At 35.7% G+C, this 57671-nt stretch carries 51 protein-coding genes (2 of these 51 only partly in view); 23 read left to right on the top strand and 28 right to left on the bottom strand.

What is annotated here, in order from left to right; genetic code table 11:
• From AYC65_RS18930 to AYC65_RS18885, 10 genes are all read left to right on the top strand, one after another.
• Window positions 1-2371, top strand: the 3' portion of a protein-coding gene (locus AYC65_RS18930; protein WP_034871680.1) for a TonB-dependent receptor. Its footprint begins 233 nt before the window's first position; the window shows 2371 of its 2604 coding nt (coding positions 234-2604); its start codon lies beyond the left edge, outside the window; the stop codon is at window positions 2369-2371.
• 89 nt (window positions 2372-2460) lie between these two features.
• Window positions 2461-2901 carry a hypothetical protein gene (locus AYC65_RS18925; protein ID WP_034871681.1) on the top strand — a complete coding sequence of 147 codons (441 nt, stop codon included), beginning with the start codon at window positions 2461-2463 and terminating at the stop codon, window positions 2899-2901.
• A gap of 127 nt (window positions 2902-3028) precedes the next feature.
• Window positions 3029-4018: an aspartate-semialdehyde dehydrogenase gene (locus AYC65_RS18920; protein ID WP_024563996.1), complete on the top strand. Its 990-nt coding sequence runs from the start codon at window positions 3029-3031 to the stop codon at window positions 4016-4018.
• Window positions 4019-4089: 71 nt separating this feature from the next.
• The gene (locus AYC65_RS18915) at window positions 4090-5088 is read left to right on the top strand and encodes a cation diffusion facilitator family transporter (RefSeq protein WP_034871682.1); all 999 of its coding nucleotides are present in this window, start codon (window positions 4090-4092) and stop codon (window positions 5086-5088) included.
• A gap of 101 nt (window positions 5089-5189) precedes the next feature.
• Window positions 5190-6209, top strand: a complete 1020-nt coding sequence (locus tag AYC65_RS18910; protein ID WP_034871683.1) for an aminoglycoside phosphotransferase family protein — start codon at window positions 5190-5192, stop codon at window positions 6207-6209.
• An 18-nt stretch (window positions 6210-6227) separates the two neighbouring features.
• Window positions 6228-6635: a GxxExxY protein gene (locus AYC65_RS18905; RefSeq protein WP_034871684.1), complete on the top strand. Its 408-nt coding sequence runs from the start codon at window positions 6228-6230 to the stop codon at window positions 6633-6635.
• A 51-nt stretch (window positions 6636-6686) separates the two neighbouring features.
• Entirely contained in the window at window positions 6687-7088 is a 402-nt protein-coding gene (locus tag AYC65_RS18900; protein ID WP_034871685.1) for a RapZ C-terminal domain-containing protein, read from the top strand.
• 3 nt (window positions 7089-7091) lie between these two features.
• A complete protein-coding gene (locus AYC65_RS18895; RefSeq protein WP_034871686.1) occupies window positions 7092-7805 on the top strand; it encodes a nucleotidyltransferase family protein in 714 nt (237 codons plus the stop codon).
• A 12-nt stretch (window positions 7806-7817) separates the two neighbouring features.
• Window positions 7818-8549 carry an LOG family protein gene (locus tag AYC65_RS18890; protein ID WP_034871687.1) on the top strand — a complete coding sequence of 244 codons (732 nt, stop codon included), beginning with the start codon at window positions 7818-7820 and terminating at the stop codon, window positions 8547-8549.
• A 59-nt stretch (window positions 8550-8608) separates the two neighbouring features.
• Window positions 8609-9076, top strand: coding sequence for a DUF6702 family protein (locus tag AYC65_RS18885; RefSeq protein ID WP_034871688.1), 468 nt, complete (start codon window positions 8609-8611; stop codon window positions 9074-9076).
• A gap of 246 nt (window positions 9077-9322) precedes the next feature.
• Here the strand turns inward: AYC65_RS18885 and AYC65_RS18880 are convergent, their stop codons facing one another.
• Both AYC65_RS18880 and AYC65_RS18875 read right to left on the bottom strand, forming a co-directional pair.
• A complete protein-coding gene (locus tag AYC65_RS18880) occupies window positions 9323-10729 on the bottom strand; it encodes a DUF5689 domain-containing protein (RefSeq protein WP_034871689.1) in 1407 nt (468 codons plus the stop codon).
• 26 nt (window positions 10730-10755) lie between these two features.
• Window positions 10756-13602 carry a carboxypeptidase-like regulatory domain-containing protein gene (locus tag AYC65_RS18875; RefSeq protein WP_034871690.1) on the bottom strand — a complete coding sequence of 949 codons (2847 nt, stop codon included), beginning with the start codon at window positions 13600-13602 and terminating at the stop codon, window positions 10756-10758.
• A 148-nt stretch (window positions 13603-13750) separates the two neighbouring features.
• On the opposite strand from AYC65_RS18875, the gene AYC65_RS18870 reads away from it, so the two are divergent.
• Both AYC65_RS18870 and AYC65_RS18865 read left to right on the top strand, forming a co-directional pair.
• Window positions 13751-14944, top strand: a complete 1194-nt coding sequence (locus AYC65_RS18870; protein ID WP_034871691.1) for an endonuclease/exonuclease/phosphatase family protein — start codon at window positions 13751-13753, stop codon at window positions 14942-14944.
• A 71-nt stretch (window positions 14945-15015) separates the two neighbouring features.
• On the top strand, window positions 15016-15438 hold the full coding sequence (locus AYC65_RS18865; protein ID WP_034871692.1) for a DUF6146 family protein: 423 nt from the start codon (window positions 15016-15018) through the stop codon (window positions 15436-15438).
• A gap of 106 nt (window positions 15439-15544) precedes the next feature.
• Here AYC65_RS18865 and AYC65_RS18860 read toward each other — a convergent pair whose 3' ends face one another.
• Complete coding sequence (locus AYC65_RS18860; protein WP_034871970.1) at window positions 15545-17086, bottom strand: RagB/SusD family nutrient uptake outer membrane protein; 1542 nt, start codon at window positions 17084-17086, stop codon at window positions 15545-15547.
• A 13-nt stretch (window positions 17087-17099) separates the two neighbouring features.
• Window positions 17100-20036, bottom strand: coding sequence for a SusC/RagA family TonB-linked outer membrane protein (locus AYC65_RS18855; protein ID WP_034871693.1), 2937 nt, complete (start codon window positions 20034-20036; stop codon window positions 17100-17102).
• Between the two features lie 178 nt (window positions 20037-20214).
• On the opposite strand from AYC65_RS18855, the gene AYC65_RS18850 reads away from it, so the two are divergent.
• Window positions 20215-21345: an MFS transporter gene (locus tag AYC65_RS18850; protein ID WP_234300399.1), complete on the top strand. Its 1131-nt coding sequence runs from the start codon at window positions 20215-20217 to the stop codon at window positions 21343-21345.
• A 7-nt stretch (window positions 21346-21352) separates the two neighbouring features.
• A complete protein-coding gene (locus AYC65_RS18845) occupies window positions 21353-22096 on the top strand; it encodes an NUDIX hydrolase (protein ID WP_034871695.1) in 744 nt (247 codons plus the stop codon).
• A gap of 47 nt (window positions 22097-22143) precedes the next feature.
• On the opposite strand, the gene AYC65_RS18840 is transcribed toward AYC65_RS18845, so the two are convergent.
• From AYC65_RS18840 to AYC65_RS18830, 3 genes are all read right to left on the bottom strand, one after another.
• On the bottom strand, window positions 22144-22740 hold the full coding sequence (locus AYC65_RS18840) for a superoxide dismutase (RefSeq protein WP_009086893.1): 597 nt from the start codon (window positions 22738-22740) through the stop codon (window positions 22144-22146).
• A 126-nt stretch (window positions 22741-22866) separates the two neighbouring features.
• Complete coding sequence (gene metK / locus AYC65_RS18835) at window positions 22867-24147, bottom strand: methionine adenosyltransferase (RefSeq protein ID WP_034871696.1); 1281 nt, start codon at window positions 24145-24147, stop codon at window positions 22867-22869.
• Between the two features lie 202 nt (window positions 24148-24349).
• A complete protein-coding gene (locus tag AYC65_RS18830) occupies window positions 24350-25303 on the bottom strand; it encodes a hydrogen peroxide-inducible genes activator (RefSeq protein ID WP_009086889.1) in 954 nt (317 codons plus the stop codon).
• 98 nt (window positions 25304-25401) lie between these two features.
• Here AYC65_RS18830 and AYC65_RS18825 point away from each other — a divergent pair, with 98 nt between their 5' ends.
• The 5 genes from AYC65_RS18825 to AYC65_RS18805 all read left to right on the top strand — a co-directional run bounded on the left by AYC65_RS18825 (window position 25402) and on the right by AYC65_RS18805 (window position 29710).
• The gene (locus AYC65_RS18825; protein WP_034871697.1) at window positions 25402-26895 is read left to right on the top strand and encodes a catalase; all 1494 of its coding nucleotides are present in this window, start codon (window positions 25402-25404) and stop codon (window positions 26893-26895) included.
• Between the two features lie 127 nt (window positions 26896-27022).
• On the top strand, window positions 27023-27781 hold the full coding sequence (locus AYC65_RS18820; protein WP_078674608.1) for an enoyl-CoA hydratase/isomerase family protein: 759 nt from the start codon (window positions 27023-27025) through the stop codon (window positions 27779-27781).
• Window positions 27781-28221, top strand: coding sequence for a deoxycytidylate deaminase (locus AYC65_RS18815; RefSeq protein ID WP_078674607.1), 441 nt, complete (start codon window positions 27781-27783; stop codon window positions 28219-28221). Before AYC65_RS18820 ends, AYC65_RS18815 begins: the two co-directional genes overlap by 1 nt.
• A 22-nt stretch (window positions 28222-28243) precedes the next feature.
• Window positions 28244-29173 carry a site-specific tyrosine recombinase XerD gene (gene xerD / locus AYC65_RS18810; protein ID WP_034871699.1) on the top strand — a complete coding sequence of 310 codons (930 nt, stop codon included), beginning with the start codon at window positions 28244-28246 and terminating at the stop codon, window positions 29171-29173.
• Window positions 29174-29182: 9 nt separating this feature from the next.
• Window positions 29183-29710, top strand: coding sequence for an NUDIX hydrolase (locus AYC65_RS18805; RefSeq protein ID WP_034871700.1), 528 nt, complete (start codon window positions 29183-29185; stop codon window positions 29708-29710).
• A 19-nt stretch (window positions 29711-29729) separates the two neighbouring features.
• Here AYC65_RS18805 and catB read toward each other — a convergent pair whose 3' ends face one another.
• From catB to AYC65_RS18740, 13 genes are all read right to left on the bottom strand, one after another.
• Window positions 29730-30356, bottom strand: a complete 627-nt coding sequence (catB, locus tag AYC65_RS18800) for a type B chloramphenicol O-acetyltransferase (RefSeq protein WP_034871974.1) — start codon at window positions 30354-30356, stop codon at window positions 29730-29732.
• 151 nt (window positions 30357-30507) lie between these two features.
• Window positions 30508-30960, bottom strand: a complete 453-nt coding sequence (locus AYC65_RS18795; protein WP_078674606.1) for a heme-binding domain-containing protein — start codon at window positions 30958-30960, stop codon at window positions 30508-30510.
• A 3-nt stretch (window positions 30961-30963) separates the two neighbouring features.
• A complete protein-coding gene (locus AYC65_RS18790) occupies window positions 30964-32793 on the bottom strand; it encodes an Ig-like domain-containing domain (RefSeq protein ID WP_034871701.1) in 1830 nt (609 codons plus the stop codon).
• A gap of 20 nt (window positions 32794-32813) precedes the next feature.
• Window positions 32814-34058 carry a serine hydrolase domain-containing protein gene (locus AYC65_RS18785; RefSeq protein ID WP_034871976.1) on the bottom strand — a complete coding sequence of 415 codons (1245 nt, stop codon included), beginning with the start codon at window positions 34056-34058 and terminating at the stop codon, window positions 32814-32816.
• 29 nt (window positions 34059-34087) lie between these two features.
• Window positions 34088-35029, bottom strand: coding sequence for a 2-hydroxyacid dehydrogenase (locus AYC65_RS18780; RefSeq protein ID WP_034871702.1), 942 nt, complete (start codon window positions 35027-35029; stop codon window positions 34088-34090).
• Window positions 35030-35119: 90 nt separating this feature from the next.
• The gene (locus AYC65_RS18775) at window positions 35120-35641 is read right to left on the bottom strand and encodes an acyl-CoA thioesterase (RefSeq protein WP_034871703.1); all 522 of its coding nucleotides are present in this window, start codon (window positions 35639-35641) and stop codon (window positions 35120-35122) included.
• Window positions 35617-36324, bottom strand: coding sequence for a hypothetical protein (locus AYC65_RS18770; protein ID WP_034871704.1), 708 nt, complete (start codon window positions 36322-36324; stop codon window positions 35617-35619). Before AYC65_RS18770 ends, AYC65_RS18775 begins: the two co-directional genes overlap by 25 nt.
• A 100-nt stretch (window positions 36325-36424) precedes the next feature.
• Window positions 36425-38614 carry a prolyl oligopeptidase family serine peptidase gene (locus tag AYC65_RS18765; RefSeq protein WP_034871705.1) on the bottom strand — a complete coding sequence of 730 codons (2190 nt, stop codon included), beginning with the start codon at window positions 38612-38614 and terminating at the stop codon, window positions 36425-36427.
• Between the two features lie 81 nt (window positions 38615-38695).
• Complete coding sequence (locus AYC65_RS18760; protein ID WP_034871706.1) at window positions 38696-40873, bottom strand: prolyl oligopeptidase family serine peptidase; 2178 nt, start codon at window positions 40871-40873, stop codon at window positions 38696-38698.
• A gap of 134 nt (window positions 40874-41007) precedes the next feature.
• Window positions 41008-43116 (bottom strand): TonB-dependent receptor, encoded by a 2109-nt coding sequence (locus tag AYC65_RS18755; protein WP_034871707.1) that lies wholly within the window; start codon window positions 43114-43116, stop codon window positions 41008-41010.
• 238 nt (window positions 43117-43354) lie between these two features.
• Window positions 43355-44080 carry a WG repeat-containing protein gene (locus AYC65_RS18750; protein ID WP_034871708.1) on the bottom strand — a complete coding sequence of 242 codons (726 nt, stop codon included), beginning with the start codon at window positions 44078-44080 and terminating at the stop codon, window positions 43355-43357.
• Between the two features lie 64 nt (window positions 44081-44144).
• On the bottom strand, window positions 44145-44531 hold the full coding sequence (locus AYC65_RS18745; protein WP_034871709.1) for a DUF2752 domain-containing protein: 387 nt from the start codon (window positions 44529-44531) through the stop codon (window positions 44145-44147).
• Entirely contained in the window at window positions 44522-44836 is a 315-nt protein-coding gene (locus AYC65_RS18740; protein WP_034871710.1) for a CD225/dispanin family protein, read from the bottom strand. The genes AYC65_RS18745 and AYC65_RS18740 overlap by 10 nt, the downstream gene beginning before the upstream one ends.
• A 164-nt stretch (window positions 44837-45000) precedes the next feature.
• Here AYC65_RS18740 and AYC65_RS18735 point away from each other — a divergent pair, with 164 nt between their 5' ends.
• On the top strand, window positions 45001-47265 hold the full coding sequence (locus AYC65_RS18735; RefSeq protein WP_034871711.1) for an aconitate hydratase: 2265 nt from the start codon (window positions 45001-45003) through the stop codon (window positions 47263-47265).
• An 86-nt stretch (window positions 47266-47351) separates the two neighbouring features.
• On the opposite strand, the gene AYC65_RS18730 is transcribed toward AYC65_RS18735, so the two are convergent.
• The 8 genes from AYC65_RS18730 to AYC65_RS18695 all read right to left on the bottom strand — a co-directional run bounded on the left by AYC65_RS18730 (window position 47352) and on the right by AYC65_RS18695 (window position 52273).
• Window positions 47352-47819: an Hsp20/alpha crystallin family protein gene (locus AYC65_RS18730; protein WP_034871712.1), complete on the bottom strand. Its 468-nt coding sequence runs from the start codon at window positions 47817-47819 to the stop codon at window positions 47352-47354.
• 26 nt (window positions 47820-47845) lie between these two features.
• Entirely contained in the window at window positions 47846-48139 is a 294-nt protein-coding gene (locus AYC65_RS18725; RefSeq protein WP_034871713.1) for a hypothetical protein, read from the bottom strand.
• Window positions 48140-48369: 230 nt separating this feature from the next.
• The gene (locus AYC65_RS18720; RefSeq protein WP_157877523.1) at window positions 48370-49137 is read right to left on the bottom strand and encodes a GLPGLI family protein; all 768 of its coding nucleotides are present in this window, start codon (window positions 49135-49137) and stop codon (window positions 48370-48372) included.
• A gap of 5 nt (window positions 49138-49142) precedes the next feature.
• The gene (locus AYC65_RS18715) at window positions 49143-49403 is read right to left on the bottom strand and encodes a hypothetical protein (RefSeq protein ID WP_034871715.1); all 261 of its coding nucleotides are present in this window, start codon (window positions 49401-49403) and stop codon (window positions 49143-49145) included.
• Window positions 49404-49612: 209 nt separating this feature from the next.
• Entirely contained in the window at window positions 49613-49951 is a 339-nt protein-coding gene (locus tag AYC65_RS18710; protein WP_034871716.1) for a hypothetical protein, read from the bottom strand.
• Between the two features lie 4 nt (window positions 49952-49955).
• The gene (locus AYC65_RS18705; protein WP_009086836.1) at window positions 49956-50531 is read right to left on the bottom strand and encodes an RNA polymerase sigma factor; all 576 of its coding nucleotides are present in this window, start codon (window positions 50529-50531) and stop codon (window positions 49956-49958) included.
• A gap of 27 nt (window positions 50532-50558) precedes the next feature.
• Window positions 50559-51245 (bottom strand): LytR/AlgR family response regulator transcription factor, encoded by a 687-nt coding sequence (locus tag AYC65_RS18700; RefSeq protein WP_034871717.1) that lies wholly within the window; start codon window positions 51243-51245, stop codon window positions 50559-50561.
• A 5-nt stretch (window positions 51246-51250) separates the two neighbouring features.
• Window positions 51251-52273 carry a sensor histidine kinase gene (locus AYC65_RS18695; RefSeq protein ID WP_034871718.1) on the bottom strand — a complete coding sequence of 341 codons (1023 nt, stop codon included), beginning with the start codon at window positions 52271-52273 and terminating at the stop codon, window positions 51251-51253.
• 191 nt (window positions 52274-52464) lie between these two features.
• Here AYC65_RS18695 and AYC65_RS18690 point away from each other — a divergent pair, with 191 nt between their 5' ends.
• The 3 genes from AYC65_RS18690 to AYC65_RS18680 all read left to right on the top strand — a co-directional run.
• Entirely contained in the window at window positions 52465-53298 is an 834-nt protein-coding gene (locus tag AYC65_RS18690; protein WP_034871719.1) for a DUF5694 domain-containing protein, read from the top strand.
• 38 nt (window positions 53299-53336) lie between these two features.
• Window positions 53337-55463 carry an outer membrane beta-barrel family protein gene (locus tag AYC65_RS18685; RefSeq protein WP_034871720.1) on the top strand — a complete coding sequence of 709 codons (2127 nt, stop codon included), beginning with the start codon at window positions 53337-53339 and terminating at the stop codon, window positions 55461-55463.
• Between the two features lie 81 nt (window positions 55464-55544).
• On the top strand, window positions 55545-57671 hold the 5' portion of the coding sequence (locus AYC65_RS18680; RefSeq protein ID WP_034871721.1) for an outer membrane beta-barrel family protein. 21 nt of this gene lie beyond the right edge of the window; only the first 2127 of its 2148 coding nucleotides appear in the window; it begins with the start codon at window positions 55545-55547; its stop codon lies beyond the right edge, outside the window.

The raw sequence follows: 57671 nt of genomic DNA, 5'->3' as shown, positions 1-57671 counted from the left end.
AATTATGAAGTCAACGCCATCTGTTTATGTAACCAAAGTAGGTGGTGGATTCGGCGACAGCAGAATTAACATGAGAGGTTTTGATGCTACCAACATTGCGGTAATCATCAATGGACAACCTGTAAATGATATGCAGAGTGGTGCTGTATACTGGTCCAACTGGACTGGTTTAGCAGATATTGCCAGCTCTATCCAGATTCAGAGAGGTCTTGGAGCATCTAAATTTGTTGTTCCATCTGTAGGAGGAACCATTAACATTGTAACTAAAGCTACAGATTCAGAGCAAAAAGCAATGGTAAAAGCAGAAGTAGGTAATGATAGCTATTCAAGATTATCAGCTATGTATTCTTCAGGCTTAAAAAACAAGTGGGGAACGACTGTATTACTTTCTCGTTGGCAAGGTGACGGTTACATTAACGGAACAAAAGGAGAAGGTTATTCATGGTTTTTCTCTGTAGGTTACAAACCAAATGAAAAACATGCTTTCAACATTATTGCAACAGGAGCACCACAGGTACACGATACAAGAAGATCTTCTGCAACGGGAGCCAATGTAGCAACATTACGTCAATTAGATACATACGGAAGAAGATACAATCCACAAACAGGAATACTAAACGGATCTCAATTCAATTTAGCGCCTAATTTCTACCACAAACCAATTGCTTCAATTAACTGGGACTGGACTATTAATGATGCTTTAAAGCTTTCAACTGTAGTTTATGCTTCATGGGGCCGTGGTGGTGGTGGTACCGGATTGAGCGGAAGCATCTTAGGTGGAGCCGATGGAAAAACTCCAATGAACTTTACAAATGGTAGCGGTACCATTGATTGGGATATGATTTATCGTTACAACAGAGGAGGAATGGTAACTGATTATAGTGGAAGATCATTCCAAAAAGGAACCTTCACTGCAGAACAAGGGCAACCAACCGATTATAACGGACGATATGTAGCAACATTGAATGGTACAAGTGGTATTGTAAGAAAGCAAAGTATCAATGCACACGATTGGTATGGTGCTATTGCTGACCTTAACTATAAGAAAAACAACTGGACTTTCAACGGAGGAATTGACCTTAAAACTTACAAAGGTGCACTATATGATATAGTTACAGATATGTTAGGTTCTGATGCATTTTTTGTGAAAAGTACAGTGAACTCTCCTAATGGTTATTTTGTCAATAAAATAGTAAAACCAGAAGCAATCACAAACCTAAATAATGTTCAGAAAGTATCTATATACAATGAAGGATTGGTAAGATGGGCTGGAGCATATGGAATGGTTGAGTATTCTGATGAAAAGCTAAGTGCTTCACTTCAGGGTTCCGTTTCCAAGCAATACTATAAGCGAAGAGATTATATGTTATATACTCCGGATAGCCAGGAAACAAAATGGTACAACAAAACTGGTTATATTGTAAAAGGAGGTGCTAACTATAATATAGATGAACATCACAATGTATTCTTCAATACAGGTGTTATTTCCAGACAACCATTATTTAGTGCTTTATTCCCGACGAACCAGAATGTCTATAAAGATGTAAAGAACGAGAGAATTTTCTCAATAGAACTAGGTTATGGATTCAAATCCCGTTATGTAGACGTTAACATCAATGCCTACAGAACACAATGGGATGACAGATTTATTACAAGAACATTCAACGCATCCGCCGGAGATGTTGCAAACTTCTCCCAATTAAAACAGGGAAATACTTATTTCTACAATGCTTTGAACGTAGGACAACTTCATCAGGGAGTTGAATTAGAGGCTAAAGCAAGACCATTCTCTAACCTTAGACTTAGAGGTATGCTTTCTGTTGGTAACTGGAAGTACAAAGGAAATGCAAACTTCAACATCATCGATGTCCTAAGTAACCAGGAAGTTCCGGGAGCAACAGGAACAATAAACATCAAAGATCTAAAAGTGGGTGATGCTGCACAAACTACAGCAAGTATTGGAGCTGATTATAACATTACCAAGGCATTTAGTATTGATGCAAACTGGGAATACTATGACAAATTATATGCTCAGTTTAATCCGATTAATTTCCTTACAGCAGCTGCAAGAGACAAAGGCGTTGTAAAATTACCAAGCTATAACTTATTCGATGTAGGTGCTGCTTATAAGTTTACGATCGATCAGAAAAGATCTTTAACTTTAAGAGTTAATGTATACAACTTATTCAATAAGTATTATATCTCTGAGCTAAGCTCCAACATCTACACAACTGATAAAATTGCAAATGGTCCGGATGCTGGTAAAACATATCAGGAAGCAGGAAGAGTATATCAAGGCGTTGCAGATGGCAATACAGGGTTCTTAGGTTTCGGAAGAACCTGGTCAGCCGCGGCTACTTTCAGATTCTAACATTGGTTAAAAATCATCTGAATGATAATCAATTAAACCCGCCAATCTCGGCGGGTTTTGTTATATTTGTTCACATTTAAATTTAGATTATGCACAATATTTTTTTACAAGCGCACAGAGGCTTCGCTTATCTGGAGTTACTATTAGTCGCTCTTTTTATCATTGCATTGCTTACAGTGATACTTGGATATTCCGGTAAAGTTTCCAAATTACTGAGAAAATCAACTCTATTCGTAATGATCTTCTTCCACATCCAGTTTCTTATCGGTATTATTATGCTTGTAGGAACATCCGGATTTATGGATACAATCAAAGCAATGGGTATGGGCGGACTTATGAAAAATTCAGCTCTAAGATTCACCTATATAGAGCATCCTTTCTCTATGCTTATTGCTGCTATACTAATGACAATTCTGAATAAGAAACTTAAAACAAACGACACAATCTCTATGGGAATGGTCGTATTAGCTGTCCTTGCAATTGCACTTTTCGCATTTGCTTTGCCATGGGCAAAATTAATGGGAGCTTAACTATAACTTATCAGCAGCAAAGAATGCCGATAGCTAAAAACTATCGCCTATTTACTGTTATATATTAAGTATTAAGCTTTTATTTCTTAATTTTGACAATTATTTAACCAATATATCATACTTTAAAATGAAAATCGCTGTTGTCGGCGCAACCGGGATGGTTGGCCAGGTTATGCTGAAAGTTTTGGAAGAGAGAAATCTTCCGATAACTGAATTAATTCCTGTAGCATCTGAAAGATCTGTAGGAAAGAAAATTACTTTCAAGGGTCAGGAATATGCTATTGTAAGCATGCAGGAAGCTATTGACCGAAAACCTGAGATCGCTCTGTTTTCAGCAGGGGGAGAAACATCCAAACAGTTTGCACCTAAGTTTGCTGAAGCAGGCACAACAGTAATTGACAATTCTTCTGCATGGAGAATGGAAGTTGATAAAAAATTAGTTGTTCCGGAAATCAATGCTAATGTATTGACTAAAGAAGACAAAATCATTGCTAACCCTAACTGTTCTACAATTCAGTTAGTAATGGTATTGGCTCCTCTGAATAAAAAGTACGATATCAGAAGAGTTATTGTATCTACTTATCAGTCTGTAACAGGAACTGGTAAAGATGCTGTAGATCAGTTAAATGCTGAAATTAAAGGCGAAACTCCACAAATGGTTTATCCATATCAGATTTTCAAAAATGCTTTACCTCATTGTGATGTATTCGCAGATGATGATTACACGAAGGAGGAAATCAAATTAATGAAAGAGCCTAAGAAAATCATGGGTGATGATACTTTCAGCCTTACAGCTACTGCCGTAAGAGTACCCGTACAAGGAGGGCACTCTGAAAGTGTAAATATTGAATTCGAAAATGAATTCGATCTTCAGGAAGTTCGTCAGATCCTTTCAGAAACTCCGGGAGTTGTTGTATTAGATGATGTACAAAACAAAGTTTACCCAATGCCTTTGGAAGCTGAAGGAAAAGATGAAGTTTTCGTAGGAAGAATCAGAAGAGATCTTTCTCAGCCTAAAACGCTAAATCTGTGGATTGTTGCAGACAACCTCAGAAAAGGAGCAGCTACCAACGCTGTACAAATAGCAGAGTATCTGGTGGCAAACGAGCTAGTATAAAATAAAAACCAAGGCATCTTCTAAAGATGCCTTATTTTTGTAATATATTTTTTACCATAATATATCAATTGATGAAAGAGGAGACAGTCAATAAAGATATTAGTAAGCTTGCTTTTCAGCGGGCTATTGCTTTTGCCGGAATCATACTATTCATAGGCAAACTAGTTGCCTGGCAACTAACAAATTCGGACGCCGTATTTTCCGATGCAATGGAAAGTATAGTTAATATTGTGAGTGCATTTTTAGGCCTCTACTCTCTATACTTAGCAGCAAAACCAAAGGATAAAGAACATCCTTATGGACATGGAAAGGTAGAATTTATAACCTCCGGTGTAGAGGGATTGCTCATCATTATTGCCGGTATATTAATTATCGTCCAGTCCAGTAATAGCTTGATTAAGGGAAATCATGTAAAGGATCTCGACTGGGGAATTATCATAGTACTTATAACCGGACTTATTAATTATGGACTTGGCTGGTATTCCTTGATAAAAGGAAAGAGAGAAAACTCTCTGGTACTTATTGCTTCCGGCAAACATTTACAATCCGATACAATCACAACGCTTGGAGTTGTGATAAGCTTAGTCATTGTGCACTTTACACACTGGTACTGGATAGATAGTGTTGTAGCACTAATATTCGGGTCTTATATTATTTTTATTGGTTATCAGATTGTCCGTAAAGCGCTAAGCGGAATTATGGATGAAACCGATGATAAACTTTTAAAAGAAATCACTGCAATATTACTGGCCAACAGGCAACCACAATGGATAGATATTCATAATATGAAAATTCAGCAATACGGAGCCAATCTTCATATTGATGCTCATATTACGCTGCCGTGGTATTACAGTCTAAGAGATGCTCACAACGAAATGGAAAAGGTACTCATCTTGCTTGCTAAAAATCTGGACCGACAGATAGAATTCAATTTCCATATGGACGATTGTAAGCCTATCTCCTGCTCTGTATGTCAGATTAGTAATTGTCCTGTTCGTGAATTTCCATTTGAGAAAAAAATAGAATGGACTATTAAAAACATCAGTCAGGTACAAAAGCATACCGTCTAGATCAATAATAAAAAACTTTTAAAATATTATTTAATATATCTATATCGCTCTGTTTCCGCTTCTATAAATATCATTTAGTATATTTGTAAGGAGATCAGACTATGCGAGAAGAACTATTTCAGAAATTTTTAGAAGATTATTTTGGACATCCGAACTTTAAAATAACCCCTCTGCAACAGAGTGGCTCTGCCCGCCAGAATCTAATTGTTGAAACATCTGATAAAAAGTATATTCTTACTTTCAACGAAAAAATTGATGAAAATGAGAGTTTCTTCTATCTGACAAATGCATTTCGCAATTTACAGCTTCGCGTACCGGAAATTTATGCAATCAACACCGAAAGAAATCTTTATCTTCAACAATATGTTGGTTCCAATACTTTATCCGAAGTTATTACAAAAGAAGGACACAGCGAAAGGATAAAGAATCTAGTTGGCAAGACAATTAAATCACTAAGCAATTTTCAACAGAAAACATCAGGAAATATTGACTTCTCACACGCTTACGAATATGAAGCATATGATAGTTTTCCCATAACCCATGATCTTTATTACTTCAAAAACTTTCTGGTTGATGTACTAGAAATCGACTACCATAAAGGAAAAATATTAAAGGAGTTCAAACACATTTCTGACAAAGTTCAGTCACTTCAGCCACACACGGTTATGATGCGGGATTTCCAGGCCAGGAATATTATGGTCGATGATCAGGATGAAATTTATTTTATCGATTACCAGGCAGCAATGTTGGGACCAGCTACTTATGACCTTGTTTCATTTCTGTTTCAGGCCAAAGCAAACTTTTCTGCAGAATGGAAAAATGAGTTTCTTACCGAATATTTGGCTTTGAACAAAGATTCCTTTTCTGAAGACTCTTTCAAAGAAGCTGTAAACTATTGCAAACTCCTGCGTTTTCTTCAGGTATTAGGAGCATATGGTTTCCGTGGCCTTATTCAGCGGAAAAAACACTTTATAGAGAGTATTTCGCGTGGAATAGAAAACATTACTAATCTTTCCGAGAATTGGACAGAACTTCAGAAATATCCGGAATTACAAAAAGTAATTGTACAACTTTCAACACCAATTATAAATCAGAAAATCATTGAATTGTCTAACCATTAAGTAATTAAGAAAATTTAGATGATAACAAAAAAAGATATAACAATGCTCTCTTACAATGTCCTTGGTTGTGTAATCAAGGTACATAAAAATTTGGGGCCTGGTTTATTGGAAAGCATCTATGAAAAATGTCTGAAATACGAATTGGAAAGAAGCGGATATGATGTCGAACAACAAGTCTTAGCATCTATTATTTATGATGATTTATGTTTTGATACAGAATTAAAGTTAGATTTACTGGTAAATGACTTAATTTGTGTTGAATTAAAAACTGTTGATGAGATTAAGCCTGTACACCAAGCACAATTACTTTCTTATATGAAAATCCTTCAAAAGCCTCAGGGACTACTCATTAATTTTTATACAGATAATATAACAAAATCAGCAATCCCAATGGTTAATGAATATTTCATGGCATTACCTGATTAATAAGGCTTAATTCTCTAAATATCTTAATGATTAAAAATAATATATTATAAAATGTTAAACATCGAAATTCATAGTTTTTCATATAAAAAAGGAGGTATTCCGAAAGACAATTCCGGTAATTGTGGTGGTTTTGTATTCGACTGCCGCGGAATACTAAATCCGGGCAGAATTGAAGAATACAAACAACAAACCGGAAACGATATCCCTGTACAGGAATATTTAGAAGAAAAAACCAAGATTCAGGATTTTCTGAATTCAGTTTTCAGCATTGTTTCTATTAACATCGATGATTACCTTGCACGTGGATTCGAGAATCTGCAGATCAACTTCGGCTGTACTGGCGGGCAGCACAGGTCCGTATATTCGGCTATAAAAACAGCTGCATTTATACGTGAAAAATACCCACAAGCAAACGTTATCCTACACCATGATGAGCAACCTCAACTGAACTAATCTATGAAAGCTCTACTTTTTGCAGCAGGAAAAGGCACACGTTTAAAACCTTTTACGGATGCCCATCCGAAAGCTTTGGCTAAAGTAAACGGAATTACATTATTAGAACGTAACATCAATTACCTGCAGTCTTTTGGTATCAATAATTTCGTCATAAACATTCACCATTTCGGAGAACAAATTGTTGATTTCCTAAAAGAAAAAAATAACTTCGGCGCTCAGATAGAAATATCCGATGAAAGCGAACTATTATTGGAAACCGGAGGTGGCTTAATGTTTGCAAAACCTTTTCTGGAAAAGGAAGAATGTTTTCTTATTATGAACGTGGATATCTTAACTGATTTGAATATTACAGAATTCATTAACTTCCACAAAGAACATAAAGATTTTGTTACCCTTGCTGTTTCGGACAGAGAAAGTAGCAGAAAATTACTTTTCGACGATTCTATGATCTTAAAAGGGTGGATGAACACCAATACCGGAGAACAAAAGCTTGCAGAATTCAACAAAGGCTTCCGCCCCTTAGCATTCAGCGGAATCCATTGTATTAATTCTCTTATTTTTGATAAAATAAAACGTACCGGAAAATTTTCCATTATGGAAGAATACCTGGATTTTATGATGACAGAAAGAATCAATGGCTATCTTCATGATGCATATCTTGTAGATGTTGGAAAACCGGAGAGTATTCTGTTGGCAGAAGAATATTTTAAATAAAAATGTAGACACATGAAAAAGAAAGATACACCTAAAAATGATATTATTTTAGATGAAAGAGTAAAAGAAAGTTTCCGCCAGAAAAGCTGGGACGAGAAACTGACTAAGGACAGCTGGATGGTTTTTAAAATCATGGCTGAATTTGTTTCCGGATTTGAAAAGATGACAGAAATAGGCCCCTGCGTTTCCATCTTCGGCTCTGCAAGACTGAAGGAAGACCACAAATATTATCAAATGGCTACTGAGATAGCCGAAAAAATAACTGAATTAGGATTCGGAGTTATCACTGGTGGTGGCCCCGGAATTATGGAGGCCGGAAATCGTGGTGCACACGGACACGGAAAATCTATCGGACTGAACATAGACCTTCCTTTTGAACAACATTTCAATCCATACATTGACGATGGTTATAATATGGATTACGATTACTTCTTTGTACGAAAGGTAATGTTTGTAAAATACTCTCAGGGATTTATCGTTATGCCTGGAGGCTTCGGAACACTAGATGAACTAATGGAAGCCCTCACCCTTATTCAGACCAACAAAATTGGACGCTTCCCAATTGTGTTAGTAGGAAGTGAATTCTGGGGAGGCTTAATCGACTGGTTTAAAAGCTCATTACTTAAAAACGGTCTTATTTCAGAAGAAGATCTTAATCTTTACAGAATTGTAGACAATGCAGATGACGCTGTTGCCCATATCAAGGCATTCTACGAAAAATATGCAATTAGTGTTAATTTTTAGTTAATTTGTGGCATATATTTTGACTCTTATTATTTGGAAATGAAATTAATTCTCTTAAAATGAAAAAGTTATTAGGAACATTAGGCATATTATCATTGCTAATTTTCGCATTTAGTTTTATGGAATTCCATTCTTCTATGACCAAGGTAGATTATAATGAAGCGAACGGAGTTCTGAAGTTCACTACCAAAATGAACGCTTCAGATTTAGAGCAGGCTCTTAAAATGGATTCTAAAAGCGGAAGTTTTGATAATGCTGCTAAAAATTATGTAAACGCTAACTTTAGTACTAGTGTAAATGGGGCTCCTGTAAGACTTACATATACCGGAAGCCAGGTAAATGGTGAAGCAGTGTGGGTATATTTTGAGGCTTCAGGCATAGGAAATATCAGTACTATAAAAGTTAAAAATACAATACTTCTGAATGAATTTTCCAGCCAGATGAATCTGGTAACCGTTTCTTATAAAGGTAAACAGAAAACAATGACCTTCCAGAGAGGTAAAGAAGTAAATGAAGCTGCTTTTTAAAATTACAAAACAACAAATAAAGAACACTCAGTCCATATGGACTGAGTATTTTTTTATAATGACATAAGAAAGTCACGCTTTTTTCTATCTTAATTTAAAGCCCGTTTAATCACTTTTATTCTAAAAAGTATAAGATGATATATCCGAGCATATATCATCCTTATTATTTCAGCACTATAAGAATCTTTAAAATAAAAAACCGGAAGAGATTTTCTTCCGGTTTTTTATTTATATAATCAGATTATATTATTCTATTTTAAGGTTATCTATAAGTAGATTATAAGTTCCTGATTTTCCTATTTTAAATGCAAATATATTTGATCCGGCTTTCGTATTAACACTTGGCATTGTACTTAGGTCTAATGCTACGAGAACCCATTTACCTTTTGTATCGACACTTCCGCCATAACCGTTAGTTATTGCAGCTGTAAGCTGTACACTTCCTGTTACATCCCCGGAATTAAATGGCGTATACTTACTCGCTGCATCGTATACATTGAAGGATAATCCATTACCCGCAGCTGTACCATTCATATAGAAAGTAATTCTTTTTGGTGCAGCAGGATACCCTGCTCCAGATCTAACTGTAAATACATAATCATTGCTTCCTGTTGCCGGTGTATTGATTAATAAAGCATTACCTCCATTCATCCCTTTACCTACTGCTTGAGAAACATATGGTTTTACGCCATTACCATCCAAAGCAGCAATGAAATCATTCCAGTTTTCAAAATCTGCTCCTTTAAATAGCCATGCTGCATTAGCTGCCGGAGGAGTTACTGTATCAGGAGGAGTTACTTCAACAGTGAATCTGTCTTTTGTAAGGTTAAGATCTTTAAGATCTCTAAGATATGCCTGATATGTTGTATTATATCTGCTAAGAATCATCGTAATATCACCGCTCTTCACATAATTAGGAGAAATTTTCTCTGTTGAGAAATTGGCATAATTACTAAATCTAAGGTCTAATTTGTTGCCTTTAGGATCTACAATATATCTGTCTCCAGTTTTATCAGCATCGCTAAAGGTCTTAGACAACTCAGCATCATCAAATTGCACTCCTTTAATCGTAATCAATTTATTGACATTCTGAGGCTGCAAAGCATCGGTAATATTATCAAATACTACTGGCACCATCTGACTAATTACAGCCTTCCCTTCAGTTCCACAAACTCGCGCAATGTAATCTGATAATTTATTAGGATTAATTCTCCCAATAGGGTAATCAGGATCATAAGTACCAATTTTAACATTATTATTAGTCGCCTGCACCACTAATCCCTTAAGATTAAGTCTTATTTTAGATCCTAATGGGTAATTAACATACTGATTCGATCCATCAATGTCTATTTCAACTGCTTGTGTAGGATTTTCAGGCTTGTCCTGAACATATAATGCCTTATAAATATTCCCGGATTGGTCTGAAGAAGATACATAAGCTTCTACAATATAATCTTCCTTAATAATATCTGCTTGTGTAGGCTTCACTTTTGCAATTGCCGGCAAATCAGACAATGCGTGATTAGTTGCCGGGAATCTATCTGTACAAGCAATTGTAGGAACTGAATAATCGTCACTTTTAACACACGAATTAAGGGCTGCTATGCCTAAAGTCGCGATAATAAATGATTTAAAATATGATATATGGTTCATTTTTTTTTATTTAAATTGATTAGAAATTAGAAACGTAACTGAACATTGAAGAAATAAGATCTTCCTTGTGAATAGAAATACTTAGGAGCAAAGTTTGAGGTATTTCTATCAAAATCAGCTACATAATCTTTATAGTTAATGTACCTTGTCTGCTCAAAACCTCCCGTAATATATTTCTTGTTATTCAGGATGTTATTAACCGTCGCAGAAATTACAAAATAATATTTCCCTATAACCCAGGATTTCCCTGCACTTGCGTTAAAGAAAAATGCATCTGGTAATTGTACCTGCTTCAGAACTCGTCTCAACTCTACTTCATTAACATCATCATATGGTACCCCCGGTGTATTCGGATTATAGATAAACGAATTTGTTCTGGTAGCAGGAGAAGGATCTATATATCCATCACGTAAATAATTCCAGTTACCACTAATCCACCAGTATTTCGGACTGCTATACCTTAAGCCTACCGAGAATGCCTGTTGTGGTGTACCTCCTACTTTATAATCTTTAAGATATGACTCTCCAAGATCTTTATATTCAGATCTTACAAGCTCTCCTTGTTTATTATAATCATAGAAAACGCCCATTGCATCGGATGCAAAATAAAGCTTTGGATTATTTGTATAGGTATACTGTCCAATACTTGCCAAACCACTAGCTGTAAGAGTTGGAGTAATCTTTACCTGAATACCCACTTCTACACCCATATTTCTTGTATTTACATTGGATAATACCTGTGTAACCATTGCCTGGTTGTCTCCTTGTATCTCTTGTCCCGCGTCATCCAATGTATTAAAGCTTATTCCATTTGCAAAATAACGCTGTACATTAGTATCATTCATCGTATTGATCAAATAACCAGTTAATCTTAATTTAAAGCTTGGCGCTGAAATTATATAACTTAAATCATTTGCATTAATAATAGTACTCTGAATATTTGGAGAAACAGCATTGCTATTTCTTGCATTGATAAAAATATCATTAAGGAACGGTGCCTGAGAATAGTATGCCCCGTTATACATCAAGAACATTCTTCCGTTCAGCTTATAAGTCAATTGTCCTTTCAAACCAAAATTCCAGAAATTTTGATCTGCTCCTTTACCATAAGAATCTTTATATAAGTAATGTTGGAAAAGACCTTCTCTGTTATTTGTTGAATAACCTACTAAAGCAGAAACAAATCCATCAATCCTCGGTGTTGAAAATTTCAGTCCGGCATTGAAATTAATATCCTGACGTCTGTAGATATAATCATACCCGAATTTATCTCCTACTTTTTTGTTAACATTTGAATCCAATGTATTGAAGCTCCCTCCTCTGGCTGTTTTAGCAAAAGGGTCCATATTAAGTGCATAATCAGCACCTAATAAATCCTTAATCTCTCTATATTGTTCAGAATAATAATTCTGATAGGTCAGATTAAGAACCAACTTCATTCTGTCCGTAAGATTATTGGTATAATGTGTTGATACATTCCAAATTTTGTTGTTCTTCACATCATTTTCAAGAAAATAAAAAGCTCTTCTTCCATTCTCTCCTACCGGTCCATTTAGATTAGCATTATACAATGAATTCCAATTGATTTGTGTATGATCCTGATCGTTATTAGTCCACCAGTCTTTGGTTAATGCAAGATTTTCCTGCTGTGAAAGGCTAGGTTTATCTAAATTCTCCCAATAGCTTGGAAGATTTCTATAGTAAATTGGAGACGGGTTGTTGGCCTTATACCAATCTAATCTGGAACTTTTTTCTTTTCCGAACTGGTAAGAAACAGTTGTCCATAAATCAGATTTTTTATTAATCTTCCAGTAATCCGTTAACTGGATCATTGGCATAAATCCGGTTTTTACTCTCTCACTACGTTTTCTTCCATCTTGCCATCCCCAGTAAGCATTGTAATGAATACCTCTATAATCATATACTTCCTGAGTATTCGGGCTGGATGTACTTCTTCTGTAGTCTGAGCCAATTGCATTAAGTGTTACCGTATGCTTATCATTGATTTTCTTTTCAACTCCCAGGTAACCACTGATAGCATCATAGAAAGTTCCGTCCTGTATACCTTCCTGCGCCCATCTTCTGGCAATCATACCTGTAAATGCCCATCCTTTCTTATTCATTCCGGAAGAGAACCTGTATGATAATCGGTTATTATAGTTACGGTTGGTCAGAGAATAGGTGAGCTGGCTACCTTTACGGTAATCACTCGCTTTCGTGTTTTTATAAAATACAGATCCCACACCACCAAATCCATATTCAGACGGACTGTGATTCAGTGCGATTTCCGGATAGCGTGTAATTTCATTAAGTCCACCCCACGTACTAAAATCTACCATTCCCGTATCCGGACGTGCGGTAGAAACACCATTAATCATATTTTCTCCTAGTCTCGAATCAATCCCTCTCGGGCGGAACCAGTAAAATCCAAGATCAAATGCTGCGATACTACTAAACACATCTCTCGACGATTGTAGCAAGCCAACTGTTGACTGGTTATTGAGCTCATCAGACTGATCGCTGTCATCAAGAATAGTAAATCCCTGATCTATATCATTAAAATTAGTGGATAATTTGATGACACCTAAATCCTGTCTTTTTTTACCTTCTTCAACATCAAATTCTACAATTTGAGATTCAAAAGGAGGTTTTGAAACTGTAATCTGATAGTGTCCCGGCTTCAGACCTACAAATTGGAAATATCCAATTTTGTCAGCTGTTACACTATACGATGATCCTTTCATGCTTACATCCGCACTCTCTACAGGTTTCCCCGCAGTATCTTTAATATACGCAAAAGCAGTAGTTTGTGCGTAGTAAAAAGATGCCGGCAACAGTGTAAACAATGACAGCAATGATAGCTTTTTAATCATATCTTAAATATTGTTTAGTAATTATCGAGGTCATTTTCCGCAAATTTAGTGTAATTTTATTTAGCGGAGGGTATGAGGCCACCCCATTGATGTCATGTAAAATTAAAGATTTATTTCATTTATCTTTGTAATTTCAAACCAATCTGACATGAGGAAATTTTTATTCATTACTCTATTATTTACGAATATATTACTTTTTTCCCAAAGTAATATAAGAAGAGTTGCTGCTGTAGGATTTTATAATGTGGAAAATTTATGGGACATCTATAAATCCGCAGATTATATTGACGGAACAAAAGATGTAAGCAACCCTGCATTTCACAGAAGCATTCCTGTAGATTCTATACAGTATCTGGAGCATGAACCCTATAAAGGACAATGGAGTGATGCTCTTCTGAAAGGAAAGAAAGCCGTAAGACAGCAATACTCTAATGGTGAATTTACACCACAAAGTGCCAAAAATTATACTGAGAAAGTTTATCAACAAAAACTGGGGAATATTGCTCAAGTTATTTCAGAGCTCGGTAGTAAGTATACCAAAACAGCTCCAGTTGTGGTAGGTCTTGTTGAAGTAGAAAACAGACAGGTTATTGAGGACCTGGTAAAACAGCCTCAGCTTGCTAAATACAATTATGGCGTTGTTCATTTTAATTCTTATGATGCCAGAGGTATCGACAATGGGCTGATTTATCAAAAAGGCCGTTTCAAACTTGAAAAAGCATGGAAGAAGGAGCTAAAAATATTCGATAACGGAAAACGTGAATACACCAGAGATTTGTTAGTTGTTCTTGGAGAATTAGATGGAGAGAAATTTGCTTTCTTCGTAAATCACTGGCCTTCCAGAAGAGGTGGTGAAGCTATTTCTCTTCCGAAAAGAAATGCTGCAGCAGCATTGCTCAATCAGCAAATGGACAGCATAAGAAACAGCAATCCGGAATACAGATTAATGGCAATGGGTGACTTTAATGACGATCCGGTTAGTCCAAGTTTCAAAAACTATGTAAAAGCTACAGGTGATATCGATAAAGTAAGTGATGAAACACCATATTTTAATCCGATGTTTAAGATGTTTAAGAATGGTGTAGCTTCTTTAGCATACCAGGATGCACCGAATTTATTCGACCAGATTATTTATTCAAAAAATCTAATCGGAGACAAAGGAAGATCTGCACAAAAAGATTATACTGTGTATACAACCGAAGTATATGCTCCGGGATACCTCATCAATAAAGAGGGAAGCTACAAAGGTTATCCTTTCAGATCATGGGACGGAGATCGATTTACTGGAGGATATAGTGACCATTTCCCGGTTTTCAGTATTCTGCAAAAATCTGCACAATAAAAATTTAATAACCGCTAGCAAAGCGGTTATTTTTTTGTACTAAATTTGATATACATTTAAAAATATTGATTATGAAAAACTTTATTCTTATCATTATACTTAGTGTATTAACATTCTCCTGTACATCGAGAAATGTTGCACCACCAACTGAAGGCTCTCATCAGCCTGCAAAAGTAGAAAAGGGTGACGATGGAGAATGGGAACTTACTGTTTTCGATACAGACTATGAAAACTTCCTGCTTACCAGAGCAAGACCTAAATCCATGTATACAGAATCTTATCTTAAAAGCAGAAATACGATTTTGGTAAACGAATGGAACAGTTTATATATGTCCGGAAGATACAGAAACATTGTAGAATCTCAGATTGATTATGATCCAAACGAAAAGTACGGAATGGATTTTGAGTACAGGCTTTATCAGGTATTTGTTTATGTCAACTGGAAATACGGACTGAAACTATACAGCCTTAGTAACGTGGAAGGATTGAGGTAAAATATTTTCCCCGCTCATATTATAATAACAATAGCCGGATATAATCCGGCTATTGCATTGAAGTTAAAGTAACTATATGAAAAAAACTTTCATATTAAAATTGAAATTAGTATCCTGGGTTTTGTTTAATTACTGTGTTGATCAATTCCTTATATGGTATCGGAAGGATTTCGTTTTTATTTGGCTTAAATCCTCTGTTTCCAAGTACTACAGGTGCATCTCCCCATCTCACCAAATCAAACCAACGGTGTCCTTCACCGGCAAGTTCTCTTCTTCTTTCATCTTTTATAGCCTGCATAGAAACGGGTACTGACGGCAGCCCTACTCTTTGTCTTACAGCATCCAGCAATGCCTGAGCTCTGGCTCCGGAAGCATTCAGAGCCTCTGCTTCCATCAGATAGGTATCCGCCAGACGGATAGCATATATATCCTGATTAAAATTAAGTTCAACCGGTCCGGTTCCTGTTGTTTTGTTAGACTGCATTGGCAGGAATTTATTCAGAAAATAGCCTGTATCTTTATAAGCCGCCCCATAGGTAGCATATCCATCTGCAACAAGTTTTTTCACATTCATTATAGTTGCATTCAGTCTAGGATCATCTTTCATAAAATTATAAAGATCTTCTGTAACTGGATTAAATGCCCATCCTCCCGAATATATATCCGGAGCATTAGCGGCTACACCAGCTTTAGTCCTATTAAAAGATCTGGGACCTATCATCTGGTTTACAGAATTTCCTTCATCATTTCCTTGACCCCACCATCCCCAATCTGTACTACCTTTACTTGTATATACAATTTCGAGTACTGATTCTGTATTGAATTTACTACCAAAGCTCCACAGATCATTATAATTTGCCAGAAGTTTATATCCGTACTGACTTGTCCCTCCCGGAGCACCATTTACATCTGCGAATTGTGCTGCTGCCAGATCTTTCTTCCCATCATATAAATAAATTTTTCCCAACATTGCCTTTGCAGCTCCCTGGCTCAGTCTTCCTTTCTCACCATCTGGTACTATTGCTGGTAAAACTGCAATTGCAGTTAGCAAGTCGGTTTCAATCTGTTGATAAATCTTTTTAGGGTCTTCCTGTGGTACATTATACAGATTATCCTGAGAACTAAGAATAGGCTTTAGCATTAACGGAATATTCCCAAACATTCTTAACAATTCGAAATAATAAATAGATCGTAAAGCCAGTGCCTCAGCATTAAATCTTGCTTTTTCATTAGCATCCATTGGCACTGCGGAAAGCTTATCTAATAATAAATTTGCTCTCGCTATTCCCTGAAAATAATTATTCCAGTAACTCTGCGGTATCTTATAGGAGTCTATTGAATAATTAGAAAAACTTTGTATACCTATTCCGTCCGTAGCATTTCCGCCACCTGCATTAAAATCATCTGAGGCAGCGTTAAAAAAAGTAATTGTATTTTCAAAGCCTGCAGCATATTTATTAATAGGATCATATACGCCTATAAGTGCCTGAAAAGCCTGATTTCTGTCTTTAAAAAATTCGTCAGTATTGAAAGCTCCTTTATTCTGAACATCTTCTACATAATCGGAACTACAAGATTGTACGGCTCCAAGTGACAAAACAGCCACACATAATACAGAGATTGTTTTATTTTTTATATAATTTTTCATTGTAATATTCATCTTAAAATTCAATGTTAGCTCCAAAAATGAAAGTTCTGGCCTGTGGATAATAAGCTCTATCTATACCCAAAACATTTTTATCATTTGTATTTACTCCTGCAACTTCAGGATCATAACCTGTATATTTTGTAAAGGTTACCAGATTCTCTCCTGTTACATAAAATCTTACTCTGCTTGCACCAAAGCTCTTCACCACATCTTTTGGTAAAGTATAACCTATCTGTACCAATTTCAACCTTAGGTAATCTCCTTTCTGAAGATAAAAATCCGACATCCAGCTAAAGTTCCTGTTCGTATCATTGGTTGTTAAACGCGGATAATCATAAGATGTACCCTCTCCATGCCAACGGTTCAGCACTTCTCTCTGATAATTGGCGTCCTGAAGATCTAATCTGCGTAGCCCCTGGAATACTTTATTCCCTGCCTGCCCCTGTGCAAATAGCATTAAGTCAAAATTCTTGTAATTAAGATTCACAGTCAAACCAAAAGTAAACTTAGGAATGGCGTTCCCCAGATAAGTGTAATCATTGTTATCGATAACCCCGTCACCATTGGTATCAACCCAACGGAAATCTCCCGGTTTAGCATCTGGCTGAATAAGCTGTCCTTTAGCATTTCTATATGAATTAATTTCCGTTTGATTCTGGAAAACACCGTTATGCTTCAGACCAAAGAAAGAAGAATAAGGCTGTCCAACCTGAAGTCTCTGTACATCTCCCATAGACTGGAAACCTGCATCACTGGTAGTTGTCCATAATTTATTATCTTCCAATGAAAGAATTTCATTCTTCAGGTAAGAGAAATTTCCATTTACAGAAATTCCGAAATCATCCGAAAAACTTTTTTTATAACCTAATTCTACTTCAATCCCTTTATTAGACATATCAGCAATATTAGCAGCAGGTAAATCCGTAATACCTACATATCCCGGGATATCATAATATCTTAGAATTCCTGTGGTTTTCTTTTGATAAGCATCAACTGTTAAGCTGAAATTATTGAACAATTTTAAGTCAACAGCAATATTGGTTTGTGCTGTTCTTTCCCAAGCCAGATTTTCATTTGCTAATGTTCTCAGGCGATATCCTATATTAATAAATTCGCCTTCGCGTACTGAATAAAACGGATAATTACTTTTTCCAACAATAGTCGATTTAAATAAGAAGTCACCAATAGCATCATTACCAGTTTCTCCATAGCCTCCTCTAATTTTCAGCATATTAACCACTTTATTTTGCGGCCAGAAGCTTTCATTAGAAACAACCCATCCTAGTGAGAATGCAGGAAAAGTACCCCATACTTTATTTGATCCGAATTTCGAAGAACCATCCCTTCTGATTGTACCTGTGAATAAATACTTGCCTGCGTAATCATAAATTACTCTTCCGAAATATGATGTTTTCTTGGCCTGAATACCATCATAAGCTGATGTTGTTCTGTCACTCTGGCTTACATCAAAATTAAAGGAAGCATCTCGCCAATTATTTACAGGCAGGTTAGTATAAGTAGTTGTTTGCCCTTCTGCAATATTATACAAATAAATCCCCTGTCCTGCTAGTACATCAAAAGTATGTTCACCTATCTTTTTATGGTAATTGATGGTATTTTCCATACTCCATTCAAACTTTCTGTTTGTAGCTCTGGTCAGATTATTTTTTCCTGTATTGCTATAGGTCGGACTTAAATAATAAAGTGGTGTAAAACTCTGATTGCCCCAGTATGAAAGCTTTCCGTTTAACGCCGAACGAACTTTAAAATCTTTTAGCAACTTTAGTTCACCAAAAACATTTCCTACAAAGTCGTCTGTCCAGTTATAATTGCCCTGTTGAGTTTGCTGAAATGCCAGTGGATTAGCCATTTCCTGATTAACTAAAGAAGAAATACCATAAGGCCTCCCTTGCGGATCTCTTATAATATACTGGTTGCTATAATTGGGTCCGTTTAGTTTTGCCGGATCTGTTTCCACAACAGGTGTTGTAGGATCTAAATTGATCGCCGAACTTAAAGGTCCGCCAAATTCACCATTAGCATTAATTCCCTGTGATTTGGTGTGTGTATAATTCAAAGTCTGCCCTAAAGTTAGAAATGGCAACACCTGATGTGTAGAGTTCAACCTTGCTGTATATCTCTTATAGTGTGAAATGTCCCGCATCACAATCCCTTCCTGATCAAAATAACCAAAAGAGCCAAAGTAAGTAGATTTATCATTTCCACCACTTACGGTAATATCATGAGATGTCTTAGCCGCTGTATTGAATATCTGTTTCTGCCAGTCTGTTCCTACTCCAAGAGAAGAAGGGTTTGAGAAAAATGGCTGCTCATTATTGTTAATCCTTTTTTCGTTAACAATCATTGCATATTCAGATGCATTCAACAGATCCAGCTTTTTTGCTGCACTTCCAATTCCATAGAAACCGTTATAAGATAATGTCAGTTTCCCTTTTTTTCCTTTCTTAGTGGTAACCAAAACAACTCCACGAGCTGCCGAAACCCCGTAAATGGCTGAAGAGGCTCCGTCCTTCAACACTTCTATACTTTCAATATCCGACTGGTTTAGGAAACCTATGTTATCTACAGCAATACCGTCTACAATCCACAAAGGATCGTTACCGGCACCAAAACTGGTAATACCTCTTACACGAATTGTTGCTGAAGATCCGGGTTGTCCGGAGTTAGACACTACAGAAACCCCTGAAGCCCGTCCTTGCAAGACCTGTTCTGGTCTTCCGGCTGGGACATTTTCAAGGTCCTTAGCTTTAATACTGGCAATAGCACCGGTAACATTACTCTTTTTCTGTGTACCGTATCCAATGACTACTACCTCTTCAATCTTTTTCTCACTAGCGGCCGTATCTTTTTTCGACTGCTGTGCATTAATATTTGCTGTAAAATATAAAACAGCAATTAAACTTAGATTACGAATTGGTGATTGTTTCATATTATTATTATCTCTCTTAGAGACAATAATAATAAATTTTATGATATGTTAACAAAAAATTTAACTTTTCTTAATATTCATCGGTTATAAAAGCTTATTTTTGAATACTAAATATTCGTTTTTGGGCAAAAAAAATTCACTGAAAATAGGGCTCGCACTGAGTTTTTTTACATTTTCAATGCTTTTGAACTGTTTAAGCATTGTTATTCTTAATTATTTTGGGCAAAAAAAATTCGTCCTTCTCGGTTCATTAGAAGTATTTAAAGATTTACCCATTGCATTTCTGGCAGCATTTATATCACGCTACATCCCACGGATAGGCCATATCAACTCAATTATAACAGGTTTATCTATAGCCTTTATTCTATGTATTATAACGCCTTTTGTTGATGATTTTTGGTTTTTCAAAATCTGGTTCTTGTTAATCGGATTATGTTTTATACTGGTGAAAATTTCCGTACTCTACATTACCATTAATCTGAGCAAAGCAGAGGAAAACGGCAGCCGTTTTATGCAGTTTATCGAAGCCTCATTTATGGCAGGAATTGTTATTGTAAATCTTATTTTTGGGCTTATTATGGGAAGTTCTTCACCATATTTATGGAAATATGGTTTCTGGGCAATTGCTTTTTTCAGCCTCATAACAATAGGCTTTCTTTACTCCGGAAAAACTGTATGGCAAAAGGCTTATACCAACACAGCTGACCAGAAGAGCACAATAGTATCAAGCAGCTGGCAAGTAATGAAAAAATCATTCTTATTCCTGGCAATCGTCTTTTTTATCATCATAACCGAACAGAGTTTTACAACATGGCTTCCAACATATTCTAAAGCTATTTTCAATGCCGATCCGTTCACAGCCACACAAACCACTGTAATATTCGCCTTTTCTGCACTTGCCGGAAGGATTATTTATGGCATGCTGATCCTTAAGCGCTCCTGGAACAAACTATTTGCAGGGTTATTAGTCTCTATTTTTATTATTGTATCCTGTGTTAGTGGTATACTTATATTCGAAAAACCACATCAGATATTCTTATATCTTATTCCTTGTATGGGTTTTTTTATTGGTCCGTTATACCCTATTATCAATGCCCACCAGCTTTACAGCTTACCAAATGAACAGGAAAGAGGCACGCTGCTGGGACTTATTATTGTCTTCTCATCTCTGGCATCATGTACAAGTTCTTTGGTTATTGGTCTTACTCTGGATCATATCCAACCAGAATATGCATTTACTTTACTATTTTTGCCAACGATAGCATTATCTGCATTATTTTTAAATTACAAACGACAACCAATCTCATAAATACTATATGAAAAAAAATACAACTCCTGAAGCTAATAATAATCTGCAGACCCTTGTTGAAACAAATGATTTCATCAAGCAGCTTTCTATAGACTGCGTTATTTTTGGTTTCCATAATAAAAGTCTGAAAGTTCTAATGCTCAAATATTTCAATATGGATATCTGGGCATTACCTGGGGGATTTATCTTTAAAGATGAAAATGTAGATGATGCAGCATACCGATTATTGTATGAAAGGACTCATCTGGACGAAATATTCCTGGAACAGTTTTATACTTTTGGTAACAAGAGCCGTACAGAATCGGATATCCACAATCGACTTACAAAAAATAAGGAAATAGATCTTCCGAAAGATCACTGGCTTTTCGAACGACACATTAGTATCGGTTATTATGCTCTTATAGATTACACTTTATCTTCTACATTCCCGGATGCATTTAGTGAAAAGTGCGAATGGTTTGACGTTCATAATCTTCCTAAGGAAATAGCATTTGACCACCGCGAGATTATTGAAAAAGGCATGGAGTTCTTAAGTAAAAATCTGGACTACAAAATCTACGGAAGCAATCTGTTACCGGAAAAATTTACCATGAAGGAACTGCAAAATTTATATGAATGTATTTTAGGAGAACCTCTCAGAAGGAATAATTTTCAGAGAAAAATGCTTAGTCTGGATTTTCTGGAACGACTGGAAAAGAAATTCGACGGATCTGCCAACAAAGCTCCGTTTTACTATAAATTTAAAAAATAAAAAAAGGGAACAGAATCTGTTCCCTTTTTTTATGCTGAAGAAAAGTCTTATTTGTTATAATTCTCTTCTACTTTATCCCAGTTGATTACATCAAAGAAAGCTGTTACATAGTCAGGTCTCTTGTTCTGATATTTTAGGTAATAAGCATGTTCCCATACATCAATACCTAATACAGGCGTACCTGCAACACCAGCTCCCGGAGTGATTGGGCTGTCCTGATTAGCAGTAGATCCAACAGATACAGATCCGTCTGCATTTTTAATTAACCAAGCCCATCCTGAACCAAATCTTGTTTTAGCAGCTTCAGCGAAATCAGTTTTGAATTTTTCAAGACCACCATAATTTTCGATAGCTTCTTTTACCTTTCCTACCGGCTCTTTTGATCCGCCCGGAGTTAAAATCTCCCAGAATAATGTATGGTTGAAGTGACCACCACCGTTGTTTCTTACAGCTGGTTTGTCGCTACCTTCTTTAATTACTTCTTCGATAGTTTTACCTTCAAGATCAGTTCCTGCAATTGCCTTATTAAGGTTATCTACATAAGCCTGGTGGTGCTTTGTGTAGTGTATTTCCATTGTTTGAGCATCGATAGTCGGTTCTAATGCATCGTAAGCATATCCTAGTTTTGGTAATTCAAATGACATTTTTAATAATTTTAAAGTTAATAATCAAAATTAAGGAATAAAACCCGGCAAAGCTAATTTGGTTTTTAAATTTTATAAATCTTTAACATAGAAAAAGCCGTTTACTAGAAACGGTTTTGATATGATTTATAATCCAAATTCTTTTTTGATATCGTCGACTCTGTCGAGCTTTTCCCATGTGAAGAATTCAAGATCTTTTAGTGTAATTTCGTTAGCAGATCCTCTGTTAAAAGTTTTGTCCGCTACATAATATTCTTTCCCCATGTGTCCATAAGAAGCAGTTTCCTGATAAATAGGATTTCTAAGTTTCAGATTCTGCTCAATAGCATACGGACGAAGGTCGAATACTTTTGAAACTTTGTTAGCGATCTCTCCATCTGTTAAACCAACTTTTGAAGTTCCATAAGTATTGATGAATAAACCACAAGGCTCTGCTACACCAATTGCATAAGAAACCTGTACTAAAACTTCGTCTGCAACTCCTGCAGCAACAAGGTTTTTAGCAATATGACGGGTTGCATAAGCTGCACTTCTGTCTACTTTTGAAGGATCTTTTCCAGAGAAAGCACCACCACCGTGTGCTCCTTTACCACCGTAAGTATCTACAATAATTTTTCTTCCTGTAAGACCTGTATCACCATGAGGACCACCAATCACAAATTTACCTGTCGGGTTAATGTGATATTTGATCTGATCGTTGAATAATACCTGAATATATTCTGGCTGAGTTGCAACAACTCTCGGAATTAGTATATTTTTGATATCCTCACGGATTTTAGACAACATTTCTTCTTCAGAAGCAAAATCATCATGCTGTGTAGAAACAACGATAGAATCTATACGGATTGGCTTATGATCGTCTGAATATTCAATAGTCACCTGGCTTTTAGCATCCGGACGAAGATAAGAAATCTCCTTACTTTCTCGTCTGATTGCCGACAATTCTTTTAGAATAGAGTGTGCTAAATCCAGTGCTAAAGGCATATAATTAGCCGTTTCATTGGTTGCATAACCAAACATCATTCCCTGGTCTCCTGCTCCCTGAGCATTCGCTTTAGCTTCAAAGCTCTCATCGGTAACTTTTCTGTCAACCCCCTGATTAATATCCGGAGACTGCTCATGAATTGCTGAAATTACACCACAAGAATCACCATTAAACATGTATTCTCCTTTGGTATAACCAATTCCGTTAATCACTTCTCTGGCAATATGCTGTACATCTAAATAAGCTGAAGATTTTACTTCTCCGGCTAATACAACCTGACCAGTCGTTACCAAAGTTTCACATGCTACTTTGGAATCTTTATCATAAGCTAAGAAATTATCAATTAGGGCATCGGATATCTGATCTGCAATTTTATCCGGGTGTCCTTCAGAAACAGATTCTGATGTAAATAAATATGGCATAATACAATATATTATTGTGTTAAAATACTGGAATATGCACTGATTGAAAAGACAAGAAATACCGTTTTAGCATTTTTTTAATGAGGTTGCAATCAGCACAAATTTTTCCTCTCAATAACTTGGTTGCAAATTTACATTTTTTATTTAAAAAACAATTAAACAAAAGATGCTTTTTATCATACTAAGTTAGTAGAGGTTTAGCCTACTCTGGCTTAACCCCCACAAAATCCGCAGGTGCGGCATCATACTTCAGTTTATTTTTCAGTGATTCCCGAATAGAATCCGTCATTTCATCCAGAAGTTTTTGCTTGTATGTCGGCTTATAATAAATAAGACTTATCTCTCTTTTCGGGTAAGGTTTTCTGAAATGGAACACCTTTTCTCTTTGCCCTTCCGTAAGGTGGTCTACAGCCATTTCCGGAATAACAGTCAATCCTCCTACTCTGTCTACCATCTGAACCAAAGTATTAACGCTGGATGCTTTGAAATCCAGATTAGACGGCTTCAGTTCGTTTTCTTTAAGTTTACAGATATTTTCTACCTGTGTGCGAAGACAGTTTCCTTCTGATAGTAACCATACGTCTTCCAGATCAATATCCTCAGGGATAATGAAGCTGTCTCCGTCTTTGTTAAGGTCTTTATTAGAAGAATAAATTAATAACTCTTCGTTGTACAGAAAATCACTAAAGAATTCATCTGCAGCCGCATAAGGCGTAGAAATGATTCCCGCATCAATTTCACCAGATTTTAAGGCTTTAATTACATTTTCAGTTGTCATTTCCTTCACATTCATTTCAATCTTAGGATTTCTTCTAAGGAAATCGAAGATCTCATTTGGCAGCAGGAATGCAGATACTGTCGGAATAATTCCAAGATTAATTTTTCCCGAAACAATATTATTCAGGAGATTGGCTCTGTTACGGAGTTCCATAACATCATCTATAATCTTTTTGGCTTGCTCTATAATTTGTTGACCGGCATCTGTTGTACGAATAGGATGGCTTGTACGGTCAAAAATCTTGATATCCAACTCTTCTTCAAATTTTTGAATCATCGCACTCAATGTTGGTTGTGTTATAAAACATGCCTGCGCTGCTTTACCGAAGTGTTTATACTTGTCAACAGCGATCAAGTATTCAAGTTGTTGGATATTCATAGAATATATAAATTAAAAGTATAACAAATATAGCTATTTTCTTTTTGATAAAATGCCTAATTTTACTAATCCAAAAATACTTAAATAAAAATACAGTTATGGAAAATAAAAAGAAGCTTACCAACGCAGCCGGGATACCATACTACAATCATGAAGATTCACAAACTGTTGGTTCCAGAGGCCCCGTTTTATTACAAGACTTTATTTTACAGGAAAATTTAGCTCATTTTGTAAGAGAAAGAATTCCTGAAAGAATTGTGCATGCTAAGGGTTCTGGTGCTTACGGAAAATTTACTGTAACTGGTGATATTAGTAAATATACCCGTGCAAAGCTTTTCTCTAAAGTAGGAAATGAATGTAAGATGTTTGCCCGTTTCTCTACTGTTGGCGGAGAAAAGGGAAGTGCTGATACGGAAAGAGATCCAAGAGGATTTGCTCTGAAATTTTACACTGAAGACGGTAACTGGGATCTGGTAGGAAACAATACTCCGGTATTTTTCATTAAAGATGCAAAGAAGTTCCCGGATTTTATACACACTCAAAAGAGAGTACCAAGAACCAATCTGAAAGATCATACTGTAATGTGGGACTATTGGTCCCTGAACCCTGAATCCCTACATCAAGTATTAATACTGATGTCTGACAGGGGTACTCCTCATGGTTACAGACATATGCATGGCTATGGTTCTCATACTTTTGCGATGATTAACGATAAGAACGAAAGACATTGGGTAAAATTCCATTTCAAAAGTCAGCAAGGAATCAAAAACTTCAACAATGAAGAAGCGACTGAAATGAAAGGTAAAAACCCGGATTTTGCTCAGGAAGATCTTGTAGATGCAATAGACAACGGAAATTTCCCAAAATGGACAATGCAAATACAAGTAATGACTGAAGAGCAGGCTAAAAACTTCCGTTGGAATCCTTTCGATGTTACCAAAGTATGGCCGCATAGCGAATATCCATTAATTGATGTTGGTGTTATGGAACTGAATGAAGTTCCTGTAAACTATTTTGCACATGTTGAGCAAAGTACATTTGCACCGAGTAATCTTATAGACGGTATCAGCTTCTCTCCGGATAAAATGCTTCAGGGACGTTTGTTCTCTTATGCAGATGCTCATCGTTACAGAGTTGGTGTTAATTCACATCACCTACCGGTAAACGCTTGCCCTTTCCAGGTAAACAACTACCAGAGAGACGGTTATATGGCTATGGGCGACAACGGTGGAGATGCACCTAATTATTTTCCGAACAGCTTTGACAGCATAACTCCGGATCCCTCATATAAACCTTTCGAAGAGGAATTAGACAGTGCACATGTAGCATTTTTCGACAGAAATAAAGATGATAACGATCACTATACTCAGCCCGGACTTTTATATTCTAAAGCGATGAATGATGAGGATAGAAAAAATCTTATTCACAACATCGTGGAACATATGAGAGGAATAAAGGGGGAGAAAAAAGATCTTATTATCAACAGACAATTATGCCATTTTTTCAGAGCTAATATTGATTTGGGGATCAAAATTGCAGCCAGCCTTGGAGTAACTATAGACGCCAGCCAGATGCAACACTCTACCCAATAAAATATCAAATTTTTATAGATAAAGCCAAACTCCTATTTTGTAGTTTGGTTTTTTTTATTACTTTTAACTAATATTCTTTATTTTTTTTCAAAAATTAGAGATATAATTCTTACAAAAAGAAGCTAATATGAACATTAACACACGCCAGGAAAACAATATTTTTACGATAGAAATTAATCGCCCCGAGAGTCTGAATGCATTAAACGGACAGACCTTGCAGGAGATTAATGAGGCTGTTTCCCATGCTGAGGAAAATCCGGAAATCCGGGTTATTATTATTACCGGAAGTGGTGAAAAATCTTTTGTTGCCGGAGCAGACATTAAAGAATTCTTAGATTATAACGCTGCTCAGGCAGAAGAAATGTCCAGAAAAGGACATATAAATGTTTTTGATAAAATTGAAAATTTAAAGAAACCGGTTATTGCCGCAATTAATGGTTTTGCATTGGGAGGAGGACTAGAGCTAGCAATGGCTTGTCATATCCGTTATGCATCTGAAACCGCCAGATTAGGTTTACCAGAGGTTACTTTAGGTCTTATTCCTGGATATGGTGGGACACAAAGACTTCCAAAACTAGTAGGTAAAGGTCTTGCCAACGAAATTATATTCTCTGCAAAAATGATTTCTGCTCAAAGAGCTAAAGAAATAGGATTGGTAAATGAAGTTTTTCCATTAGCTGAATTGATGGATAAAACAAAAGAGTTGGCATCTACAATTGCTAAAAACTCACCTCTTGCTATTACAGAAGCTATTGCTGCTGTAAATGCTTCATATTCTGAAAACGGATTTGAAAAGGAGATAAAATCTTTCGGAAAATTATTCGAACTGGAGGATAAAAAAGAAGGAGTTGCAGCGTTTATAGAGAAGAGAAAACCAAATTTCTAATGGGGGGTGAGATTACTAAATTTGATATCGCATATCTCCGTATGGCTAAAGAATGGGCCAAACTTTCTTATTGCAAAAGAAAGCAGGTAGGGGCACTGATCGTGAACAACCGTACCATCATTTCGGATGGTTATAACGGTACACCTTCAGGATTTGAAAATTGTTGCGAGGATACAGAAGGAAAGACACATTGGTATGTTCTTCATGCAGAGGCTAACGCAATTCTGAAACTGGCTAACTCTACACAATCATGTAAGGGAGCCACTTTATATCTTACTCTATCTCCTTGTAAGGAATGCAGTAAGCTTATACACCAGTCCGGCATAAGACGTTTGGTATACATTGATGCCTACTCCGATGATGCGGGACTTAAATTCCTGAAAGAAGCAGGAGTTGAAATATTACAAATACACGACACACAACTTGAGAATATAATATAAAAATAATATCAAAAACACACACATGGATGAAAAAAAGAATTGGGATATACAAATTAAAAACTTTGCAGAATACTTAAAATTCGAGAAAAACTTTTCCAACAATACTTTAGATGCTTACATCAGAGATCTAAAAAAACTGGCAGAGTATGCTCAGGAATTTTTAGGAGACCTTTCCCCTGAAAATATCACTTATGATCATTTATTAGACTTTATGCAATATCAGTCTAAACAGGGCATTAGCGAAAGAACTCAGGCTCGATGGGTATCTTCTACAAAGGCTTTTTATAAATATCTCTTCGAAGAAGAGTTGATACAGGAAAATCCTACATCTTTACTGGAGGGTCCAAAGTTGGGTTTATACCTGCCGGACACCCTTAGTTTTGATGACGTGGAAAAACTAGTTTCAGTTATTGACCAGAGTACTGATATCGGACAGCGGAACTTTTGTATAATCGAAGTTCTCTATGGCTGTGGCCTCCGTGTTTCAGAATTAATTGACCTTAAGTTATCTGATATTAATTTTAATGAATCTTATATCAGGGTTGAAGGTAAGGGCAAGAAAGTAAGATTTGTCCCGTTAGCTCCGTATACGCAAAAAATTCTTCAGAATTACATTCAGCATACCAGAAGCCATATGCGAATAGCTCCGAAAAGCACAGATGTTGCTTTTCTGAATAGCAGAGGAACCGCTTTATCCAGAGTAATGGTATTTATCATGATCAAAGAAATGGCTGCAAAAGCAGGGATCTACAGAAGTATTTCTCCGCATACATTCAGGCATTCTTTTGCAACACATTTATTACAAAATGGTGCTGATCTTAGATTCATACAGGAATTATTGGGCCATTCCAGTATTACAACTACCCAGGTATATACACATTTGGATACAGAGAATCTACGGACTGCTATTATTGATTTTCACCCACGAAACAATAAACATCATATAGAATAAACAGAATATATGCTAAATCTAAAATTCTGCCCAAGCTGCGGAAAAGAGAGTCTGACTTTTAACGGAAGGAAAATGCATTGCGCATCCTGCGCCTTCGTTTTTTACAATAATACTGCAGCTGCTGTTGCTGTTGTAATAAAGTGTGGCGACGAGGTTATGCTAACCCGAAGAAATCAGGATCCTTCCCATGGTAAGCTAGATCTTGCCGGTGGATTTATAGATTTTGAAGAAACAGCAGAGAATGCCTGCCGAAGAGAATTATTTGAAGAAATGCAGATAGAAGTTGACGAAAGCAAACTGAAATACATCTGTAGCATCCCCAATACCTATCCTTACAAGGGTATCTTATACCATACTATGGACCTTTTTTTTGAATATGAGGTGGCAGAAAAATTTGATGTTGTACTTGAAGAGCATGAGATTTCTGATACGATCTGGATTAAAAAAAATGAAATTGATCTGAACGAGATTGCTTTTGAATCGCAAAAACTATTTTTTGAAAATACAGATTACAATAAAAATAACGAAAGGCCCTGAAACAGGGCCTTTTTTATTTTCAGATATTCTTATAAAACTTGTATAATAAATCGATATTACCGGAGCAAAGTATAGGCATTGCTTCAGCAAGAACCTCTTCATCCCATTCCCACCATTTAATTTCGAGCAATACTTCTATATGGTTTTCACTAAATCTTTTTTTAATCAGCTTTGCAGGATTACCTCCAATAATAGCATAAGGTTCTACATCTTTTGTCACTAATGCACGACTGCCTATTACTGCTCCATCCCCTATTTTTATTCCCGGCATAATCATCGCTTCACCACCAATCCATACATCGTTACCGATTACAGTATCTCCAGCATTTTTAAAGGCATCAATGCTGTTTTTAAAAGCTTCGACTTCGTTCATATAAAAAAATGGAAAGCTGGATATCCAGTCATATCGGTGTCCCTGATTGCCTGCCATTATAAAACTTGCCCCTGTACCTATAGAACAGTAAGAGCCTATAATCAGTTTATCTACATCATCCCTGTCTGGCAACAAATAGCGGGCACAGTCGTCAAATGAATGTCCGTGGTAATAGCCTGAATAATAAGAATATTTACCGGCAATAATATTAGGGTTCTGGATATGATCTTTAATGATTTTCCCTTTGAAAGGGCTTTCGAAGAAATTTTTCACGTTTATAACTTTTAAATTTAACAATAGAAGAAATAGAAGTTATATAATAATAACTCCTAAAAAGTGATGTATGTTAATTTAAAAAAGCTAATGCGTTAATTTCATAAGTCAAATTTATAAAAATATACTGAAACGATGACTAATAAAGCGTTTAATACTTGTTATCAGTCAGTAGCTTCTTAAAATACTCAGTGAGCGTATTTCTTTCAGTATTATTTAGATTTGCTTCCGGATGCTTTAAAATATATGCAGGCATTGGCATAGAACGCTGCTCTATCGTAGCAACAGACTTCTGCAGTATAGTCGTCTTCTGATCTTTATTGTACTGACTCCATTCAGAATAATTCAACCGTGCTTTTCCCTCGTTTACATGATCCTTTACCGTCCACGAGATAGGCGCAACATAAGAGTACCACGGATACTTTGTTTCATCAGAATGACAATCATAACAGGCACGCTGTAAAAGCTGCGTAACGTCTGCCGGAGATTGTTGTATACTAACAAAGTTATCTTTCTTATCTACAGGTTTATTGGTTCTGTTTACAGGAATAAGCTGGATAACGACTAATACAACAAGTCCCCAGAACAAGATTTTCTTTATCATAGACTATCGCTGATATCCCGGGTTTTGTAACTGCTGCTGTTGTTTCTGATACAGATCGTTCTGTTCTTTCTTCGTTTTATCGTCTTTATCTTTAGCCTTTTCTTTGGCTTTTTCTTTTTCCTGTTCTTCTATACTCTTAATCCCTGCTCCCGAAGGCATTAATGAATCCTCTTGATCTTCTTTATCATTTACAGCTGTATCTTTTAGATCCCAGTTTTCTACTTTATCCCAAAGAGGTTTTACAGTCATTTTCTTACGATACAGATAGGCCTCTTCCGGCTGGATATGCTTTTCGAAATCTGCACCATCCCATACTCCGTTTTTATTATTATCTACTAATATCCTTATAGAGTAAGTTTCCGCTTTCAGATTTTCGAATTTTATTTCTGTTTTACCTTCAACCTTCTGTTCTTTTACAACATCAAAGTTATCATTCAACAACTGAATCCAAAATGGTGCAGTAGGAGCATTAGCTAAACGGAAAACTAAAGACCCATATTCATCGCTTTTGCCAACATCAAAATTGAATATAATTGGTTTTGCATTTTTAAAATAGAATGCAGACACACTTTCTTTTCCTACTCTAAGGCTATATTTTTTCCCGGCCAGAAGCTGGGCATCAACCTGAATTTCAAACGGATTTGTTTTAGAAATTTGCGCCTGGAATGGCACTACAGTAGTACTATCGGCTTTCAGTTCCCACTGTGCAAAATCCACTTTATCCAAGGCCATATTGGCTTTAAGCCTCAGATTACTTCCCGGAGGAAGTGTTGTACCGGAATTATTGTTTAGTGTTAACTCGTCTTTAGTATTTACTTTATAATATGTTGAAACAGTATCAATCTTTTTCTTCACATTATTGTAGAAAGAGAACTTCACATTTGTTGAAGACTCCTTGAAGTCATTTCCTTTAGGATTTATCCATATATATGCAGAATCCGATTTAGGCTTACGCTGTATTTTAAAATCAGAAAGAGCTGATCCTACTTGTTTTATCTGAAGGCTATCATCTGGTTTCCCTTCAAAAACCATATTAAGACCTCCCGGAATAGGTTTGGTCTCAACAAATCTGAATTTTTTCTTTGGTGGAGACAACAATAAGCGCAATCCTTTTTTAGGTTCTGTCAGGTGCAAGGGTTCCGGTAAAAAAGCAACTCTCTCTTTCCCTGAATCATAAATACTGTTCTGATTGTCATCCTGAAAAGCTACAAGATTATAATCTCCGGCTGCCAGATAATTTAATTCAAAATACCCGTCCGGATCTACTCTCGAAATATAATATGGCTTTTCTTTATAATCTTTTGCATCTGCTTTATACAAACCTACAACAAGAGGTTTCTCCTTATCGTTTGTATTGGCATCCTTACTATTCTTTTTCCTTGGTCTGAGAACATCATCTACATTACCACTTATATAAAGGCTATCGATAGTACTACCCGTTGAAAAAACAAAGTTGTAATATGGGAGTACATTCCCCTCATTATTATCCGCAATACTATTTCCGAAATTGAAGTTATAAGTTGTATTTGCCTTTAGTGTATCCTCCCATTGTATCAGGATATACTTGTTCGCCATAGCAGACGGAATAATCTTCTTTAATTTTTTTATAGGCGGAGAAATAACCAATTGCTTGGAGGCATCTTTCAGGGTAATATATTCATCAAAATCAATCCTCAATTCTTTAAGACTCGTCGGAACATTCTTTGCTAAAGAATCGGGTTTTGAAGCTACAACCCTTGGCGGTGTTTTATCCTTTTCTCCTCCAACAGGTGCTCCCACTCTTGCGCAGGAAAAGAATAGGATTATAAATAACAAAAAGAAGGCATTTCTCATACGGCAAATTTAGCAATTTTCTATTCGCCTGCGTCAGAAGGTTTTTCATCTACAGGAAGTCTGTCCAGTTCTTTGCTCAGACGCTCTCTCTCAAACGGAAAATCTTCAAACAATCCGGATAAAGCTAAGGTAGAGTAAACTCTGGAAGAATATTTATTTCCGATGGCTATAATTGTTACTTTAGATTTCAGCAGATGTCCGAAAACAGCATTAGAACCATGCCACCATCCATTATGATAAGTAAGTTTTTCTCCATTATCGAAGATTTTCATTCTGAAACCAATACCATAATTATTTACACCAGCTTTTTCATTAGAATAGGGCTGGAACACAAGATTCATAAGTTCAGGCTTTAAGAAATCTTTAGAGAATAAAGCTTTGGAAAAATTATACAAATCCCGAGGTGTTGTATAAACATTCTTATCTCCATAAATCAGGTCCAGATAATCCAAAGGAAACAATCTTTTTCCATTGTTATAGAAAGACTGTCCTGCTGTAGGAATATCTTTCTCCTGAAAGATATAAGTATTGTTCATCTTCAATGGCTTGAAAACCATCTCCTGCATCGCCTCCGGGAAAGGAGTCGCTGTTATTTTTTCTACAACCAGAGCAAGCAATGCAAAGTTGGTATTGCAATACATAAATCCGGTATCTGGCTTTCTGGCTAATTCAGGTTTATTCTTAATAATAAAATCCAGAATAAATTTGTTGCTGATATAATTGGCTCTCGGAACTTTTGCATCTTCCAGAAAATGCTCATATTTAGGCAATCCACTACGCTGTTTCAGTAACATTTCTACGGTAATTTCCGGATAAGGAAACCCTGGAAATAGTGTAGTAAGTGGCTCATTGATTTTTAATTTACCAGCTTCTATAAGCTTCATCACTGCCATGGCTGTAATTGGCTTACTTACAGATGCTACATGTAATGCTACATCTTTTGTAATCGGAACGGTATTATGCTCACGGGCAAACCCTCTGTACTTTTCATACAGAATGTCATCTCCTTTAGCAACTAAAACACCGCCACTAAGATCTCCTTTTTCCCATACATGCTTATAATAAGCATCTATAGCCTGAACTGTTGCATTCCTATCTGCAAGTTTAGAATCTTCAGGAGAGAAAACTTCTTTTAAATTGACACTTCCATAGTTGGGAAGCTTACTTTCGTATTTTTCATCATTAGACTGTGCTTTTCCACCTTCTTTTTTACAAGCCGTAAAGGTTAAGGTGCAAAGTAAAAAAAGAGCACTATACTTCTTCATAAATAACATTTGAATTAAGGAACGGCAATTTATAAATTTAATTGCAAAATCTTGTCAACAATAAATTGTGCAAGCTTTATTTTGCTTTGGACAGTCCAACCAGCAATATGTGGTGTAACAATTACTTTTTCAGAATTTAATAAATAGTCTAAATCGGAATTTTCTGAGGTCTGAATATTTTCGAAAGATGCCTTTTCAAATTCCAGAACATCCAGACAGGCAGCTCTTACTTTTCCTTCTTTTAAGGCATCTACCAATGCCGAAGTTTTCACATGTTTTCCTCTTGCTGTATTTACCAGATAAAAGCTTTTGTCCATATTACGGATGAAGGCTTCATCTATAAGATAATGAGTTTCGGGGGTCTGTGGGGTATGAAGACTTATAATATCAGCTTCTTTCTGCAAAGTTTCCAAACTCACTTGCGTCGCGTATTCATCACCAAGATCGGAAAGAATATCATAAAATATAACTTTCACACCAAATCCTGATAATCTTTTAGCAACAGCCTTTCCCATATTGCCATAGCCAATAATACCAAAGGTTTTGCCCATTAGCTCATCTCCACGATTTTCTTCACGCAGCCATATCCCGTTTTTAACCTCCAATGAAGCTATGAACAAGCGATTCATCAGAATAAGTAACATTCCGACAACATGTTCGGCTACGGAGTCTCTATTTCCTTCCGGCGAATTGATTAGTGCAATACCCAGTTCTTCTGCTTTTGGGGTATCTATATTTTCCATTCCGGCACCTACACGGGCCACAAATTTTAGTTTTTTTGCTGTTTCTAAAAATCTGGCATCTACAGGAATCCGGCTACGGATAATGACACCATCGTAAAGGTGAATTTTAGATAAAACCTCATCATAAGAAGAAGTGTAATCTTCTTCAAACTGAAATCCTCTTTCCGAAAGCTGTTCCACAATCAGAGGGTGGTTTTTATCCAATAAGAGTATTAAGGGTGCTGACATTACAATTGGGAGTTTATTAGTGAATGGAGATAAAACAACCAGCAGATTTAAATATTAAATCTGCCGGATCATTTTTGTTATTTAGAAGATTTAAATCTCTCCTGCAAAAAGCTTTTTCAGCTCTACAGATTCTGTAGGCTTCATTCTTCCGGATAAGATTAAGCTTAGCTCTTTACGACGTAAAGCTGCTTTATAACGCTCAATTTCTTCATCTGTTTCTGGTTCCAGTTCAGGTACAGGAACAGGCTTATTGAATTCGTCTACTGCCACGAATGTATAGATTCCGGCATTAGTATGAATTTTCTTTCTGTGAATAGGATCGTCCAGCCATGCATCTACATATACCTCCATAGAAGTAGAAAATGCACGGGAAACTTTAGATTCCAGAACTACAACACTTCCTTCCGGAATAGGTGCATTAAAGGAAACGTGATTTACAGAAGCTGTTACTACTCTACGCTCACTATGTCTGGATGCCGATATAGAAGCACATCTGTCCATTCTTGCAAGCAATTCTCCTCCGAAAAGATTGCGCAAAGAGTTTGTCTCATTTGGCAATACAATATTGGTCATTACAGTTAATGACTCTAGTGCTTTTTTCTTTTTCTCCATTTTTTATCTTTTGAACTCCAGTGGGGAGCTGCCTTTTTTATTGAATCTTGTTTTATACTATCCGCCTTTATACTATCCATCTTCAGCTTCACCGCTTCCTGCTGTTGTTTTTGCAACAATTCTTCTTTAGTAGGCACATGTACTTTCTTCGGTTGTGCATTATCAAAAGATTTCTTTCCGAAAATTTCATCTTTCTGTGTAATTCCGAAATAAGCAATAGCTCCTACACCACCAAGTGCTAAAAGTATCCAGATCCATGACCTATTTGCTTTATAATCACTAGCTTTCTTTGTTTCATTTTGTAAACTTTGAACTGGCTGAATACGGGAAACTTTAGGTAACGAAATTTCTTCAAGACCGTAAAAAGAGTTACTCAGAATTTTTTCTTCCGGAAAAAAAATAACCTTTCCGGCATTATTCATCCATTTACCCAGACCTTTAACCTGAACTTCTCCTGTTGACATCAGTTCTCTTATCCATTCCTGAGCGTGACTGGTATAGCTATTTTCTACGGCTTTTTTATCTGCAATAAACTCTATTTCCTGTTTCGGCGGGAGAATTTTATCATTAGCCTCATCTACTTCTGCATGCTTGGTAATGAGGTTCAATGTCCCTAAGCCAGAAAGTTCTACTCTCTTTCGGCTTTGTAAATCATGTATGATTTGCTGTGCAATATTCATCATGGGCAAATTTATTATTTTATTACAGGACTGCAAAATGGATATACAATACTAAAAAAGAATTTTAGTATTTGAAAATGAGATCATCTGAAAATTAATTATCTCAATTTTTGGGCTGGTAACCCGGAAGCCCCAATTGCCACGCGAGAAAGCCAAAAACCTCTCCTACAATTCCATAAGCATGCATAAGATCTGTTCCTCCTCCATGGCCACCTTCATAATCCACTTTTAGAAGTATAGGATTATCGGAAGTATCATTAGCTATCAACTTAGCTGCAAACTTAGCCGGCATCCAAGCAATAACACGCCCATCATTGATTCCGGCTGTAATTAATGTGGCTGGATATTTATCACCTTTTTTAACATGATGCAAAGCATCCATTTCTAATAAAGCTTTAAATTCATTCAACTTCTTTACTGTTCCTAATTCTGCAATATTTCCGGGTCCATTTGGCGTGATCTCCATTCTTAAGGCATTTGTTACCCCTACGTCGATAATAACTGCTTTAAAAAGATCAGGTCTTTCCGTCATAGCTCTTCCCATAATAATACCGCCAGCACTAGCTCCCCATAGCCCTACTTTTTCCTTTGAAGTATATTTTTCTTTAATTAAATATTCTGTACAGTCAATTAAATCCCTCCAGGAATTTGGTTTTGTTTCCTTATAACCTGCTTTATGCCATCTATCTCCTTTTTCTCCACCTCCTCTTACATGGGCAATTGCAACAATACCTCCTTTTTTAGCCCACATTAAATAACTCCTGGCAAAAGATGGTTTATTGGATATCCCATAAGCTCCATACGCATCGATCAAAACAGCATTATTCCCGTCACGCTTAAGATTTTTATCATAAATTAATGTTAACGGAATATCCTCCCCATCTCTTGCTTTTATGTTAATCTCCTCGATAACAGTTCCATTAAGCTCATGATAATCAGTTAAAGGAACAAGATTTTCTTCAATAAAAGTGTTATTCTTCAGATTAAATCTGTACCGGGTCTTCTCATTGGCCCAGCCTGAACAATAAATCCAGATATCAGAATAATCTTTACCTTTTGTCTCAATGTTTACATTTCCTGCTATAAACGGTAATTTAATCGGAATATCTTTGCCTCTTTTATATAAATACAACTTAGATTCAACACCATTTTTTGTTGTTGTATAGTACATACCGTCTTTTGTAATTTCAAAACTCTGAATGACTTCATCTTTTTTCTCAGGAATTAGAACTTCCGGGTTTTTAAAATCCGGATTTTCAAGATTGGTTTTACAAAGTCTAAAGTTAGGAGCATTATATCCGGATATAAAATACACATCCTTTCCCACAGGTTTTTTATCATAAACCTTATCTGTCTTATAATACAGAGGTTTCCAGCTCTTAATTCCCTTTTCAAAATCTTTCCTGTTGATAATGAACGTATCAGTATAATCATCCACATCTCCTAAATTTCCGATAAAATAAGGATCATTCTGATTAAATTGTACTATACCCGGAAATTTACTTTCATCAATACTCAACTCCGGATTATTAACCTTAGAAAAAACATTTGTGCGCTTTTTGGGATCTTCCCCTAATCTATAAAAAGTTACTTCCGTATTTTTGGTATATTCTGTTGAGTTCGGATCTATAACAGGAAAATATGTATAGAAAAAACTTTTATTATCCTCCAGCCATTTTATTTGTCCGACAGAAGTAGGCTCTAAATGGGTAACTACTTGTGGATAGATATATTTTGATGCCACATCTATGATTATAACCTCAGAAGATTCCTTTCCATCTTCAGACATGGAAACAGCAATCTTTTTCCCATCCCAGCTTGGACTAATAAAGTTGATATTAAAATTATTTTTTCCCCGGGATGTTGTATCAAGAGTAGAAACAAAAGTTTCAGGATCATATAAAAGTTGCTCTTTTCCTTTTAGTCCTTTTCTATAGTATAACTTTTGTTTCTTTTCAGCAGCAGACTTCTTTAAATAAAAATACAAATCATTCCCTGTTATTTTTAGATCAGAAATCCAATACCCGCTTCTTTTATCAAATTTCAACCTTTCATTGATAAAATATTCTTTATATGGGAGCTTGCCAACGATAGAATTAGCGTAATCTGTCTGAGATTTCATCCAGTTGATTGTAGCTGGGTCTTTCAAATTTTCCAGATTTCTGTATTCGTCTACTACTTTGATCCCGTGATAATCATCTGTAACAGGAACAGATGGAGCCAAATTTGTTTTTTGAGCAATAACCAGCGAGCCAACAGAATTTATAAAAAGGAGAAGATATAATTTTCTCATTTGTCTTTAATAAAGTAAGAGTATTATTTGAATAAAGAATAACAAAGCATTTTATAATATCTAGACAGATAAATGTAACATCTATTTATTTTTGCCTGTTACCTGTTGATAATCCGGATGTCCTAATTGCCATAATGCAAAAGCAAATGTATCCGCAAGATTATCGTATACTCTTGTTAAAGAAATATCGCCCCCATGTCCTCCATCATAATCTATCTTTAACAAGATTGGATTATCGGATATACTATTAGCCATGAGCTTTGCAGCATATTTTGTAGGCATCCATGGTGATACTCTTGGATCATTAATTCCCCCGGTAATTAATACTGAAGGATATCTAATTCCTTTTTTGACGTGCTGATAAGCATCCATTTCTAATAACGCTTTAAACTCTGATTCTACTTTTGATGAGCCAAATTCTTTTACATTATTTAGTCCATTCGGCGTGATCTCCATTCTTAAGGCATTTGTTACCCCTGCATCTATAATAACTGCTTTAAACAAATCAGGTCTTTCCGTCATAGCTCTTCCCATCGTAATACCACCAGCACTGGCTCCCCAAATAGCAACGTTATCAGAAGACGTATAGTTTTCATTTATTAAATATTCTGTACAGGAAATTAAGTCTTTCCATGAATTAGGTTTTGTAGACTTATAACCTCCCTCATGCCATTTCTCTCCTTTCTCTCCGCCTCCTCTTACGTGAGCAATGGCTACAATACCACCTTGTAAAGCCCAAAGAATATATGTTTTAGCAAAGTAAGGACTACTAATCGCTGCATAAGCGCCGTAAGCATCAATAATTACAGGATTTCGTTTATTTTTCTCAATACCCTTTTTGTATATAAGTGATAAGGGAATATCTAATCCATCGTGAGATTTTACTGTTATTTCTTCTACAATAATGTCTTTGAATTCAGGAAATTCGGCAAGTGGAGCAAGATTTTCACTTGTGAATTTCCCAGCTATAGAACTATACTTAAAGCGTTCAGTATCGTTTTTCCAACCATTACATGTTATCCAAAAATCATTTGATTGATTACTTTGTGTACTGACAGATATATCCCCTGCCGGAATAGGAAGCTTTAAAGATTCAGCTTTATTATTCTTATATGTATACAATTTAGCCTCTACACCATTTTTAGTTGTAGTAAATATAAAACCATCTTTTATACTATTTAAGCTTTTAATTGTTTCGTCTTGAATAGGAGATACAATTACTTCTGGGGTTTTAAAATTAGGATGCATAAGTGAAGTACTATAAATAGCATTTGTTTCATCTTTTTCCGATATATATATAATCTTATCCCCTTTAATTATAAAACTAGATATCTTATCTTCCTTTCGGAATAAGATTTTCCATTGATCTTTCTTGAGAATATCAGAAGACTTGATATAGTAAGTATCCTTAAAACGTACTGCCCCGGAAATTCGGCCAATTAAATATCTGCTATCCCTAGTAGGAATATTTACAATAGGAAAATCTTCCGAATTAATTTTTAAATCAGGATTGTTTTCTTTAGATAATACTACTCTTAGTTTTTTAGGATCTTCTCCAATGGTATACAGAACCGAAATCATATCCTTTAAAAAAAGTTTGGAATTTTGGTCAGTAACAGGATAATGTAGATAAATAAAGCTATTATTATCTGGTAGCCATGATATCCCACCTCCATCAGAAGGCCAGCAATTTGTAATAACATGAGGTAATAATCTATTCGATATTACATCGTAGATTATCATATTTGAAATCTCTTTTCCGCCCTCTGTTAAGGCTATAACTACTTTTGTCCCATCATAATTAGGTTTTATGTAATTGATCTGGTACTGTTTATTATTTTCCGGAAGAAAGTTTTCAGGATTATATAACTCTTTTTCCTGTCCAGAAAATCCTTTTCTATAATAGAGCCTCGCTGCACTTTGATCAGGTGTTTTTTTTAAGTAGAAATAAACATCATTTGCCGTCACATAAATATTGTTCACAAAAAATGATGTTCGTTTATCAAACTCTTTTCTTTTAGTAATATAATATTGTCTATTAGGAATATTTTTAACAATAGAATTAGCATAATCTGTTTGGGATTTCATCCAGTCAATTGTAGCCGGGTCTTTCAAATTTTCCAGATTTCTGTATTCATCTACTACTTTGACCCCGTGATAATCATCTGTAACAGGGACAGATGGAGCCAAATTTGTTTTTTGAGCAATAACCAGCGAGCTAACAGAATTTATAAAAAGAAGAAGGTATATTTTTCTCATAGATAGTATCATGGATTTGTATGGCTAAATATACTGATAAAACGAATATACTTATAGCTAAGTTTCTATAAACAACCGGGCCACACAAAATGTGTGACCCGATCTAAATAAAGTAAATTAATATAGAAGATGATTTAGTGAAGTTTTAAAGAAATTCCAGCTAAGAAATTGGCTCCTGCCTGTGCATAATAGAACGGACCGGAGTAGCCATTATTAATATATTTTTGGTTAAATATATTGTTCACCAGAAGGCTGAAACCTATATCAGTTCTACCCCATGCAACCTGGTAACTCGCTATAAAATCTGACAGATAATAAGACTTTATTTTACTCTCCGGTGCATTCGTATTATCTAAATACTGAGAACCTACTAGTTTATTCACCAGTGAAAACTGTAAATCTTTAACCGGAAGATAATTTAAAGTAAGGTTTCCTATAAAGTTAGGAGAGAAAGAGGTATTCGTCGTTCCTAGATTTTCTGTCTCTGTTTCTGAAAGCTGAACGATATAATTCTTGTTTTTATTCTGACTAAAAGTAGCATTCAGTAAAGTATTGAACTTCTCTGAGAACTGATAACCAGCTCCCAATTCTATTCCGGCACGGTAGCTTCTTCCTACATTTTTTCGCAGTGAAGCTCCTACTCCATTGATAGCCCCAATAAGGACCAATTGATCCTTATACAGCATATAATAAGCATTCGCCGTTATTGACAACCCGTTGAAAGTTTTATTATATCCCAATTCGAAATCATGGAGCGTCTCAGGTTTTACATCCGGAGCATTTACAATATCATCTCTTACCGGTTCACGGTGAGCATTTGCATAGGACAGATATAGCGTACCACCGTCCAGATGATAATTAAATCCAACTTTAGGATTAAAGAATGTAAACTTTTTATCAAATGTCGGCGCTTCCTCCGCACTCGCTTTTATCACATTAGAATGGTAAGTAATATTTCGCAATTGCAAATCACCAAACATTTCTAGGTCGCCAAATTTATACAAAGCCTTAGCATAACCCGATATCTCATTTTTAGTTGCATTATTTCTGTAGTATTCAATTGGAAGATCGATTTGCTGCAAATTGGATCCGCTTATAATTTGCCCGTAATGTCTGCCATAATACTGATTAGCAACAACACCAAAATTAAGATCCCAATTATTTACCTTACCATTTAGTTCCGATACAATACCATAAAAGTCGTTATCCAGCCACTTTCTGCGAATCATATCACCGCTTGTAACGGTTTCGGCACCTATCACATATGGAGGAATTCCATATTTACTGAATTTCTGATTGGATTTATAATTTTCGTAATACCCTAACCCACGTGTATAGTGTAAAGTAGTATTTAGCTTCCAGTTATCATTGAAACGTTGCTCCCATAATAAATGATAATGCTGTTGTTTGTAGTTATCTGTTTCATTTTTGTAGAAACCTATGACCTTACCATCTTTATCATAAATTTCCCCTGATGGATTGTAGCGTGGATTGATCTCGTACTGGGCCTTGGAAATTCCGTTCCAAGCCTGATAAGTCTGTTGATCTCCACCAAAAGTCTGAAAACGGATTTTCGTATTTCCGTCCTTATAAACACCGACAAAGTTATAGGAATTGAGATCCGAAAAAGCCCTGTCTATATAACCATCGGATTTTATAATAGAATAACGTCCCATAAAGGAGAGTTTACCATTTAGTAAACTTCCTGTCCCGGCTTCAAAGGAATGTTTATGGGTATTAAACGAACCTACAGAATTTTGAGTAGAGAAATAAGGTTGTTCTTCGGGATCGCGTCCAATAATATTAACACTTGCTCCAAAAGCAGCTACTCCGTTAGTAGATGTTCCGACTCCACGCTGGATAATAACATTGGAAGCTGAAGATGTAACATCCGGAATATTTACAAAAAAGGTCCCCTGCGATTCGCTGTCATTATACGGAACGCCATTCAGCATTACATTGATACGAGTGCCATCTACACCTCTGATTCTTAAACCTGTATATCCTACACCGTTGCCGGCATCGGTTGTTGTTTCTACTGATGTCTGATTTTTAAGAAGATAAGGCAAATCCTGTCCCAGATTTTTTCTTCCCAAATCTTTTTCTACATTAACGATATCTTTCGTTATGGGAAGCCTCTTGATAACCCGAACCTCATCTATTTCCCGAATAGTATCTTGTTTGCTTTGCGCAAAAGCTATTGATGCAGCACTGAGTGCTGATAAAAAAAATAATCCTTTCATTCTCACATATTAGTTGTGGAATAAAAGGATGCACCTAAAATGACCAAGTCATTTTTACTTAGTTTCCCTTGGCAGCATTACCCGCCCAGGTTCATAGGGTATAATCTCAGCCTCTTAGAGGCACCCCTTTTTCCGGGAACAAAGCTAAAGCAAATTTCTGATATTAAAAAATTTTAACACAGCAGAATATTAATCATTTAACTTATTCATTTACAAAAGAATTAGTATTCATCGATTTCTAATTCTGACTCCGCGTTTTAATCTGATATTTATTAGATGCTTTGTCTATAAAGAAATATTTCTTTCCGTCTTGGCTTACCTCGAATAAATGAGCCTCTTTCCATGACATGTTTTTCTTAATATCTTCATATTCAAATCCAATAACAACCCTGTTATTTTTATCTACAACCCCAAATTTATCATTCTTTATTGCAATAATCATCGGATTCTCCTGATCATCGGAATCCATTACAAACAAATACTGGTATTGCGGTATTATATAAACTTGAGATAGATCTGCAGCACCCTGAAGATCTTTTTTTACAAGACCATAATTTTCACCATTCTTGTAGATTGTAAACGCAGGCATCTGAAAATCCTTTTTGCAGCGTCCAAGATCTTCATTCTTATACCGATATAAAGCTTTACCTGTTTTGTCAATCCGATAAGCAACTTTATCTATCTCCACTGTAGCATAGTTCTTTTTACCATACAGCCTAATTTTCTCATTTGGTGATTGTGTAAGATTGCAATCCTCGGTAAAAAATAAAGCCAGATTAAATTTTGGAGGAATCATAAGCCTTCCTGCGGTATTGATATAACCATACTTACCGTTTCTGAAAACCGGGATCAGTTCCGGAATATCATTCCTATCGGAAGTTGCCTGTACTACTTTATTCTGCTGTCCATAAGCAATTACACAGCAAGAAAAAAACAGAATTATTACAGCAAATATTTTGTTCATTTGCGTTGTGTTTACCCACAAATTTGAGAAAACTTCCTCCGTCGGACAAATTTTTAAGATTTTTTTATAGGTTCCTCAGAAGCCAGAAAGCAATAACAATAAAAAGGATTATATAAATCGCCTTTTGTCCAAACAGTGCTTTTCTAAGCCGCGGATATTTGGTTTTCACTTTATCCTGATTAAAGATAAAACCAATGATGACATAAGGAATGGCTAGAATAAATAACGGATTATAAGTAAAAGCCTGCTTCACATCTCCATGTAATAAAGCATGTAAGGCTCTTTGCGACCCACATCCCGGACAATCATATCCCGTCAGTAATTTAAACGGACACTGTAAAAAGAAGCCAGATGTTTCCGGATTATAATGATAAAAGATATAAACTATACTTCCTCCCAAAATAAGAAGAATTATTACAGAAAGAAGTTTATGCTTTTTTATTATTTCCATTCACCTGTTGTAGCAGCTAGTACAAATACAAAAATGTAAAATATCACTACTATTCCAATAATAATAAACCATGAAATCACAGACCATATTACCATTTGTTTTGCCAGCTTTGATGCTTTTTGAGCACCTAACACATCTCCTCTGTAAAATTTAGATTCCACTGAAGCGGCATTAATTATTCCTATAATCCCAAGGATCTGGCAGCAAAATACAGTAACCAATACAGACTCTACCAACCATGTTTTCGGAGGAAAGCTTTGTTGTGGATTAGGAGTCATTATAGAGGCATCATCAATGTGTTCCATAGCAATTTTAATTCAGCGTAAATATAATGCAAAACAGCCAATTTACACTATATTTATAACCAATCTAAATAAGATTCACCTTAAAAGCCCGTATAAAATTCGTATTTTTGTATACTTTTTCACACCAAATGTGTGATTTACTAACGAATAAAACTTTGTAGCATATGACCTTTGATTTGGATATGATCAAAAAAGTTTATTCTGATTTCGACAACAGAGTAAACGCAGCAAGAGAGTTTATGGGAAGACCTCTTACTTATTCAGAGAAAATTTTATGTTCCCACTTATTTTCCACTCAACAGCCAGAAGCTTTCAAACGCGGAGAATCTTATGTAGACTTCGCTCCGGACAGAGTTGCTATGCAGGACGCTACAGCACAGATGGCTTTATTACAGTTTATGCAGGCTGGAAAGAAGAAGGTTGCAGTTCCTTCTACGGTACACGCAGACCACCTTATCCAGGCTAGAGTTGGAGCAGACAAAGATCTTCAAGAAGCAGAAAATAAAAACAACGAAGTTTATCAATTCCTTCAGTCAGTTTCCAACAAATATGGTATTGGATTCTGGAAGCCGGGAGCTGGTATTATTCACCAGGTAGTTTTAGAAAATTATGCATTCCCTGGAGGAATGATGATTGGTACCGACTCTCACACTGTAAATGCAGGTGGTTTAGGTATGGTTGCTATTGGTGTTGGTGGTGCAGATGCTGTAGACGTAATGGCAGGAATGGCATGGGAGCTTAAATTCCCTAAAATGATCGGTGTAAAATTAACCGGTAAACTTAGCGGATGGTGCTCTCCTAAAGATGTAATTCTGAAAGTTGCTGGTATCCTTACTGTAAAAGGAGGTACTGGTGCTATCGTAGAATACTTCGGAGAAGGTGCTGAATCACTTTCTTGTACTGGTAAAGGTACAATCTGTAACATGGGTGCAGAGATCGGAGCAACAACTTCTATCTTTGAATTCGATAAAAACATGGCTAAATACCTAAGAGCTACAGGAAGAGAAGCTGTTGCTGCAGGTGCTGAAGCTATCGCTGATAACCTAAAAGCTGATAAAGAAGTTTATGCAGATCCTGCTAAATACTTCGATCAGGTTATTGAAATCAACCTGGATGAATTAGAGCCGGCATTAAACGGTCCTTTCACTCCGGATTTATATACTCCAATTTCTCAGATGAAAGAACTTGCTGAGAAAAACGGATGGCCAACTAAAGTTGAGGTTGGTTTGATCGGTTCTTGTACAAACTCTTCTTACGAAGATATCTCAAGAGCTGCTTCTATCGCTAAGCAGGCAATTGACAAAAACTTGGTAACTGCTGCTGAATACACTATTACTCCGGGATCCGAATTAGTAAGATATACAGTAGAAAGAGATGGTTTCCTAGATACTTTTGCTCAAATTGGTGGTAAAGTATTCGCTAATGCTTGTGGACCATGTATCGGTCAATGGGCTCGTGAAGGTTCAGAAAAACAAGAGAAAAACACAATCGTTCACTCTTTCAACAGAAACTTCTCTAAGAGAGCAGATGGTAACCCAAATACTTATGCATTCGTAGGTTCTCCTGAATTGGTAACTGCACTTGCTATTGCTGGTAAACTAGACTTCGATCCAAGAACAGACAAATTAGTTAACAAGGATGGTGTTGAAGTTCTTCTAGATGAGCCTCAAGGTTATGAATTGCCAATTAAAGGTTTCGATGTTGAAGATGCTGGTTATATTGCTCCTGCTGAAGACGGTTCAAATGTTGAGGTTATTGTAGCGCCAACATCCGACAGACTTCAGTTATTAGAAGAGTTTACACCTTGGGATGGTAAAAACATTACAGGTGCTAAATTATTGATCAAAGCATTTGGTAAGTGTACAACTGACCACATCTCTATGGCAGGTCCATGGTTGAAGTACAGAGGTCACTTAGATAATATTTCTAACAACATGTTGATCGGAGCTGTTAATGCTTACAACATGGAAACTAACAACGTAAAGAACGAATTAAACGGTGAGCATATGGAAGTTCCTGCATCTGCAAGATCTTACAAAGCTGCTGGCGTTCCAACGATTGTTGTTGGTGATGAAAACTACGGTGAAGGTTCTTCAAGAGAGCACGCTGCTATGGAGCCTCGTCACTTGGGTGTAAGAGCTGTATTAGTTAAATCCTTCGCTCGTATCCACGAGACAAACCTTAAAAAACAAGGTATGTTAGGATTAACTTTTGCTGACAAAGCAGATTACGATAAAATCCAGGAAGATGATACAATCAACTTCTTAGATCTTGATCAGTTTGCTCCAGGTAAGCCATTGACATTAGAGTTTGTTCACGCAGATGGTTCTAAAGATATTATTCTTGCTAACCATACTTACAACGCAGGACAAATTGAGTGGTTCAAAGCTGGATCTGCACTTAACCTAATCAAACAACAAGGGAAATAATTAATTTAATTTCTCATGGAAATAAAAAAGCCTCGCATTTGCGGGGCTTTTTCTTTGAAATAATATAGAATTATGGATTGAAAGAATTAACTCACTTTAATCTCTTGTGCAGGGATATTGTTTTCAGGATCCTTTGGCAAAATTATGGTAAGAATACCGTCTTCATAACCAGCAGAAATATTTTCGGATGCAACCTTCTCATTAAGCTTAAAAGAACGTTCAAAAGATGAAGCATATACTTCCTGATAGATATAATTTGCCTTCTCTTTGTCTTCAGTCGCTTTATACGAAATAGTAAGTACCCTGTCTTTAATTGCTATATTAAAAGCTTCTTTTTTCAGTCCGGCTGCAAATAACTGAAGCGCATAATATTCTTCATTTTCAGAGATATTTACAGGCTTGAAGCTGCTGATTTTTTCAGCAAATACTTCCTTCATCGGGTGTTTGCTATTGAAGAATCCTTCACGGAATTTATCGAATTTACGGTCGAATTTTCCATTACAGAAATCTTTTTTGTTTCTAAAATCTTCGTTGTTATGATGTCTTGTATACATTGTTGTTATTTTTTTAGTTTAATAAATTAGTTAATTGGGATAATAGCGATATTTTCTGTTCTTGAATTTCTGTAGTTCGGTCTTACAGCAAATTCACTATTATTTAAAGGATTAAAACCTATTGGTAAATTCTCCTGATAAGGCTCAAAGTATCTTTCTCTCCTTCTTCTGAATTTTGAAGCTACCAGAGTTCCTATTCCTGCGATTAAGGTAACGGCCAGAAGTAATTTAAAAACCATACCTATAATCAGTGTTGCTAAACCTGCGATCACGGTAATTCCGATCAGTTTAGGCAATATATAACGCATTTTGTTTTTCATTTTTTTTGATTTTAAAGTTTAATAATAAAGGCCTTTGTATTGAAGACGGAGGAAGGAATAGCTTTACTTTAATTTTTTTGAAAATAATTTTAATTTTCTCTGGAAGCTCCTTTAAACAGGGGGAAAATTAATTAAATAAAATATCAAGTAGACATTATAAGCCCTCTCAATAATTTCAAATAAAAAAGGCTGCCCTCTTCGGACAACCTCATCTTTTTAGATTTAAAATACTACCTTTCTAAAGTGTTATTAAATTTTTTAATAGCATTTTCTAATTGAGTTCGTTTACTTATATCCATTGCTTTGCCAGGAGTAGGGTTGTTTTTGAATTCTTCCCGTTTTTTTAGATACTCATTTCTCGTTACTGGAATTCCAGTTTGGATTGAAGATATTTCAACTTGCTTTTTAGTAATTGAGATAGCTTTGAATTTGTCATAACCCTTAGTATCTTGAATATCCAGGATAATACCTGGTAATCCCTTAAATCTATATGGGCCTTCTGAAAATGGAATACCACTTGTGTACCACGCGATATATTCTCTTTTATTGAAAATGGTTACAGCCTTCTTACACTTATATCCCAAAATTTCTTTTTCATCTTTATAATGAGTATTCCACTTTAAGGGTTCCGTATCAAATGAAAAATAATCACGCCCGATACGGCTTGTTACGATTGTTTTATCCTTGTCTCGAAATACAAGATAATCAACTTTAGGTCTAGCTAAACTCCCTGCATTAATCTCTGCCATTCGCCCTGTCGCTTTAGCATTTGCCAATTCAGTTTCTAAAGACCTTCTACGTTGTAAAAAAGCATCGCTATAATATATTGACGAACTTGAATTCAGATCTAAGATCATGATCTCTTCAATTTTCTCATTCAAATTTGTTGTATCTCTTGAAAAACTATATAGATATTTTACTTCAATATCTGAAATATTTTTATTCTGAGCGAAAATGAGACTTCCAAAAAATAATAATATAAGAAAATGTGCTCTCATCTTTTTTATGCCCACCCCCATGCTTCAACAGGAGCATCACAGTCATCCTCCATTCTGTTAATTTCTACTTCAAGACAGCTGATATCGGAATTTCCTAATTCTATATATTCCGTATAGCCGCAAGAAGAAGTAATTTTTACTGGATACCAGATTGCTTCTTCAGAGGAATTCAGATTTGATTCTAATTTACTTTCTTTTACTTCTACGCTTTTAGCACTCATAAGTCCTGCAATTCCAATCGTTGCTACTAATAATAATTTTTTCATATTAAATGATTTTTAATTGTTTAACTAAACTAAGCTAAAAATATTTTACCATACCACAATTTAACATAAAATCTTTATTGTAATTTGTAATCGATTTAATTAAGTGTTATTCTTGTTGAACTACTCCTATTTTCAAGTACAGATTTACAAATATTTAATAAAGTAATCAAAAAAAAGCTGTCCAAAAAATTTGGACAGCCTCATCAATATTATTTAAATCGGCATCGATCGCCAAATCTCTTTTGCCATTCTTCGCGGAAGCGCTCTTTGTCTTCATCTGAAAATTCTTCCATACGTCTCTTCATCTTTTCTTTAAAATTTCTTCCGCCACCCCCGCCTCTGAAGCGGAAACCACCAAATAATATTTTACTCAGAACCATGATTCCGAAAGCCTGCCAATAGGAAATAGCTTTTACGCCTAGTATCTCTGGTAATAATATATTCCACAACCATTGTACCAACCACACCAAGAGAAATACCATTCCTATGATCAGCGGAAAGGCCAACCAAAATTTCTTCTTATTTCTATGTCTAAATCTACGATTCATATCCTTAGTCCTTAAGTTCGTTGTATAAATGTTTTAATCTTTTGCGAAGGTGTTTTACAGCATATCCTTTTCTGCTGATAATAGTCTTTAAATTTTCACCTTCTTCGTCTGCAATTTCCTGCAAAGTTTTTTCCTCAACTTCATTCTGAAAAAACACCCGTCTTTGGTTATCCGGTAGTTCATCCAGCGCCTTCATTAATTCATCCCAGAAAATGTCTTTAAACATTTTTAGTTCGGGATTGTTGGAGTCATCTGCTAAAAGGATTTCTTTAATACTAAAGCTTCCGTCTTCATCTTCATAAGTGTAGTCTTCCAGTGAATCACTTTTCTTTTTCCTGTAATTATCGGTAATCTTATTTCGGGTTACCGAATACAGCCAGGCACCAACATTTTCAAGATCATCTATATTCGTTAAACGGCTGGTCTGATACCAGACCTCCTGCAAAATATCTTCTGCATCCTCAGTTTTGCTCACTTTTCCTTTAATAAAGCGAAACAATTGTGAGCCGTAATCTTTTACGACTTCTGACAGTGAAGCAGATTTCTTTTCAGCCATTTCATTCAAATATAGCGAGTCCATATTTATGAAGACGAACCAAAAACAAAATTACTTTAACTTTTTCAAAAAATTTAATTTATAGCTCTCGCCGATAGGAATTTCGCCTCCGGAAATAAGGTTTGCAGACTTAATGTTGACCGTCTTTATCTTATCCATATTGATAATATAGGATTTATGAACCCTGATAAAAGAAGTATCGGGCAATTGTTGCTCAAAAGATTTTAGTGTATCCAGCACTATATATTCCTGATGCTCTGTTTTTATATTCACATAATCTTTGAGGCTTTCAATATACAATACCTCATCAAAATTAATTCGATGCTGCTGACCGGAAGATTTTACAAAAAAATACTGACCTGCTGAAGCTTCGTTATTAGAAAGGCGTTCCTGAGCCTTCAGCGCGCTTTTATAAAGCCTGTCAAAAGAAACTGGTTTCAATAAATAGTCGACTACATTATACTCATAGCCTTCCAAAGCATATTCTGCATAGGCAGTTGTAAGGATATATTTTAGCTTATTACCAGCAATTTCCATGAAGTTAATTCCGGTAAGCTCTGGCATCTGAATATCTAAAAATGCCAGATCGGCCTCGTTATTCTGAATAAAATCTAATGCTTCTAAAGGGTTTTCCGTACTAAAGACAAGCTCCAAAAACGGAATTTTTTGAACATAACTCCCTAATAGGGAAACCGCCAAAGGCTCATCATCTACAACAATACATTTAATTTTATCCATGCTTATTACTTTCCGGGGTTATTGGTATGTAAATCAATCTTCAAATCTATAATAAAAGTATCTTCAGTTTCTGTAATTTCTAACCAATGCTTATCCGGATAAATTAATTGCAGCCTCTTTTTTACATTCCCGATTCCGATTCCGGACGAAAAATCCTTCATTCTCTGCTTCTTGGAATTTCTGAGATAGAAATGCAGTCTACCATTATCATCGGACACTTTTAGCTCCATTCCTTTGCCACTGATATCACCATGTTTAAAGGCATTTTCAACAAACGGTACCAATAACATTGGTGAGATTGATAATTTCGGATTTTTGATATCCTTATCAAATAATATCAGTTCCGGATTCTTAATCCTCAGCTTTTCCAGAGCAATCAGGCTCTCCATATAGCCTACTTCTTTATCCAGCTGAATAAAGTCCTTCTCCAGATCCTTTGTACTATACCTCAGCAGTTGACTCAGCTCTTCCAACGCGGGTAATGCCTTATCGGAATTCTGATAGACCAACGAATAAATATTATTGAGTGAATTAAATATAAAATGTGGATTTATCTGGGTTTTCAATGCTTGGAGTTCTGCATTCTTCTTTTCCTCCATTAATTCATATTTCTCTTTCTCTGACTGTGAAAATAACTTAATTAAACAGAAAACTGTACTTGTAAAAATGATTGTTGAACTGTAATAAATATTATCGAAAAAATAATGAAAAAAGGTAGTTCCTTCAGCATAATTTCTAATACCAAAAAATAAGGGCATCATAAATTCCTGCATGAAATAACGAGTCATAACAAATATACATACACTTATAAAGAAACCTATTAGTGTTTTATAGAGCTTATTGATATCAAAAAACTGAGGTACAACAAAAAAATAGTTGATATAAAAACATACAAAATTGGTTAAAAAATAAGTACCATCAACTAATAAATTACCATTTCCATAATAGTATTTTGCCATAATTACAGTACGGATAAAGCTGAGTAGCCAATACAAAATATGCAAGAATATAATTTGGTTCTTTTTCATGCTCAAATTTAATGTTAGCTGAGCATTTTCCAATAGCCATTTTCGACAAACCTGCTTTTTTCATCGACGAAAAAAACAATCATCCCATAAATACCCTGATTCATCTAAACGCTATTTCAGAGGGCTTTCCGACGTTATACCTTTGGCATATCAAAACGATCAGATAAAACATTATTTATAATAATATAACTATGAAAACTATAATAACTTTATTTTTTGTTGCACTTTCTGCTTTAAGCTTTAGCCAGGACAAAATCAATGTAATTCTCATCGGGACTTATCATTTCAACAATCCGGGCTTTGATGCTGGAAAAGTAAAAGAAAGAAATATTCTGGAGCAGTCTAATCAGGATAACCTGATCCAGGTTACCCATAAAATCACCAGTACATACAGACCTGATAAAGTTTTTGTAGAAAGTCCGTATGAAGACAGAGAAAACCTAAATAAAATGTATGCTTTATACAAACAGGGAAAGGCCTATTATAAAGCAGACACATTAAAGAATGACTTCCGGAAACGAATGCTCAGTGAAAATGAAATCTTTCAGTTCGGTTTCAGATTAGCTCGTGAGGCTGGTAACCAGAAAATATATTCCATGGATTATGAATCACAAATGAATCTCGGAGCCCTTAAATCTAAACTAAATCTTAATCCTACATTAACTTATGCTGACTTTGAAACAAAAGTAAAACAACTAACCGATTTCATGAATAACTGTATAAGTGAGAGCTCTCTGCAAAAGACCTTCAAATGCCTTAATTCCGAAAAACAATACTCAATGAATAAAGGATTGTACATCACATACTTCAACAAAATAAATAAAGCTCCTGATTTTTATGGATCGCAACTAGTTGCTGACTGGTATAAAAGAAACCTGATTATGTATTCCTATATCCAGAATCAGATTGAAAAAGGTGATAAAAACATTGTAATTATCGTTGGAGCAGGACACGCAGCTATGATGTATGATTTTATTAAAAACGATCCTCAGTTTAATCTTATCGAAGTAAAAAATATTTTCTAAAAACTAAGTCATTAACTATTCTCTATAAAAATATAACCATGAAAAAGACCTCTATATTCATCGCAACTTTATTATACAGCTTATCATTCGCTCAAAAAGTTCAGGACACCACTAAAGTACAAACAGTAAAAACCGTAACTATTCAGGCAAAGAAAAAACTGATTGAAAGAAAAGCAGACCGTTTAGTATTCAATGTTGAAGCATCGATGGCTTCACAAGGGATGGATGCTGTGGAAACTTTGGGTAATGTACCAATGATGAAGGTAGACGAAAATAAAGGTCTTATATCAATTGTAGGAAAAAGCAGTGTATCAGTTATGATTAATGGCCGCATGTTAAATCTTTCCGGAGATGCTTTAATGAGTTATTTAAAAACTATCCGTTCAGAAAATATCCTTAAAGTAGAAGTGATTACAACTCCTCCGGCTAAATATGAAGCACAGGGAAACAGTGGGCTAATCAATATTGTTCTGAAGAAGAATCCTAATATGGGTTTTAGTGGTAATGTAGGTTCAACATTTGTTCAGAGAACTTATTCAGGTGCGTTAGGCAATGCAACACTCAATTATCAGACTTCAAAGTTTAGTATGAGCCTGAAAGGCAATTATACTAATACTGCAAAACGTTCTGAAGAAAACTATGATATTATCGGAACTACATCAAGCTACAGCCGTACAGTACGTAAAGATATGTGGAAAGAGTTTTCTCCAAGCCTTAACCTTTCTTATAAGCTTAGTAAGAATTCTGAAATAGGACTGAATTATCTCTATACCCGTCAGACACCGGATATGAACATTTTCAATAACACTTTCTATTTTAAAGGAGAGCAGCCAACAGAGACACTAAGCACCCCAACAAAACATCGTGAAACAAACCGAATGCAGACGCTTTCCGTATACTATGATTTAAAGTTGGACACATTAGGTAAAAAACTAAGTTTTACCGGAAACTATTACGAAAACAACTCTAATACAATTGTAGACTTCTCCACTTTCAAAGCTTCTAACCAGACCACTGAAGATGTACAAACCATCTCTAAACTAAAACCTCAGATCTTCTCCGGACAGGCAGATTTAGAACTGCCTTTTTCTTTCGGAACCATAGAAACCGGAGTAAAATTCAATCAGTTTAAAAACACATCGGACCTTAATTATTACAATATTATCAATCAAACTCCTGTTTCTGATCAGTCCAGAACTAATTTCTTTCAGTATGATGAAAAGAATTATGCAGCCTATTTCAGCTTTACAAAGAGCTTTGGAACTAAGTGGGAAACAAAATTCGGAATCCGTTATGAGGACGCTCATGTAAATGCCTATACTCCTGCAACTAATGAACGTACTAAATATGGATACGGACAGTGGTTTCCATCTGCTTATGTTGCTTATAAAGAAGGTAAGAACTCCTTTAGCCTTGCCTACTCCCGCAGAATTAACCGTCCTGATATGAGCAATCTAAACCCTTTCCGCTGGTATAGTAATCCAAACTCTTACTCTTCAGGGAATCCATTACTACAGCCTGCGTACATTAACAACACAGAACTTGCCTATACCTATAATAATAAATTATCTGTGAGCCTTTATTATTTAAGATTAACAAATGCTTTCGGGCAGGTATCTACTCTTGATGGAATTAATGAGAGCAGCACATACCTAAATCATTACAACAATAATTTTTATGGACTGAATGCCAGCTATACCGACAAGATTCTACCTTGGTGGGAAACCAGTATCTCCGCAACGGCAACATTACAAAATTCTTCTGTATTCAATATACAGGCAGAAACCAAGAGTGGAACGTTTTTAAATTATTCTGCAAACAATACTTTCACTCTAAATGCAAAGAAAACAATTGTATTCTTCCTAAACTATAACCAAACCTTACCTTTTAAAAATGTCAATTCATCATTCAAGAACTTTTCTGATCTGTCTTCCGGAATAAGAGTTTCCCTATTGGACAAGCAATTGCAGATCAATGCTAGTGTATCCAACATTTTTGCTCAAAGATACCGTGCTGATAAATCTTTCTCTGATAATAAACAGTCATTCAATAATTACTGGGACGGAAGAGCACTACGCCTAAGTGTAAATTACACCTTCGGAAACTCAAAAGTAAAAGGAGCTCAGAAGAATATCAAGTTCGAGGAAAAAAACAGAGCAAATTAAACCCTCCCTTCAAAAAAGGAAATAGTTAATGTAACAGAAACATATCTAGAACTGTCTTATATAAAGAATAAATCGATACCCATGAAAAAGATATACATATTAGCCGCTACTTTAATTTCTTATGCAGCGTTTTCACAAAATGTACAGGATACCACCAAAGTAAAAACAGTAGAAACAGTTGTTCTGGAAGGAAAGAAAAAACTGATTGAAAGAAAACCGGACCGATTAATCTTTAATATCGGTAATTCTGTTGCCGCTGCTGGTGGCACTGCATTGGACGCCCTGAAAGCCACTCCGAATGTAAAAATAAATAACGATGTTATCTCTATTGTCGGAAAAAGTACAGTCCTCGTATTAATAGATGATAAAGAAGTTTATATGAATGGCGAACAGCTTAGCCGCTATCTGGAAGGTATCAGTGCGGAGAATTTGTCAAAGATTGAAGTGATTACAACTCCACCGGCTAAATATAGTGCTGAAGGAAACAGCGGTATAATCAATATTGTTACAAAAAAAATGAAAGTGAACAGCTGGAATGCTAACGTTGGTTCTTCCTATCAGAGATCGAGACGAAACACTTGGCGTTCCAATGCTGCCTTCAACCTTCAGAAGGATAAAATAACACTACAATCATCTATAGATTTAGGCGACAGAAGATTTTTAAGAAACTGGAACAACGATCTTTATTATCCTGATGCTCATTGGGAAAATCGCGGAATTACAGATTTTAAAAACAATTATTATGCGGTAAAAGCAGCTCTGGATTATAAGGTAACCGAAAGGTTAACTCTGGGCACCAAATTCAATGCAAGTCTTTTCGATACTAAGAACAGCGGAACACCGAGTTTTTCAAATATTTATGATTCAGCTGGAGCGCTGCAAAAGTATATTTCTACTTCATCTTTTCAACGAGTCAAATCCCAGCAACAAGTCTATAATCTGTATTCCGAATATAAACTGGATACTTTAGGAAAAAAGATTACGATGGATCTGGATTATGTAAATTATAATGGTCCGGGAAACCGACCATTTTCTTACGCCACATACAAGCCTAATAACGAAATTGTACAAGGAAGTCAATTTGTAGGGCTTAACAATACAGAAAGTCAGATTCAGAATTTCTCAGCAAAAATTGATACAGAACTTCCGTTAAAATTTGTCAACCTTAGCTTTGGAGGTCGATTTTCTACTGTGAAAACCACCAATGACATTGCTGCCTATAAAGAAGTAAACAACGAAATGGTACCGGACACCAATATCTCAAATTATTTCAGATACAGAGAAAATAACGAAGCTTTGTATGTTTCCGGAAGCAAAAAAATTGGCAAGTGGGATTTACAGGCAGGATTACGAATGGAAGCAACCCAAACCACCGGATATTCCCGTGAATTGGATAGTACCCATAAAAATAACTACATAAAACTATTCCCTACGCTATATGCGATGTATTCTATTGCTGATAAAACAAGCATTAGTTTCAATTACTCCAGAAGGATTAACCGTCCTTCTTATGAAAGTCTGAATCCATTCAGAACCATTAACAACAGCAATAGTTATAATGAAGGTAATGCATTTTTACAACCAGCTTTCACTGACAATGTTGAACTTACTTTTACCTACAAAAATCTGGACAGCAGAGTGTATTTCTCAAGTCTGAAAAATGGAATAAGCCAGGCTTCTTTAATAGATCCTGCTACTATGAACAATAATTTTGTCTGGATGAATTATGTAGATGCTAATTCATTCGGTTTGGCAGAAACTTTTACCTGGAAGCCTGTGAAATGGTGGTCTAGTATGAACACTTTCAACCTTAGCCATAGCAATACTCAGCTTAGTATTGGACCTGAACGTTATAAAGGCTGGACCGCAGATTTCTCAACAAGCAATGATTTTACATTAAACAAACTGAAAACAGCTTTCTTTAACCTTACTTATACTCAGGATTTTGGAGGTATATATAATAATTTTACAAGCAAAGCTTATTCAACTGTTGACATATCTTTTAAATATCTTGCCTTCGATAAAAAACTGGTCATAAGCCTTGTTGGCAGCAATATATTTAACGGAATCGGTTATAGTTATCAGATGATGAATGGTGTAAAACAAAGTTTCAGAAACATTTGGGACAATCAAAGCTTCAGGGTTTCTCTGAATTATAAATTCGGTAATGATAAAATAAAAACCAGCAATCGCCAGTCCGGAAATACT

Source organism: Elizabethkingia bruuniana (genome assembly GCF_002024805.1).
Taxonomy (GTDB): domain Bacteria; phylum Bacteroidota; class Bacteroidia; order Flavobacteriales; family Weeksellaceae; genus Elizabethkingia; species Elizabethkingia bruuniana.
This window is presented reverse-complemented; position numbering and strand designations above follow the sequence as displayed.

Excerpts from the sequence above, each read along its gene's own strand:
- AYC65_RS18785 (WP_034871976.1), bottom strand. The coding sequence starts at position 34,058 with ATGAAGAAGTATAGTGCTCTTTTTTTACTTTGCACCTTAACCTTTACG.
- AYC65_RS18875 (WP_034871690.1), bottom strand. The coding sequence starts at position 13,602 with ATGATTAAAAAGCTATCATTGCTGTCATTGTTTACACTGTTGCCGGCA.
- AYC65_RS18840 (WP_009086893.1), bottom strand. The coding sequence starts at position 22,740 with ATGTCATTTGAATTACCAAAACTAGGATATGCTTACGATGCATTAGAA.
- AYC65_RS18755 (WP_034871707.1), bottom strand. The coding sequence starts at position 43,116 with ATGAAAGGATTATTTTTTTTATCAGCACTCAGTGCTGCATCAATAGCT.
- AYC65_RS18720 (WP_157877523.1), bottom strand. The coding sequence starts at position 49,137 with ATGAGAGCACATTTTCTTATATTATTATTTTTTGGAAGTCTCATTTTC.
- AYC65_RS18685 (WP_034871720.1), top strand. The coding sequence starts at position 53,337 with ATGAAAAAGACCTCTATATTCATCGCAACTTTATTATACAGCTTATCA.
- AYC65_RS18775 (WP_034871703.1), bottom strand. The coding sequence starts at position 35,641 with ATGGAGAAAAAGAAAAAAGCACTAGAGTCATTAACTGTAATGACCAAT.
- AYC65_RS18920 (WP_024563996.1), top strand. The coding sequence starts at position 3,029 with ATGAAAATCGCTGTTGTCGGCGCAACCGGGATGGTTGGCCAGGTTATG.
- AYC65_RS18895 (WP_034871686.1), top strand. The coding sequence starts at position 7,092 with ATGAAAGCTCTACTTTTTGCAGCAGGAAAAGGCACACGTTTAAAACCT.
- AYC65_RS18730 (WP_034871712.1), bottom strand. The coding sequence starts at position 47,819 with ATGTATACAAGACATCATAACAACGAAGATTTTAGAAACAAAAAAGAT.
- AYC65_RS18790 (WP_034871701.1), bottom strand. The coding sequence starts at position 32,793 with ATGAGAAATGCCTTCTTTTTGTTATTTATAATCCTATTCTTTTCCTGC.
- AYC65_RS18795 (WP_078674606.1), bottom strand. The coding sequence starts at position 30,960 with ATGATAAAGAAAATCTTGTTCTGGGGACTTGTTGTATTAGTCGTTATC.
- AYC65_RS18910 (WP_034871683.1), top strand. The coding sequence starts at position 5,190 with ATGCGAGAAGAACTATTTCAGAAATTTTTAGAAGATTATTTTGGACAT.
- AYC65_RS18830 (WP_009086889.1), bottom strand. The coding sequence starts at position 25,303 with ATGAATATCCAACAACTTGAATACTTGATCGCTGTTGACAAGTATAAA.
- AYC65_RS18765 (WP_034871705.1), bottom strand. The coding sequence starts at position 38,614 with ATGAGAAAATTATATCTTCTCCTTTTTATAAATTCTGTTGGCTCGCTG.
- AYC65_RS18710 (WP_034871716.1), bottom strand. The coding sequence starts at position 49,951 with ATGAATCGTAGATTTAGACATAGAAATAAGAAGAAATTTTGGTTGGCC.
- AYC65_RS18865 (WP_034871692.1), top strand. The coding sequence starts at position 15,016 with ATGAAAAACTTTATTCTTATCATTATACTTAGTGTATTAACATTCTCC.
- AYC65_RS18780 (WP_034871702.1), bottom strand. The coding sequence starts at position 35,029 with ATGTCAGCACCCTTAATACTCTTATTGGATAAAAACCACCCTCTGATT.
- AYC65_RS18870 (WP_034871691.1), top strand. The coding sequence starts at position 13,751 with ATGAGGAAATTTTTATTCATTACTCTATTATTTACGAATATATTACTT.
- AYC65_RS18805 (WP_034871700.1), top strand. The coding sequence starts at position 29,183 with ATGCTAAATCTAAAATTCTGCCCAAGCTGCGGAAAAGAGAGTCTGACT.
- AYC65_RS18815 (WP_078674607.1), top strand. The coding sequence starts at position 27,781 with ATGGGGGGTGAGATTACTAAATTTGATATCGCATATCTCCGTATGGCT.
- AYC65_RS18900 (WP_034871685.1), top strand. The coding sequence starts at position 6,687 with ATGTTAAACATCGAAATTCATAGTTTTTCATATAAAAAAGGAGGTATT.
- AYC65_RS18825 (WP_034871697.1), top strand. The coding sequence starts at position 25,402 with ATGGAAAATAAAAAGAAGCTTACCAACGCAGCCGGGATACCATACTAC.
- AYC65_RS18890 (WP_034871687.1), top strand. The coding sequence starts at position 7,818 with ATGAAAAAGAAAGATACACCTAAAAATGATATTATTTTAGATGAAAGA.
- AYC65_RS18860 (WP_034871970.1), bottom strand. The coding sequence starts at position 17,086 with ATGAAAAATTATATAAAAAATAAAACAATCTCTGTATTATGTGTGGCT.
- AYC65_RS18820 (WP_078674608.1), top strand. The coding sequence starts at position 27,023 with ATGAACATTAACACACGCCAGGAAAACAATATTTTTACGATAGAAATT.
- AYC65_RS18735 (WP_034871711.1), top strand. The coding sequence starts at position 45,001 with ATGACCTTTGATTTGGATATGATCAAAAAAGTTTATTCTGATTTCGAC.
- xerD (WP_034871699.1), top strand. The coding sequence starts at position 28,244 with ATGGATGAAAAAAAGAATTGGGATATACAAATTAAAAACTTTGCAGAA.
- AYC65_RS18845 (WP_034871695.1), top strand. The coding sequence starts at position 21,353 with ATGAAAAAAAATACAACTCCTGAAGCTAATAATAATCTGCAGACCCTT.
- AYC65_RS18695 (WP_034871718.1), bottom strand. The coding sequence starts at position 52,273 with ATGAAAAAGAACCAAATTATATTCTTGCATATTTTGTATTGGCTACTC.
- AYC65_RS18925 (WP_034871681.1), top strand. The coding sequence starts at position 2,461 with ATGCACAATATTTTTTTACAAGCGCACAGAGGCTTCGCTTATCTGGAG.
- AYC65_RS18715 (WP_034871715.1), bottom strand. The coding sequence starts at position 49,403 with ATGAAAAAATTATTATTAGTAGCAACGATTGGAATTGCAGGACTTATG.
- AYC65_RS18760 (WP_034871706.1), bottom strand. The coding sequence starts at position 40,873 with ATGAGAAAAATATACCTTCTTCTTTTTATAAATTCTGTTAGCTCGCTG.
- AYC65_RS18705 (WP_009086836.1), bottom strand. The coding sequence starts at position 50,531 with ATGGACTCGCTATATTTGAATGAAATGGCTGAAAAGAAATCTGCTTCA.
- AYC65_RS18880 (WP_034871689.1), bottom strand. The coding sequence starts at position 10,729 with ATGAACCATATATCATATTTTAAATCATTTATTATCGCGACTTTAGGC.
- AYC65_RS18740 (WP_034871710.1), bottom strand. The coding sequence starts at position 44,836 with ATGGAACACATTGATGATGCCTCTATAATGACTCCTAATCCACAACAA.
- AYC65_RS18885 (WP_034871688.1), top strand. The coding sequence starts at position 8,609 with ATGAAAAAGTTATTAGGAACATTAGGCATATTATCATTGCTAATTTTC.
- AYC65_RS18690 (WP_034871719.1), top strand. The coding sequence starts at position 52,465 with ATGAAAACTATAATAACTTTATTTTTTGTTGCACTTTCTGCTTTAAGC.
- AYC65_RS18725 (WP_034871713.1), bottom strand. The coding sequence starts at position 48,139 with ATGAAAAACAAAATGCGTTATATATTGCCTAAACTGATCGGAATTACC.
- AYC65_RS18750 (WP_034871708.1), bottom strand. The coding sequence starts at position 44,080 with ATGAACAAAATATTTGCTGTAATAATTCTGTTTTTTTCTTGCTGTGTA.
- AYC65_RS18745 (WP_034871709.1), bottom strand. The coding sequence starts at position 44,531 with ATGGAAATAATAAAAAAGCATAAACTTCTTTCTGTAATAATTCTTCTT.
- AYC65_RS18850 (WP_234300399.1), top strand. The coding sequence starts at position 20,215 with ATGCTTTTGAACTGTTTAAGCATTGTTATTCTTAATTATTTTGGGCAA.
- AYC65_RS18915 (WP_034871682.1), top strand. The coding sequence starts at position 4,090 with ATGAAAGAGGAGACAGTCAATAAAGATATTAGTAAGCTTGCTTTTCAG.
- AYC65_RS18905 (WP_034871684.1), top strand. The coding sequence starts at position 6,228 with ATGATAACAAAAAAAGATATAACAATGCTCTCTTACAATGTCCTTGGT.
- AYC65_RS18700 (WP_034871717.1), bottom strand. The coding sequence starts at position 51,245 with ATGGATAAAATTAAATGTATTGTTGTAGATGATGAGCCTTTGGCGGTT.
- AYC65_RS18770 (WP_034871704.1), bottom strand. The coding sequence starts at position 36,324 with ATGATGAATATTGCACAGCAAATCATACATGATTTACAAAGCCGAAAG.
- metK (WP_034871696.1), bottom strand. The coding sequence starts at position 24,147 with ATGCCATATTTATTTACATCAGAATCTGTTTCTGAAGGACACCCGGAT.
- AYC65_RS18855 (WP_034871693.1), bottom strand. The coding sequence starts at position 20,036 with ATGAAACAATCACCAATTCGTAATCTAAGTTTAATTGCTGTTTTATAT.